This is a genomic window from Alteribacillus sp. HJP-4, assembly GCF_042139015.1.
In the GTDB taxonomy this organism is placed as follows: domain Bacteria; phylum Bacillota; class Bacilli; order Bacillales; family Marinococcaceae; genus JBHIKY01.
Genome location: NZ_JBHIKY010000011.1, coordinates 1 through 57,671, shown reverse-complemented (window position 1 = coordinate 57,671; position 57,671 = coordinate 1). Strand labels below are relative to the sequence as shown.

The window sequence follows — 57,671 nt, the reverse complement described above, 5'->3', positions numbered from 1 at the left end:
AGCACCAGGTAAAATATCGTAATTATCGCATATACTACGTAAAATCCATGTTTCCATTGAAAGCGAATATCCTGCCAGATGAGAGTTTTCATTCCGCTAGTCTCCTTCCAGTCACCTGCATGAATACTTCATCCAGCGTTGCTTCCTGGGAATGGATCGTTTCAACTTCCCCATTTTTCAACCATTCCAGCAGCTGGGGGTGTTGACCTGCTTCATCAAACGACAACGCAAGGTTCTCCCGGTTACGAAATGAAAACAGGATCATTTTTCGTCCATAATTCAGCTGAAGCTGATGAGGTGAATCGATGACCGAGATACGTCCGTCCACGATAAAAGCGATCTGGTCGCAAAGATTCTTTGCGGTTTCCATATGATGTGTGCTCATCAATATCGTGACACCGCGGGCCTGTTCCTCCTTTATAATCTTTTTGACGATGTGAGACCAGGAAGGATCAAGCCCTGATGTCGGCTCATCAAGAATCAGTACCTCCGGCTCGTGCAGCAGAGCCCGGCAAAAATTCAGCCGCATTTTCATTCCCTTCGAAAATCGTCCGACTGGAAGATGGGCAGCCTCTGCCAATCCAAGGCGTTCCAGCCATTCGATCGGACGGCGCTGATTTTGTGGGTAAAGAGAATAAAAAAATTGAAGATTCTCCAGTGCGGTCATTTTTTCGTAAAAAACAGGCGTATCAAACGCCACACCAAGTTTATAATAGAAGTCTTTACGAGCACGCTTGATTTCCTGACCGTTTATATAAATTTCTCCATCATACGATGATAATAGACCCGTCACTAGTTTTTGTATCGTGCTTTTTCCTGCTCCAGATGGGCCGAGCAGACCGAAAATATGCCCGCGTGGGATATGAAAGGAAAGGTCGGAAACAGCGCGCGATTTGCTTTTCGGATATGTGAAGCTGACATTTTTAACACTAATCATCTCGTCGATCTCCTTTCATCACATAAGCAGCAAGGCTTGCCGCCATCAGCCGCACGGTTTCATCAAACCAGTCTGGTCCAATTTCCTTTTTGTGAAGCGACAACAGGATGAACGAACGGATCGAGGATATAATCAGCTCCGGCTCTATATCTTTCATAAATCCCCGCTCCTGCCATCCTTCAAATATCGGCTTGAGTTCCTCAAGATCCTTTAAGGTATGGTCATCAAGCTCTGCATCGTTAACCTTACGGATCAACGCCTGGTATTCCTCGGCCTGAAAAAGAGTGGATATCAGCGGACTTGCTTCGATTTCCTGAACCGCTGTCAGCAGAAATCGGGCGAAATTATCCTGGTCCGGACGGCTTGTGGTTAAAAACGGGTGAAGTTTATTTTTCAGGCGCCTTTCCTCGTCGAGCAGCAGCTCGTAGAAAAGCTCCTCCTTTGAATGGAAGAACGAGTAAAAGGAGCCCTGAGCAATGCCGCTGTCTTTTGTAATCTGGCCGATGCTGGTTTTACGGAGGCCAAGACGGCAGAAGTGTTCAAAGGCGGTTTGTTTTAGGGTGGTACGGATGTGGGTTTTTTCTTTATTTGAGAATCCTCTTGGCAAAGGTGTTCACCTCGCATTTTTGAATATATGAATAAAAATTATTTTTATTCATATATAAGTTTAATCCAAATACGAGAAAGTGTAAATAGCTTGAGAAGGGAATTCTGGATGAATGTCTTACATGGTCGAAGCAGGTAATTCCTTCGTTTTCAAGTCCGCTTGCCCCTGCTATATGAACATGTGAATCTTTAAAACCGGGTACTGACTTTTTCCTACTGCCATCCACCACACTGATTTTTCCCCAGGAGGAGCGAATGTACAAAAGGCCGTGGTCTTTGAAGGAGGATGGAGGCATAATAAGAGTACAACAGTGTCGCATGCCTCGTTATATCATCTAAAAAGTAGAACAAGGATCTTGGAATAGTTGTGCTACAACAAAGGGGGTTCATATTCATGAACTACGACATAAGAATGGTTATTGCTTCTTACGTAAGAGGGAAGAGGGACATTTTATCACGTCTTTTTCAAAAATAAATCTACCTCAATTGTTTTTAAATATAGTTTGACCTACAATTACTGAAGCAACTGCAACAAATTTAGAACCTTTTTGTTTTATAGTATAATTTTGGAAAGGATGTGATTTTCATTCATGAGAACATACATATGGAGAAACGAGGAAACTACCGGTCTGGAGTATGCAGAGGTGGAGGAGCTGTCCGATAAAATACATGTGAATAGTACCATTATTAACGGGAGCCCCTCAGCATATAAAGCTGATTACTTCTTTCTATTAACGAAGCAATGGGAAGTGGTGAACATTCGGGTCATCATCGCAGCAAGCGGCCGGAGGCTCCACCTTAGAAAAAAGGGGGAGAAATGGCTGGACGCAGATAAAAAGGAACTGCCGGAACTTACCGGAGCAATAGACGTAGATATCTCCGCCACTCCTTTCTCAAATACGCTTCCTATAAAACGTTTATCGTGGGAGACGGGCCATAAAAAAGAATTCGAGATGGTATACATAGAGCTTCCATCGCTGCAGCTGCAAAAGTTAACCCAATATTATACACTGCAGGAAAAAACAGAACGAGGATTTACATTTACCTATGAATGTAATGACTATCAAACGAAAATATACATGGATGAAGATGGCTTTGTCATCAGTTATCCTGGTGTCTTCACACGCTGCGTTTGACAAAAAATGGAGGAGAATTTTTTGGAAATCTATGAAATGCAATCCGATAAAGAAATACGAGCGGCTTTTCCGCTCCTAAAGCAATTAAGAACACATCTCGATGAAAATACTTATGTGGAGCTGGTGAAGGAAGCAATGCTGGAGGAGCGTTATCATTTAGCCGTTCTCGAGAGTGATGGAGATTTGGCTGCGGCAGCAGGATTTAAAGAGATGACCACCTTATATTATGGCCGCTTTGTCTGGGTGTGTGATCTGGTCACGGATGAAACGAAACGATCGCAGGGGTATGGCGAAAAGCTTCTTCACTATGTCCACGAATGGGCAGCCCGGCGCGGGTGCGAATGTGTAGCTCTCTCCTCCGGGATCCAAAGGGAAAAAGCCCATCGTTTTTACGAGGATAAGATGAATTATCATAAAGCGAGCTACGTCTTTAAATCAACTCTTTAAAAAGGGGATCTTCTATGGAGCGGGTTATGATCGTGGCTGCATCAGCAGGATCAGGTAAATCCACCCTTGCAAAGCAGGTGGGAGCCGCAAAAGGACTGAATGTGTATCATCTCGATTCCTTTTATTTTCGGCGGGGGTGGGTCGAGGTTCCGCAGGGGGAATTTATCGAACGAATTCAAAAAGCTGTCATGCAGGAAAAATGGGTCATCGACGGAAATTACAGTTCGACATTTAGATACCGGGAAGCTCGAGCAGATACAGTACTTTACATTGAGCTGCCTTTAAGGGTATGTCTGTATCGTATTGTAAAAAGATACATAACGTACCATGGGAAAACAAGAAATGATGTCGGCTGTACTGAGAAATTAGATGCAGCCTTTTTGAAATTTGTCATCACGACCTACCGCAGGCGAAAAAAGGACATGAGAGAACGCTGCAGTCGATGGCATCGTCAAGGTAAGAATGTAATTGTTCTTAATTCGAGACAAAAGGTCAGGAAGTTTGAAGACTTGAACCATAAGATTTGAAAAAAGAAGAGATAAAAAAGAGAGGCTGTATCAAAAGCCCCTTTTTATAGAAAAAGTAGTATCCTAAAAAGAAGATAGCAGGGGACAAGTCCGAAGACTCCAGTGGGAGAGCAGCGGCTGAAGATCCGCCGGGCGCGGGTTTCGCCCGGTTAGCTGAAGCGCTGCCCACGGAAAGCGAAGGACTTGTCCTCTGCTTTTTTTACCATACAAAAGGGGCGAGTAGCATTTATGATACAGCCCCTTTGAAAGCTTTTATCGTTGACCGCCCATTTGCTGTTCAGCCATTTGTACGAGTCTTTTAGTAATCTCTCCGCCTACGGAACCATTTGCTCTAGATGTGCTGTCTGGTCCAAGCTGCACACCAAACTCCTGTGCAATTTCCATTTTCATTTGGTTAAGGGCTTGCTGCACACCAGGTACAACCAATTGATTAGTGTTATTACTTCTATTCTGTGCCATTTCAAATTCCTCCTTTTCTAAGAATTAATGTTAATATCTCCAATAATGATTTACCTATACCATCTCTTGGGTGGAAGGAAAAAAATTTTTTTAGAGATTTCAGTCAGCCAGTAAACCAATAGATAAAGCAAAAAAATAAGTGTTCGTGTCACAGCGGACCATTCTCAAAATGACCAGTTTTCTGGAGCAGGAAGGAAATTAATTGGAACAGCTGGAAATTGTAAGCGATACGATCTGTCTATTTGGATAAATGTGGTAATGGAGGGTCTAGTAATTAAAACATTGGCAGGATCAAATGTCTACTTGCGTGAATTAACTGAATTGGATTGGAAAAGTGTACATAAGTATGCATCTCAAGAAAAAGTCTGCAAGTATCAAGCATGGGGGCCTAATACGGAGGAAGAATCTAAAGACTTTGTGAACCAGGTTTTGGTTGAAGCTTTCCAAAGACCAAGAACCCGATTTGTGTATGCCATAGTTAAAAAGGATAACCAAGAAATGATTGGTGTTGGAGAATTTAATTTAAGGGATTCCAATAACTAGGCAGGTGAGATTTCGTACGTTGTAAATCCTGATTACTGGGGAAGAGGCCTGGGAACGGAAACAGCTGAATTATTAGTTGAGTTTGGTTTTAGTGAATTCATTCTTCATCGTATATATGCAACCTGTGCCCCTCAAAATATTGGCTCAGGGAGGGTATTAGATAAAATAGGCATGACTAAGGAAGGAAGAATTCGTGAGGACTTGTTAATGAAAAATGGCTGGCGGGACTCTTTGTTATATAGTGTGCTGGAGCAAGAGTGGAGCTCAAAAGATGCAGATAAAAATAAATCAGAAGATAATAACAGTTATATGAAGTAATATTTCAAAACTAACTATTCCATTTAAGTTACTGTCTCTAAAAGCAAAAAATGCTTCCAGTTATCAAAATGATAGCTGGAAGCATTTCATTTGTCATTGTCTCATCCTCTTTCTCTACTTTAATTATACCATGATAAACTAACGATTTTCAGACTGTTTTTTTAAAAAATAAATGGTTAGTATTAATCAAATGCAGCTGTTTTTTCGATGATATAAGTAAACGAAATTGGTTGGAGAAAGTGAATAATTTTCTCGTGTGATTTGTCCTCGTATTAAGCGAAAAATGGGAGGGATTGTAATGGGACGGTATACTTTGGAGTTTCTCGAGATTGATAAAACGAATCAAATGATAGCCGGAGGAAAAGGGGCAAATTTAGGAGCATTATCAAGAATTGAAGGAATTCAGGTGCCGGAAGGTATTTGCGTTACGACAAACGTTTATAGAAAGGCACTCGAAAATAATGAAGACTTCCACACATTATTGAATCAACTAACACTGCTGAATGCAGAGGATCGAGATCAAATAGGAATTATCAGCAGGAAGATCCGGAAACTCATTTTGGCAGCAGAAATTCCTCCCGAAGCTGTAAAAGAAGTTACTCGAATTCTATCCCGATATGGAGATGATCAGGCTTATGCAGTGCGTTCTAGTGCCACTGCTGAAGATTTACCCCATGCCTCTTTTGCTGGCCAGCAGAATACCTATTTAAATGTCATAGGCATAGGGTCAGTCATGCAGCATATCAGCAAGTGCTGGGCGTCTCTGTTTACGGATCGTGCAGTAATTTATCGGATGCAAAATGGATTCAGCCACCGTGATGTTTATTTATCCGTTATCATTCAAAAGATGGTTTCCCCACAAGCTTCAGGAATTTTATTTACAGCTGATCCGATTACTTCTAACCGAAAGCTATTGTCAATTGAAGCCGGTTTCGGCCTTGGAGAAGCGCTGGTATCCGGCTTAGTCTCTGCCGATTGTTATAAAGTACAGGAAAAGGAAATCGTCGATAAGACGATAGCCGCCCAAAAATTGGCTGTCTATGGACGAAAAAACTGCGGAACAGAGACCAGGCAGATCGATTCCCACCAGCAAATGACCCAGGCACTGACGGACGAACAAATCCGACAGCTGTCACGGATAGGAAGACAGATCGAGGCTTATTTTGGCTCTCCGCAGGATATCGAATGGTGCATGGCGGATGGTATATTTTATATCGTCCAAAGTAGGCCAATTACCACGCTGTACCCGATCCCTGAGGCAAATGACCAGGAAAATCACGTTTACGTATCTGTCGGCCATCAACAAATGATGACCGATTCCATTAAACCTCTCGGATTGTCTTTTTGGCTGTTAACGACTTCTGCACCGATGCGCATAGCCGGCGGAAGGTTGTTTGTTGATGTTACACAACATCTGGCTTCCTCTGCCAGCAGAGAAAATTTATTAAACGCCATGGGTAATCACGATCCACTTATGAAAGATGCTTTAATGACCATATTAGAGCGAAGGGATTTCATTAAACCGTTACCAAATGACAAAAAAGATCGGAGTGCCAGTCAAAGCAATAAAGGTAAGTCGTCTCAGGGAGCACAGGTGGAAAACGATCCGTCCATCGTTTCTGATTTGATTAAGAGCAGTCAAGAATCGATAGATCATGTGAAACAAAACATCCAAACGAAGTCAGGGTCAGATTTATTTGATTTTATCCTAGAAGATATTCAGCAATTGAAAAAGAATTTATTTGCTCCCCAAAGTATGGGTGTGATTACGGCTGCTATGGATGCAGTATCATGGATCAATGAAAAAATGAACAAGTGGCTTGGTGAGAAAAACGCAGCAGATACGCTTTCTCAATCTGTCCCAAACAATATTACTTCGGAAATGGGTCTGGCGCTTTTGGATGTCGCAGATGTGATTCGTCCTTACCCAGAAGTACTGAATTATTTACAGAAAGTAAAAGATGATAACTTTTTGGATGAACTGGTTAAGTTTGATGGTGGACGGGAAGCACGGGACACTATGTATGAGTATCTCAGCAAATACGGAATGAGATGTACCGGAGAAATCGATATTACTAAACCTCGCTGGAGTGAAAAACCAACTATACTTGTCCCTATGATTCTTGGTAATATAAAAAACTTTGAGCCTAATGCAGGCACTCGGAAATTTGAGCAGGGTCGACAGGAAGCGTTGGAAAAAGAAGAAGAGTTATTAGTTCGATTGAAGAAATTACCGGATGGCGGACAGAAGGCTGAAGAAACAAAACGAATGATTAAACTCCTACGGAACTTCATCGGTTATCGGGAATATCCAAAATACTTCATGGTTAATCGTTATTTCGTTTATAAGCAGGCTATATTAAAAGAAGCTGAAGAACTCGTAAAAGCCAACGTCATTCATGAAGTCGAAGATATATATTATCTCTCTTTTGAAGAACTACACGAAGTCGTACGCACGAATAAACTGGATTATCAATTTATCAGCGAACGAAAAGACGAATACAAATCATATGAAAAATTCACGCCTCCACGTGTTATCACTTCTGATGGGGAAATCATTGCAGGGGAGTACAAACGCGAAAATCTCCCAGCCGATGCTATTGCAGGTCTCCCGGTTTCTTCCGGAATGGTAGAGGGTCGAGCACGTGTCATCTTAAACATGGAAGATGCTGAGCTGGAAAGTGGAGATATTTTAGTCACCTCTTATACTGACCCCAGCTGGACACCATTATTTGTCTCCATTAAAGGCCTGGTTACTGAAGTTGGCGGGCTGATGACCCATGGTGCAGTTATCGCACGTGAATATGGCCTGCCGGCAGTGGTTGGAGTGGAAAATGCTGCCTCGTTGATAAAAGATGGGCAGCGCATTCGTGTACATGGAACAGAAGGCTACATCGAAATTTTGTAATTTCGATTCCATACAGTAGGAATGATAGCGCAGTGTAGAAGGAGCAATTCTTTTAACGCTGCTTTTTTTCTTCTTGGCTCAAGAAGCGATAATTATTACTTACTTTCTCAAAGACATGGATTTATTTTCCTAAAATTGTAAAATCTATTCAGTCCTCCATATATCCTTATATTAAAAGTTTATCTTACAAATTACCTAATTCCTATAATTATTCTGGTTCCTATTAACTCTGCCCGCATATTTTACACGAATAGATTGTCAAAAATCATGAGACGCCCGCGGGAAATGCAAGGAGGCTGCTGAAAAAGTCCCCCAAGAGTCCATTTCATTTTTTTCAACTCGAAAACGGTACCGTTTTCGAGTTTTTTTCTTTTTGTGTAGAGAAAAGAGGTATACTAAACCTATCAAATGAAAAAGCGGGGAGTACTCATGTTACATAGCCAATTATCTCTTTCCTTAAGTCCCTATATGGACCTCTATGATGCGGTTGTTCCAGACGATCATTTTCTTCGACAAATGAAAGAACTCGTGGATTTTTCCTTTGTCGAAGAGGAGTTGAAGGACAAGTATTGCTTAGATAACGGAAGACAGGCAGAACCTCCCATACGTATGTTTAAATACGTCCTGTTAAAACAAATCTACGATCTATCGGATGCCGATCTGGTCGAACGGGCCGCGGTTGATTTGTCCTTTAAATATTTTTTAGATTTGACTCCAGAGGCTCCCGTGATCCATTCCAGTTCGTTAACGAAATTTAGAAAGCTGCGTCTGTCCGATAAAGATTTAATGGATATCCTGGTCCAAAAAACGGTGGAATTGGCGGTCGAACAGAATCTCATCACCTCTCAGACGCTGATCGTAGACGCCACGCATTCGTCGTCCCGTTTTCATTCCAAGTCGCCGGTGGACTATCTCAAAGACAAGTCCAAATCGTTGCGTAAAACAGTGTATCGCTACCAGGAATCGATGAAAGACCAATTTCCACCCAAGCCCGGCGGCTCTGGTTTAGAGGATGAAATAACGTACACCAAAGAACTCATCCAAACCATTGAAAAGCAATCCGCCGTCAAAGACCTCCCTGCCGTCCAGGAAAAAAAGAATGTGCTCGAGGAGCTCATCGAAGATATCGATGAAGAGGTAGTATAAGCTTTACCTATACGGTTCAACCCTTTCTGAATAATCTATTAGTGCAGTACTAATTCTATGAAAAGAAAGGGGATTTTTTTATGTCAAGGAAGCGAAAAATCTCACCAATTTATCATGATTACGAAGAAGTGGAAATGAACGACGAAATTACACGTCCCGGCAATAATAGTGATAATGATATGATAAATGAAATGAGAGAAAAACTAGAGGAGGCTCTTGATCAAGCGAAAAATGGAAAATGCAGCAATGCGGAGGCAAAGTACTTGAAGGAGTTAAGAGAATACCTTTATAATGCTCAACAAGCGGAATGTCCAGGTATTGTTTTTGATCAGTGTACAATAGAACTGCCTAGAAATTCTATTGCTGGTGGAGAATCGCCTCCACTCATCACAGCTGTATTAAATGATCCATTCTTCCTGCGCTGCTGTACTACTCCGACTGAAGTAGATGCAGTAACTCCGTGCGGTACGATTTCAAACGCCTGTATGGTCAATGAGGTAAGAGCAACTGGATATATCAACTATTATTTGTCTTTTGAGCTGGACACATTTCTTAACAACGGAGAGAGTAATTGTTCAGCTCTGAATACTTTACCGTTTAGTTGTTCCGATACCACGTGTGTGGATGAAATTCTTTGTTATACAGGCCTGGATGCAGAGGAAAGCTGCCCGGATTTTTGTAACGAAAATGTATTATCCTTTGGGTTTATCTGCTCAACCTGTAATACGGGTAACAAATTGACAGTAACGTATGTCATTGTGCATATACTGCCAAATTGTGATGATATGGAAAACAGCTGATCTGTTACCCTCTAGATAAAGCCCGGCCCGGGTCATTCGCCATTCTAAATGGCGAAGCTCGGCTTACATAAACAAAGCAACAAAGCGGACAAAATATTCGACGAGGTTATTTTCAAAACTGGCCGGCATTTATCGGAAAAAATGCCTGGACAACTGCCCGCGGCTGCCCATTTCTTCACGTACAACCCGAATAGTTAGAAATGCTCTTCCAACGAGTTAATACTTACAGTGATTTCATTGTCAGGATCATCAAGGGCATATATTCTGGCGGTGCCATTTTCTTTATCAACATGCTGGATGTAGACGGGAGTACCGTCATACGTTACATTAACCATAATCGGTGATTCTGCTACATCGATGGCGCGGCTTACATTCATCGGAATATCTCCTTTAACTTTGTTTAGTAAAAGTATGTGCGTTTCTACTTTTTCCTATGTAATTTTCATGTGAGTAAACACGTTTTCTTAGGAAAAGCTAAGCAGATAAACGTAGAAAGGAGATTTGTAAAATGGGTTTGACGATTGGAGATAAAGCACCGGATTTTACACTGCCTTCCACCACGAAAGTCGATATATCCTTATCCGATTACCGAGGGCTGAAAAACATATTATTGGCATTTTTTCCATTAGATTTCACACCGGGCTGAATGAAGGAATTAACCTCTTGGAAAGAGGATTATGAAAAGTTAAAAGCAAGTAATACGGAGGTGCTCGGCATCAGTGTCGACCACATTTATTCGCAGAATGTTTTTGCGGCAAGTCTGGGAACTCTGCCTTACCCGCTCCTGGCGGATTGGCACAAAGAAACTGTTAAGAAATACGGAGTGTTCAACGAAAAGGATGAAGTGGCGGTCCGCTCTTGTTATTTAATTGATAAAAACGGGAACATCGCTCATATGAACACGAGCTTTAAAGAAAATGACAAAGCCAGCTATGAGAGCATACTTGATGCATGCGGCAGGCTGGCCAAGCAGATACATGTGCCATAAAAGGTTCAGTCATCGGACTGAATCTTTTCATTAGGAGGAGATTATGTGAAATATCGATTTATAGGTTCAGTAGATAACAGGGAGTACATACCGAATTCAACAGAGTGGCGACCGCAGGCGGGACTTTTTACGATGAAGCCGTACGACGTATCGTTTCCAATAGAGAAAATAAAAGAACGTCCATCAGTCATGAGCAGATATATCGAAGCTCTGCCTTTTGCAGAGGAAAGCGTTCTTGATGAGGTTACGTTAGGAGAAGGGATGACCCCGCTCATTCCATTGGATACAAATGAACCGAATGTTCTGGTGAAGCTTGATTACCTTATGCCGACCGGATCGTTTAAGGACAGAGGCGCCGCTGTTTTAATTGCAAAAGCAAAAGAGCTTGGAGCCGAAAAAGTAATCGCGGACAGCAGCGGGAACGCAGGGACAGCTATAGCAGCCTATTGTGCAAGGGCTGGCCTCCCCTGCCATGTTTATGTACCTGAATCGGCTTCTGAAAAAAAATTGGAACAGATTAGAGCTCATGGGGCAGAGCTGCAAAAAGTGCCGGGCTCGAGAGCAGATACTGCGGAAGCAGCAATGACTGCAGTAGATGAGAAAAAGCATTTTTACGCTAGTCATGTGTACAATCCTTTTTTCTACGAAGGAACGAAAACATTCGCTTTTGAAATATGGGAACAACTGAATTTTACGGTTCCAGACACACTCGTTCTGCCGGTCGGCAATGGTACGCTTGTTCTTGGGGCATTTATCGGTTTTCAAGATCTGATGAACGCGGGGCTTATCACTTCCCTCCCAAAAATTACTGCAGTGCAGGCCGAGCCGTGTGCTCCGCTTGCGGAAGCATTTCGACAAAATTCACACATCACTCCTGCAAAAAACGAAGGCACACTCGCAGAAGGGATCGCCATCGAAAATCCCCCCAGAGCGGAACAGATTATGGAGGCTGTAAATAAAACAGGAGGGACCTTTATTACGGCACCGGAAGGCGATATTCTGAAAGCAAAAAAAAGACTTGCGGAAAAAGGCTTTTATGTAGAGCCGACTACAGCCGCCACTTACACAGCTTTTGAAAATAATAAAGAATGGCTGTTCGACACGAAAGAAACTATCGTTTTATCGCTTTGCGGATCCGGATTAAAAAAATAGATTGAAAGTCTCGGAAATCATGCTTCCTGAAGAGGGGCGTTTTTTTTTAGGTAATTATTAGCAATAATACCCTTTATAGGTAAGTAATAATACCTACAAGGTTAAAGGAATATAGAAGCTTACAAAGATATATGAAAATAATTAGTTCAAAAGATTAATACGTATTTGACATACTTTTTTTATTTAAAGGGAAAAGTGCTCATTAAGAAACATCGAATCTTATCTGAAATTAGAGAAAGGTGGTGAAGGCTTCCGATGGCAAATAATAATTCAGAAAAATTCACCTATGCATTTATGGCAGCAGGAAGTCTTATAGGAGGAGCCTTGCCTCTTATTAGTAAAGAAACGAAGAAACGTCTTCAAAACAATTCTAAAAAAGATGATTCTTCAGAAGAAAGTGGAGAAGAAACAGGCGGGACATCTTCAAAGCTTTCGAAGCCGGCAAAGGTAGGAAAAAAAGCAGGGAAGCACGCAGTGAAGCAGGCTGTTAAACCTGTGAAAAAAACCGGAAAGCAGGCAGCAAAGCCTGTGAAAAAAACGAAGGATAAAGCTTCGGATGCCGCAGAGGAAGCAGTAAGCAGCACCAAAAAGAAAGCAGAAGGCGCAAAGAAAAAAGCCACCTCTACTAAAAATAAATTAAAAACTGCAAATAAGGTTAGTGGGGCTGTCAGTAAAGGAAAGGTTCCTGTAAAAAAAGCTAAATCAACATTGAACAGTGCAAAAAATTCTGTTGGAAAAGGTGTCGAGCGCACAGGGCAAAAAATTCAAGATGATGAAAATGTCGACGAAAACACAGCAGAAGCAGCCAGCGAACCAAAAAAAGCGACGATTAAAAAAGGGAAAGAGGCGAAAGCCAAGTTGAGTAATAAAAAGAAGAAACAACAAGAGGAAGACTTAGAAAATGAAGAACAAGAAAATGAAGATGAGCTTGTAGAAGAAGACGAAGAAGAGGAAGAAGAAAATAACGGTGAAGAAAATGAGGAAGAAGAGGTAGACGAGGAAGAAGAAGAAGAAGAGGACGAAGAAGAAGAGGTAGACGAGGAAGAAGAAGAAGAGGACGAAGAAGAAGAGGTAGACGAGGAAGAAGAAGAAGAAGAAGAGGACGAAGAAGACGAAGAGGACGAAGAAGACGAAGAAGAAGACGAAGAAGAAGAGGAAGACGAAGAAGAAGACGAAGAAGAAGACGAAAAAACTTCTAACAAAAAGCCGACAGTTACGCTGGTGATGGATACGGTAAATAAATTTTTTACAGATTATGTTTCCACTCCGCACCGTATTACCTCCTCTGTAAAGGATGATGAAGGCTGGAACGTAGAAGTGGAAGTAATTGAAGAAAAAGAACACATGAAAAATTATGGAAAAGATGAACTGCTGGGAGTGTATGAGGTGCAGCTGAATGAAGAGCTTGATATTACCTCCTATGAACGGACCAGTCTACGGGCAAGAAGCGCTCCACTGGATAATGAGTAGCAGCCATTCCCCTATATTTTCAATTAAATTAGGTCCTATGGCTTAATTTAATGGAATCGTGGGAAAGAGAAAGGCAGCGCTGTAGACCTGCCAATTGGCTGGTCGTCATGAAAGGTGGTGGGAGCCTTATAGATGAGCAAAAAGCAAAATAAGAAAAAATATGTTTTGAAAGACACCGATGAAATGTTCAACAGTTCTGCCATGCATGAAAAATCAGAAGCAGCGGAAGACAAAGAAAACGACGAAGCCAGCACAAAAGAAAAAGTGCTGCAAAAAGCCAAAGATTTTACCAGCGCAGTTACACCAAATAAAAACTCTGACGAGAATAAAGATAAACAGGATGAAGAGGAAGAAGGTCTGCTGGAGCAGGCAAAGGATGTAACAAAAGAAACAGCAAAGGAAACAGCGAAAGAAGCTGCTGAGAGTATTGCCGAAGGAGAATCTCCAGAGGAAATTAAGGAAGATGTGAAAGAGACGGCTATAGATACAGCAAAGGATGAAGCCGGCGATAATCCAAAAGCGAGAAATGCTGCGGCAGCTTCACTGATGGGAAAGAAATTTTACGATGCGCTTGAAAAAGCTAGAATTGCGAAAGAGAAAGCGAAAGAAAACGCGCAGGAAGCCGCAAAAAAATTAAAGCATGCTGGTGAAGAAGCCTCTGAAAAGCTTCAGGGACAGAGTGAAGCAGCCAGAGAACACATCAAGGAAAAATCAGAAGAAGCGAAGGATAATGTTCAGGATTTACAAGAAAATGTGAAAGATAACAGTAAAAAGGCTAAAGAAAAAGTTCAGAACGAAATGAATGATAAATTGGAAGAACATTCTGAGGAAGGGAGGAATACGAACAAAAAAAGCAAGGGTTCCTTACTAGGTGCAGGTACCGCAAGCGATATCAAAGGTGCAAATGATATTAAAGGAGTGAGTGATATCAAGGGCATCAGCAGCCTGAAAGGAATCGATAATGTAAAAAGCCCCAGAAAGATAAAAGGTGTTAATGACCTGAAAGGTGTCAACGACATCAAAGGGGCAAATGATATAAAAAAATTATCTTAAAAGAGGAGTGTTTAGAATAATGGCAACTCTAGAAAAACACACAGATTCTTCTAGTCTGGCAGAAGTAATTGACCGCATTTTGGATAAAGGGATCGTCATTGACATTTATGCACGAATTTCCGTAGTAGGGATTGAGCTTATTACAATTGAAGCGAGAATAGTTATCGCCAGTGTTGATACGTGGTTACGTTATGCGGAAGCGGTTGGGCTCTTAAGAGATGAAGTGCAGGGTGAAATAGACAATGAATCTGATGCGAGCCGCCGTGAACAGTTAAACTTCGCATAGAGTTAGTTTATTAGTTTAGTAGAAGGACGCTTGGAGCAGGCGAAAAGATAAGAACCTAAGGTCATATGCGTCTCCCGCGCATATGACGGGTTCTTTGCTTTATACGTAATTGTAATTGTTTGAGAGGAGGAATTTACGATGGCAGCTGAAAGTACAGCAGTTAAAACAGATGAGGAAGAAGAAAAAGAGACAAAGCCTTCAGAGAAAAGCAGCAGCTCTGCGAAAACTAGAAAAAAACGCACGACGAGTAAAAATGAAAAAGATAAGCAGGAAAAAGATGAACCCGTTAACGAGGAAGCAGAAAATGAGGAAGCTGAGAATTCACAAGAAGATTCTGAGCCAAGTCATAGTATGACAGAGGTTTTAAATGAGATCCGGGATTTCTTTGAAGAGCATATCCGTCCTCCTTTCCGCATTACCTCTGTTATCAACAACGATAATAACGGATGGGATGCAGAAGTAGAAGTGATTGAAGAAAAGGAATATATGAAAACTTACGCAAAGGACCAGCTCTTGGGCGTGTATGAAGTAAAGATCAATAGTAAATTAGATATCATGTCGTTTGACAGAGTTAGTCTGAGACCAAGAGCAGCTCTGTTAGATAAAAATGGAGGGAGGTAAGAGTAGTGGCAGCGAAAAGCACAACAGCAGAGAAAGACACAGAAGAAAAAAAGACATCTACCTCAGCTTCCCAAAAATCGAAAACTAATTCGAACACTGGGACGAAACAGACAAACACCAGTAACTCTAAAAGTAACGCCTCTTCTTCAAAACAGAGTACAAGTAAATCAAGTTCAGAAAATATATCCAGAAAATCAGAAGAACCGAAAAAATCCTCGGAGTCAAGGGTTGAAAAAACTGCCAGTACTGATTCTAATAAATCTGAGAAGAGTGAGCGGCGTACCAAAACAGCGAAGAGCTCCCAGGATCAATCCGGGCATACAGAAAGCAGCTCCAGTTCTGGCAAAAAACAGATCCGGAATTTTGACAAGTTTGTAGAGACAGAGGAAATAAAGGGATTGCTCGATCGATCACAGCAATATCTTGAAGCTGGTTATCCTGTTCATTTTACAGGGCCGGCAGGGGTCGGTAAAACTACAATGGCTTTGCAGCTCGCAAAAAGAATAGAGCAGCCGGTGGTTTTATTAAACGGGAACCGTAACCTTTCCAATGTAGATTTGATCGGTGCATTTGCCGGTTACACCAGTAGAAAATTTGTCGACAACTACGTCCGGAAAGTGTATAAGCGTGAGGATAAGCTGAATGAACATTGGGCGCCCGGTCATCTGCTCGAAGCAGCCCAAAAAGGTTATACTGTAATTTATGATGAGTTTACCAGATCTCACCCGGAAACGAATAATATCCTGCTGCCACTGCTGGAGGAAGGAATATTACCTCTATACGGAGCCAAGCAGAAGGACTCGTTTGTCAGTGTTCATCCCAATTTTAAAATGATTCTTACAAGCAACCCGGAAGAATATGCAGGGGTATATGAAACCCAGGATGCCCTGGTTGACCGGATCATTACAATCTCTATGGGAGAATCAGATGCTGACACACAGACGAACGTATTGATGGAAAGAACGGACATTTCGGAAGAGAATGCTTCGCTTATCGTCAATTTTATTGAGAAGATCCGGCATGTCTGTAAAGAGGATAAAAAGAACATGCCGAGTTTCCGGACGGCTGTAATGATCGCAGAGATCTGCAAGAGCAGCGGCATTACTGTCGATTCGAAGGATAGCTCATTTCTTAAAGTTTGTACCGATATTGTTGGAATGAGTGTCCAAGCCTGTAAGGAAGAAACAGACAGAACAAAAGTGGAGGAATTTATTCAGCAGGAGTTAAAGAAGTCCTAGGAGGTGGACAGCTTGAGCGAGGAATTAGGGGTGTATATGTTTTGTGTCATAGAGGAGAATCAGCCTCAAAAGTTCGGGCACGCGACATTAGCCGGAGGGGAACGGCCGGTATATACGATTCATAAAAACAACAGGGCGATGGTTGTCGCCGATGCGCCCATTCAAATATATGATCCAAGCCGCAAAAATTTAAAGGCACACCAGGAAATTGTCGAAAAGGTTATGAAAGATTATGATATTATCCCGATGAGCTTTGGAAATGTTCTGCAGGGACAAGAAGATATTCTCATTTTAATGGACAAGCTCGATGAGCAGTTTGATGAGATCTTTCCAAAAATCAAAAACAAAATTGAAGTCGGCCTGAAGGTGATTGGGAATAAAGAATGGCTTTCTCAGAAAGCGAATCAGCAGCCCAATGTAAAAGCTCTTCAAAACAGAATGCAGGGCAAGGAAGCCAATGCGAGTTATTATGATCGTATGCAGCTGGGGGAATCAGCCCACAAGTTTATGATTGCTCTGCATTCCGAATTCGAGGAGGAGGTTTTTCAACCATTGGCAAAAATAGCTGACGCTGCCAAAAGCAACGAAGTGATCAGTGAAAGAATGCTGTTAAATGCCTCCTTTTTAGTAGATAAGAAAGATGAAGAAGCTTTCGATAAGAAAGTAAATAAAATCTACAACGAATGGGAAGATAAAGCAGACTTTAAATATACAGGACCATGGCCTGCTTATAATTTTATAGATATCAAACTGAAGGCGAAGGATCCGACATGATCCACAAAGTATTCACCTGGCCGGTAGATTTGTTAGTGACAGTTGGAGAAAAAGTGAAAGAGGAAGTAGACAAAGAGTTCTACGATCTCGAATTTATCCAGCAAAAACTGACTAACCTCCAGATGATGTACGAAATGGATGAAATTCCGGAGGAGTTGTTTCTCGAGCAGGAAGAAATACTGCTGGCCCGATACCGGATTGCAAAAGAACAAGAACAGGATATGATGAGAGAAAGTTTAGAGGATTAAGGGGGGAAGCTGATTGGAAACTCAATCTGGCGCTCCTGCTCTAATCTATTTGTATGCTTTCATACCGACAGAGGAATATGAAAAGCAGGAATGGGATGCAATAGAGGGGATAGAGCCGCCGAATGAAGTTGAATTTATCGAATATGGTGAAATTACAGCAGTAACCTGCAGAGTCCCGGAAGCCGAGTACGGGGAAAAAAAACTGCAAAAACAAGTGGAGAATATGCAGTGGCTGCAGGGGAGGGCATTTCACCATCATGAGTTGATGAATGTTCTGCATGACCGCTTTACGGTATTACCATTAAAATTCGGAACAATATATTCTCAGCCTGAGCATTTAACAAACAGCATGGAGGAGCACAGAGACCGACTTGCTTCGTTATTTGATTACCTCCATCAAAAAGAAGAATGGAACATGAAAATATTTGTTGATAAATCTAAATTCATTTCCGCTGTCGTAGAAAACAGTCCGGAAATGGAGGAGAAGAAATTAGAAATTGAAAATCTATCTCCTGGCAGAAAATTCTTTGAAAAAAAGAAAATTGATCAATTTGTAGAAGATACTGCAGACGAAAATATTAAAAATACCTGCAAAGCGATCCATGAAAAACTTTCTCAAAAGAGCTTCAACACAGAGGTGAAGAAAAACTGGGAACGAAAGGTAACCGGCAGAGAAGAGGAAATGAGCTGGAATGGCGTTTACCTTATAGATAAAGCGGAAAGAGAAGCTCTGCTTTCAGATATAACAAAGCAGGAAAGCGAAGCAAAAGAAAATAATACGGGCCTGTCCTTTGAAATTACTGGTCCATGGCCGGCCTACCACTTTTCAGAGTTCTTAAACAGAGGTGAAGAGAATGGAAGATAGCGGCTTGAAAAACCGGGATGTTTCCCTGCTGGATATACTGGATGCCGTCCTGGAAAAGGGCGTGGTCATTCGTGGGGATTTAACCATTTCCATTGCAGATATTGATTTAGTGTATTTAGACTTACGAGTACTGCTCGCTTCGGTCGATACGCTTAAGACTTCGAAGCACGAAAGTACCACCGATGGAAACGAAAAAGTGCTGCAAGCGAGGAGGGAGAAGATTGGATAAGCCTGCACAGGTAACAAATGCGGAAAGCTACAACCCGACAGGACGCATCTCTCTAGATCCAGACAAAGCAGACGAAGGACTTTCACAGCTAGTAATGACGGTCGTCGAATTATTGCGACAGCTTGTGGAGCGGCAGGCCATGCGAAGAGTTGACAGCGGCGATCTGACAGATGAGCAGATTGAGCAGCTTGGCACAGCGCTTATGCAGCTGGAGGAAAAAATGGAGGAAATGAAAAATATCTTCGGTCTTGATGATGAGGATTTAAATATTGATCTCGGGCCGCTTGGAAATTTAATTTAATCGGCACCAGCTCAGAATTTTCTTCATTAATTTGAAACAAAAAGGAGAAATGCCTTATGGCAAATAATCATCCTGCAGCATCTAATAATACGAGTAACCTTGTAGATGTATTAGAAACGGTCTTAGATAAAGGTGTCGTCATTGCCGGTGATATTAAAGTCAATCTTGCCGATGTAGAGCTTTTGACAATAAAGATCCGTCTGCTTGTTGCGTCCGTCGATAAAGCAAGAGAAATCGGCATCGACTGGTGGGAGCACGATCCTCACTATTCTTCGAACGCTCAAAAAATCGAGGAAGAAAACAGAGAGCTTCAGGAAAGAGTTAAGCAATTGGAACAGGCGCAGCAGGACATTAAAGAAAAGAAAGAAGTGTCTGCAGAAAAGGGTTAGGGGGTAAGCATGAATAAAAAGTTTTTTCAAGGACATTGATCAGCTGCTCCGTGATGTCAGTGAAGGAAGAGATTCTACAGTGCGCCGCTCTGAAGAAAAATACGCAGGAAAAGACAGCAAAAAGCCGCTGTGGAAATTGGAATACAATTTTCAGGCCAAAGCGGGAATTCCTTCAGATTCTGATCGACTGGGAAATAAACGGGACCCGCTCCCGCGAAGAGACACTGATAAATAACCGAATTTGTGTTAAAAAATAAGCCTCAATTCAATTTGTCTAAAATTGACCAGTGGTTAATAAAAGGAGCAGTTCATGTCGCCGCGCAGGCCTATAGCTGAAGAATTAAGGAAAGATAAAATTATTTATGCGGCCCGTGTTCAATTTTTAAATAAGGATTTCAGGCAGGTATCCATGCGCAGTATTGGTGCGGATGTAAAATGCAGTCACAGCGCTCTGTACCACCATTTTAAAAATAAAGCTGATTTATTTTACGCAATAGTAGAAAAAGATTTTTCGGACTTAAATCGGCTCATTGAAAAAACGCTCCAGGAGGCTTCTGAGCCTGAGGAGAAATTATCGCTGCTGCTTTTACGATTTATCGAGTTCGGCCTTAACAATCAAAGGCAGTATGAGATTATGTTTTTAACTAGAAATTCAGAGGCCGGCAGACTTTCTCAGCGGGCTGCAAGCAACAGTTATCAGCATTTCACGGAGATTGTCAGAACGTTAACTGATGACGTAAAGCCCGATGAGATCCTGTCTGTTTTCCTATCTGTGCATGGTTTTGTTACCCATTACTGCGGAAATGTGCAGAGTTTTCAGGAGGCTGAGAAGGCCGCAGAAAAGCATGTTGAATTTGTATTAAAGTGCGTCAAAATAAATAGATCGTAAGCTTTGGTTCGTAGAGAATCAAAGTTTACTTTATTTTAAGGGTTATAATTGTAAATTTTAAGGAATAGACGAGAAAGAATGTTAATTTTATCGGGAGGAGACATGCTTTATAATTTCTACCATCCTCATCACTTGCGTATTACTTTACATAATCGCAAACCTTTTTTACTTTTTTACGAACAAAACTTACCGCCACAGTTCATTCAGTCCTGCCCTGTTTTATAAGCTTTTCTTTGTGCTGCTGAGCGTGACCTTTGGTTTTGCAATTCTTTACTACATGCTTTCTCTCAATGAAACTGTACTGATGATCAACGATCCTACCGGGGAGGCGGCCAATCATGATTTTTGGAACTGCCTGTATTTCAGCGGAGTAACGATTCTTTCGGTAGGGTACGGAGACCTTGTCCCCGTGGGAAGCGCTCGCTTTTTTTCCTTAATCCAGGCTGCCATCGGACTGCTTTTGCCAGCGGCGTATTTCATGAAAGCCATCAGTGATTCTTCGCATAATGGAGAAAACGAATAGTTGGGCTCCTCCTGTAAAAGCTAAGCTGTAAAGGAGGGATTATCTTGTCAAAAAACCGTAAAGGACCGAAGCAGCAGGAAGAGCCGAAGCTGCCACAGAGTCCGAATCAGCCCTATGGGGAAGAGTTGAAGGGGTCACATAAGGATAAAAATGCCAACCACACGCACCAAAAAAAACATGCTTCCCACGATATGTAAATACTGCTCTTTGAAAAACAGCCTCTGCTGTGGTTACTGCCACTGCAGGGGTTTTCAAGATTAAATTTAACAATTTCTTAAAATTGAAAATACATAGCTGTAGTATTGATGGTGATTCTTATATAAATCAATTTCACGAGAGAGATAACGTATCCCGCCCGCTTCCGAGCATTATATCGATTGTCACGGGACGATTTCCCGCGCAAGTGCGTTTCCCCACGTGAGGATTGCATATCCACCTTACCAAAGCGGATATCGCGCTAAACGTAGAGCGTAGCCACCAGAGCATAGCAGTTTTTAAAATGCGCACTCTAATTTTTTATTGATTGAACATTCCAGCCTGAAAAAATTGGCAGGGAAAATTTAGAGGTTTTTCAGGAAAAACAGCGAATTGTGAAGAATAGCCGTAAGCAAGGGAGAGGATCTGTCATGATTGATGCGCATATACATGTGGAGCAGTATGATAATCTCGAAACACATATCCCCCGCTGGCAGGAGGCAGGGTTAGCTAAAGTGGTCGCCGTGTCAAATGATCTTGAATCCTCCTATCGAACATTGGAAATAAAGGAACGATATCCAGATTTCATCCTGGCAGGAGTAGGTTTTCATCCTGAGTATCCGTTGCCGGGAACCCCCGATTTTCAGGAATGGCTCGGACTGGTAAAGGCAGAACGCGAAAGAATTTCCTGCATAGGGGAAGTGGGTCTTCCGCATTATGAGCTTGAACGTTTACTAGATCCATTGGAAGCATATGAAGATTTTTTAAGGCAGTGCCTTCAGATTGCGAAGGACCAGGAGCTGCCGGTAGCTCTTCATGCCGTCCATGACAAAGCGGAATTGGTCTTTCAGATGCTTCAGAATGAGGCTCCCGGCGTGAAGGCCCACTTTCACTGGCTGAAAGCTCCGTCGGTGGTGGTCGAAAAAATTGTAGAAGCGCGCTACTATATATCAGTGACACCGGAGGTCTGTTACCGGAAGCGGGACCAGCTTCTCTCCGCGATGATACCTCTCGAGCAGCTGTTAATCGAAACGGACGGTCCCTGGCCATTTGAAGGACCATTTGCAGGTACGCCAACCAGTCCGCTTTTGCTTCATGATGTTATTCATTACTTAGCCGAAGAAAACGACTTCATACCGGCCGAGCTGACAAAGCAGATTCATACCAATGCTCTCCGCCTTTTTGAAAAATAATTAATAAATTAAAAGATATTTTATCTAACTTATGCTTCCATTAAGGTGGAGAAGTTCAAGAAAACAGTCTGCCAATCATAGATAAAAGCATAATGAATGCCACAATCATTAATACAACAATTAACCACTTTTCCTGTTTATTGCCCATTTATTGCTCCTTTATCAAATCTGTCTTTGCCTTAAAGATTCATCCCTATAGAAATTTTAACATTAGAGCAGGGGGAGCGGATAAGTGAAAACTTACTATCTTGAGCCATGTGCAGCATATGGCAGTAAAGTTTGCTCCGCCAGCTCCTTGAAAAACGGGAATTTTAATTGAATAACGGATCTCCCGTCCGCATCCAGTCAAATCCGATAAATCCACTAATTCCCTTTGAAAAATCCAGCAGCTGAAGTACTGTCCAACGAAATTGTACAATTATTTAAATCCCGTCAGTTATGGTTATTTCATAGGCATGGCATTCTCTAAGCAGTACGGCTGCTGTTCAAAATGAAGGTTGACATGCCTTGCGCAAGCAGCTATTATTTACATTAAGGTTAAACGTTTACTCTTTTTTTATTAATGTTGTAAACGCTTGCTTTTGTAAAGGAGATAGCAAAGTGAACCCGACCATTAAAGATGTAGCCAAATATGCGAACGTTTCAATCGCCACAGTTTCAAGAATATTAAACAATACTTCAGTAGGCTATTCAGATAAAACAAAGAAAAAGGTACTGCAGGCTATCGATGAGCTTTCTTATAAGCCTAATGCTGTCGCGCGCGGATTAATAAATAACAAGACACAGACTATCGGTGTGCTGTTCCCCAGTGTTTCTGGAATGGTAACCTCTGAGCTGCTGTACGGAATTGAAGGCGTAGCTCATCAACACGGGCACAGCATTATAGTCTGTAATACGTCGTCAAGTGGTAAAAAAACAGTAGATTACCTGCGGCTCTTAAATGAAAAACGAGTCGACGGTCTTGTGTTTGCGAGTGAAGTACTTAAAAATGAGCATTATCAGTTGATTGAAGAGATGCGAATCCCAGCGGTTCTTGTAAGTACTAAATCCCCCAGGCACCCGCTGCCTTATGTAAAAGTGGATGACAGGGATGCGGCGTATACTGCTGTTTCTTATTTAATTGATAACGGTCACCGCAGCATCGGAATGATGAGCGGAAGTCCAAAGGACCCAATTGCCGGAAGGCCGCGGATTGAAGGCTATAAAGCAGCTCTTCAGGAAAACGACATCACGGTAGAGAAAAGCTATATCGTAGATGCAGAAGGGTTTTCCTACGAAAATGGCAGAACAGCATTTGAAAAACTGTTAAAGCAGGCATCCGGCATCACGGCGGTATTTGCCGCAAGTGATGAGATGGCCGTGGGAGCCATTGCCTCCGCCTATAAAATCGGAGTAAATATTCCAAAGGACATCTCAATAATAGGATATGATAATATTAAAATTTCTGAAATGGCGGTGCCGCCATTAACAACACTTGCACAGCCTCTCCGTGAAATGGGGGAAAAGTCAGCAGAGCTGTTGTTCGAAGCGTTGAAAACGGGCAAGAATGGAAGCAGCATTATTATGCCCCACCACGTTGTAGAAAGAGAATCGGTGCAAAAGCTGAACTAGATTGTGCTATTCTTTTTTGAACATTTAAGTAAACGTTTACTCTATTTCTTAGTTGGAAGGATGCTTGGAAACATGAAAAAACTAGAATAGTGGAAAGCCAAGTTATTTATCAGATTTATCAAGGAGCTTTCGTGACATTCTTTGATGATGCTTTTGTAAAGAAATTAAAAAAATAAAAGGAAAACAAGGGAGGAGAAGCAGGCCATGCTGAGAAAAAGCCTGCCTGCTCTCATCTCCGTACTTGCAGCTGTATTGTTAACTGCCTGCGGAGAAGAGAGCGGCAATGATGGGAAGGTCGAACTGGAGTTATTCAACAATAAATCTGAAAATATTGACACTTATCGGGGGCTGATTCAAAAGTTCGAAGAGGAAAACCCGGACATTACGATTGATCTTGTGTCGCCGCCGGAAGCAGAAACAGTGCTGCGGACAAGGCTGTTAAAAAATGATATGCCTGACCTGTCAGCGATGGGAGGAAGCGCCTTGTACGGAGAGCTTGCGGAGGCCGGTGTTTTAATGGATTACACCGACAGTGAGCTGATTGATGACATTCAGCCGCGCTACCTTGACATGCTCGATCAGCTGGCGGGAGAAGACGTTCATAATATTCACGGCGTTCCGTTTGCAACGAACGCCAACACTGTCATCTACAACAAAGAAAAGCTTGATGAACTTGGAGAAGAGGTGCCGAAAACCTGGGATGAATTTATCGGCGTTCTCGAAGCGGCGAAGGAAGCTGGTGAGGTACCGATCTATTTTACTCTGCAGGAAGCGTGGACCTCGATGATTGCCTGGAATGCGCTGGCTGGAAACACGGTCCCGGAGGACTTTGCAGAACAAAAAGCGAACGGAGAAGCCAGCTTTCAGGAGAATTATAAAGAAGCTTCCGAAAAAATGCTGACGCTCGTGGAGTATGGTCAAAACGATGCTTTTGGTATGGGCTACAGTGATGGCAACAACGATTTCGCAAATGGCGAAGGACTCTTTTATCTGCAGGGGAACTGGGTAATTCCAGAGCTGAAAGCCGTAAATAAAGATATTGAACTCGGCGTATTTGCAATGCCGGTTAACAACGATGCAGATGAAAATATGCTGGTTTCAGGGGTGGATGTTTTACTGACGGCCTTCGAGGATACGGAGCACCCGGAGGAGGCTGAGCGTTTCATCGAATTTATGATCGAAGATGAAAATATGGAAACTTATCTGGACGAACAGGCCGCTTTTTCTGCGAAAGAAGGGATCTATGAGGATGATCCCACGATGGAGGGCATCCGGGAAAATTTTGAAGAAGGCAAAATCACCAGCTTCCCTGATCATTATTATCCACCTGGCCTGGGGGCAGAAAATTTAATTCAGGAATTCCTGTATCGAGGCAATACCGATGCTTTCCTGAAAAATATGGACAGCGAATGGGACAAGGTTGAAATGAGATAAAGAAGAAGGGCTGCCCGTGCGAACGGGTCTGCCGTTCTATTAACGAGAAGGAGTGATGACGATGGCTGGAAGAAATAGAGCCTTCTTTTTCATGGCGCTGCCGGCATTGATATTGTTTTTTGTTTTCCATACCTACCCGATGCTGCAGGGGATTTTTTACAGCTTTACGAACTGGAAAGGCTATGGGGAATGGGATTTCGTAGGAATTCGCAACTACATAAACGTATTCCAGGATTTTAGGGCGTTAAATGCTTATGGATTTACGTTTCAATTTGCAATCGTGTCTACGATACTCGTAAATATTTTCAGCTTAATTATTGCGATTGGGCTGAATGCGAAAATTAAATTCCGAAAAACTTTACGGGCGCTTTATTTTGTGCCGAATATTTTAAGCATTCTTATTGTTGGTTTTATATTCAATTTTATTTTTACTCATTTTCTGCCGGGAATAGCATCGTCTATCGGCCTGACCGCCCTGTCGGCAAATATTCTCGGAAATCCGGATCTTGCTTGGGTCGGTATCGTCATAATGGCAGTATGGCAGGCAACAGCCTTTAACACGATCCTATATTTGGCCGGACTGCAGACGATTCCTTCCGACATTTATGAAGCATCAGAAATCGATGGAGCTGGGAAATGGAAGCAGTTCTGGAAAATGACATTTCCGCTGATTGCTCCATTTTTCACGATTAATATGGTGCTCGCCATGAAAAATTTTCTAATGGTATTTGATCATATTATTGCCCTTACCGGCGGCGGACCAGGACAGGCGACAGAATCAATATCGCTGTTAATTTACCGGGGAGGCTTTGAAGGTGGACAATTTGCCTACCAATCGGCAAATGCGGTGGTATATTTCGTTATTATCGTCGTCATATCCATATTCCAGATCCGTATTCTTCAAAAGCGGGAGGTGCAGCTGTAATGAATCGAAACCGTACAAACTGGCTCATTACCTCTTTACTCATCCTGGGTTCCATAGTTATACTGCTTCCGTTGTATTTGACGATCAATATTGCGTTTAAATCACCGCAGGAAATGGACCGGCCGCTGCTGGCACCACCGCGGGACTGGCGCTTTGAGAATTTCACCGATGCAATCGAGATGACGAACTTTTTCCAGGCATTTTCAAACAGCTTTATTGTCGCGTTTTTCGTCGTAATATTAACGCTGATGACCAATTCGCTGGTTGCTTATGCCATAGCGCGCAACATGCATAAACGTTTTTACAAATTATTATTTTATTACTTTGTCAGTGCCATGTTTGTCCCTTTTCCAATTATCATGCTTCCGATTGTGCGTCAGACTGCGATCTGGAACATGGATAATCTGCTCGGCTTAATTTTTTTGTATGTCGTCTACGGGCTTGCCTTTAATGTATTTATTTATGTAGGCTACATTAAATCCATTCCGAAGGAATTGGAGGAAGCGGCCATTGTGGATGGAGCGAGTACCTGGGGTGTTTTCTGGAAGGTTATTTTTCCGCTGCTGGCCCCGATGAATGCAACGGTAGGGATCCTTACCTGCCTGTGGGCCTGGAATGATTTCATGCTGCCGCTCGTAATTTTGACAGATCAGGATCAGGCGACACTCCCACTTGTGCAGTACATCTTCCAGTCCGAATTCAGCACCAATTATAATCTCGCGTTTGCATCGTACCTGCTGGCACTAATACCGATGATTATCGTGTATATATTTGCCCAGAAATGGATTATCAGCGGAGTGACAAAAGGGTCCATTAAATAATTAATTATTCTTTGGTATGATTAAAAGAAAAAGGCGTGGTTATGTTGCCAAAGAGCCCGAAGCTTCCGTTAACCGATCAAGAACGCAGGGCCCTGAGAAAAGAAAAAATCACACTGGCTGAGGTGAATGCCTGCAGCGAAGCAGAGCTTTCCGTTATTCTTGGCTGTTCAGTGGATCGTGCCGGCGTTCTGCGGGCCCTCGCTGAATTTCAACAGGTGCCGTCAGTCGGAATCAAAGCAGCTGAACAGGTTGTATATGTACTTGGTTTGAGGACGATGAAAGAAATAGCAGAAAAAAGCGGAGAAGAATGGCTGGATGAATTAGAGCAAAAGCTTGGCGTATGGACCGACCCTTGTGTCGAGGATACACTGCGCTGTATTGTTTATCATGCAAAGGAACCGGGAAGCACAAAACAGTGGTATGATTTTACGGAAGAGCGAAAATCATACCGCAGTTCTTATGGCTACCCTGTAGACCGGCCGGCTAAAGCATGGTACGAATAATATGATTAATGCTTCTATTGGTTTGATAATTAAAATGAAAGTGTTAATATTAGAATTAATGATTGTGTTAATTTGAGGAGGAACAACGATGGAAATTAGAGCCGAATCAACACCAAACCCAAATGCAGTGAAGTTTACAGCAGATCAGGTGATTTTTGAAAAAAGTACATCTTTAAAACAGGGCGATGATACGGATCACCCGATCGCGCAGGCCTTACTGAAGATTGATGGCGTGGACAACATTTTTGGAGTGAATGATTTTGTGACGGTCAATAAAACGATGGATGCCGAGTGGGACGAGCTTCTGCCAAAGGTGCAGCAGGCGTTCGATGAAGCGGAATAGTAATAGTAATGATAAGGCATGACTGAAAAGTATTAATCGCTTCCGGTTATCAAAATGATAGCCGGAAGCTTTTCGTTTGATTTGTTGGGAAAATCAAGAAACAAGGGTGGAGCCGGCGCTATTTGTCTAAACGGCGGGGAAAATGATTCAATTTTCGGCTGATAGCGGAACCAGTGTCCACGTAATATGCTGTTGCTGCTCGGCAGGAAGGTCGCTGCCTGTAGAAAAGCAGGAGCTGAAGATCCACTTGAAGGTAACTTTCCGGCGGTTAGCAGAAGCCTTGCCTTAAGCTTCTATCTCATCGCGATTGATGGTTCTCCAGGCGCAGAGCAGCTTTCTGCCATTCCTCATCACTCACTTCGTAGTAACTGATGCCATTCACTATAGCATTTGAGCCCGGTATCTCAAAGGTCCGTATATTATCAGCGGTATGCCGGTAATCTGCGGCGAGCGAATGCAGGTCAGTCATGGTTACGTTCGTTTTTACATTCTCTCCTAAAATGGATAAGAGTGACTGCCCATTCAACAGCGTGTCAATGGAACGGGCATCCTGGAGAAGAGCAGAGAGGACCTGCTGCTGGCGTTCATTTCTGCCAAGGTCTCCTCTTGGATCGTTCTTACGCATGCGCACATAATGCAGCGCCCGCTCGCCATCGAGAGTAATTGGCCCTTTTTCATAATGATGCGTTTCACTGTTTTCCACGTTGTTCTGCGAAAAAGCAAACGGGCTATCCACTTCCACATTCCCCAGGACATCCACGATCTCTACAAAACCATTCATATTTGATTCAATAACATAATCAAATTTCACATTAAGCCTGGTCTCCACCGTTTCTTTCAGCAGGTTGATGCCTCCGTAACTGTAAGAGTGATTTATTTTGTCAAAACCGTTTCTGTCCGGAAGAGAGACCTGTGTGTCCCGCGGAATATTAAACATGAGAATCGAGTCATCCTCGGGATTTACAGAAACAACCATTATAACATCTGAAAGACTGGCTTCACCGGGCCTGTCGCCGATCCCTGCAATTAAAAAAATGGCCGTGCCTGATAGATTGGAGGAATTCCGCGGGCTTGTCCCCAGTTCCTCATCGAATGCATCATTCATTTGCCGGACGTTATCTCTGGCAAGTTCATACATATAATAAGCATAGCCGCCCCCCACGATGAGAAAGGTAAAAAAGATTGTCATAAATATAAGAAGGGCAGCCTTCCACATAACCGGCACGGTTCCTTTCTATTTCATGTTTTTCTGTACAGCTGTAACTTTGCGAAGGATGAAAATAAATAGAATTCCTGCTGCGATGTAAATAATTTCTGAGACAATAAAGGATTGAACCTCGCTGCGCAGCATGGCGATGGTTTGTTCTCCAGCGGCGAGGCTTGCAGGGTTGGATACGAGATAGGAACTCCAAAAAAGCAGCCACCACGCATACAGAAGCCATATCTTTGAGGAATCCTTCGCGGCAATAGAGTTTTTTTCCTTCCAGCGCTTCCAGCAGCTTTTATACAGATGAAGCAGAGATAGAAGCGGAAGAACAAAGTTTACAATCGGAATAAAATAAAAAGCAACCGACCAGCCTGGCGCATAAATAGTACCATCTAATTCGAGCGCCCGTCCATTTTCATGGATACGGTAGATCCACATCATAAACACTGCAATTGCTGTGAGAAATACTAATGTTTTTGGCAGGTGGATGAAAAGCGCGATATCACCAATGACAGCGTTGTCTTCCGTGTTTATATCTGTAATAACTGCCTCGTCCGGATATTTTTCATAAACAGTATTTTCAACAAAGCTTCCGGCAATGGATGCGGCAGAAAAAAGCAGACAGACCAGCACAAGAATGATTACGATATTGGCAAGCTTGTCCGGGGATTTATATGTATAGTTCTTTTCCAATAAAATACCTCCTTACTAAAATCACTTTAGGGAAAAAAAGAAAATTTGGCAAGCTGTTCATCCAATAAATATTTATATACAATAGTAAGTAAGGCAGCTGGGCATAAAGGAGAGACAGTAATGAAAGTAAAAATGGCAGATTTGCCGGGAATCGGCAAAAAAATGTCGTTTATGACGGCAGAAGGCAGCATGATAGTACTGGTGACGCATCATACTGGTAAGCGGGAATTGTACTTTTTCAAAGATCCAGAAGAGGATGAAGCTGATTTTTCTATGGAACTCACGTCGGAAGAAACACGCGAGCTGGGAGCACAATTGCTGGGAGCCGTTTTTCAGCCGGTGGACGCCGAAAAAATGAAGCTGTTAAAAAGTAAAATTGTTATGGAATGGTTCTGCCTTACGGAGAATTCTCCATTTGCCGGAAAAACAATTGGCGAAGCTGATGTACGGCAGCGGACGGGTGTTTCAATAGTAGGAATCTTCCGAGAGGAGGACGTAATCGCCAGTCCCGATGTGGATGAAGTGCTGAACCCGGGAGATACTGTTATGGTTGTCGGGAAAAGCAAGCAGATAACCGATTTTGAACAGCTTGCAAATGGAGAGGGTGATTAATGACGTGGATGTGCATATGCCGGAATTATTAGCGGCAGGTCTTGTATTATTGATCATGTTTTGTCTGGCTTATGCTGGTATGAAAACAAAAATTCCGGATGTTATCCTCTTTATACTTGTTGGCATTGCATTAAGCGGATTTCTAGGAGAGTCCGAGATCCTTTATTTTGCCGGAGAAATCGGAATTGTATTGCTGTTTTTTATGCTCGGCATGGAATTTCCGATGAAACAGCTGGCCGGGATCGCAAAAAAAGTGACCCCGGCCGGCATGCTTGATTTATTTTTAAATTTCGTATTATCGGTCATGATCTGTCTTCTTTTTGGATTGGATCCTTTTATGGCTCTTCTTATTGGAGGAGTTCTGTACGCGACTAGCTCGTCCATTACAATGAAAATGCTTGAATCCACAAAGCGTACGGCAAATCCAGAATCAGAATTCTTACTCGGTGTGCTGATCTTTGAGGATTTAGCTGCCCCGGTTATCGTTGCAGTACTTGTCGGAATGTCTGCCGGGAACGGCCTTGGCTGGATGGATGTATCTCTGTTAATCGGACAAGTCTTCGGAATGATTGTGATAGCGATAGCATTGGGACGCTTTGTATTTTCGAAACTTTCCAACTTTTTTGAGCGGACAGCCGGATCCGAAATATTACATCTTCTGATGATCGGAATTGCATTTACTTACAGCGGGGCTGCATTGCTGCTTGGTCTTTCAGAGGTATTAGGAGCTTTTCTTGCCGGGATTATGATTGCCGAAGCTCGGAAAAGTGAGCAGCTCGAGCCTCTTGTTCTGCCGATCCGAGAGCTGTCGCTGCCCTTATTTTTTTTCTGGTTCGGAACGCAGATAGAATTTGATGGGGGGATTACTTCCCCGGCATTGCTCGGGATACTTGTTGTGTGGGGTGTGCTTGGAAAAATGATAGTCGGAATGGTTGGTGGTAAAATGTACGGACTCACGAGAAGAGTTTCCTTTCGGGCCGGTCTTTCTTTTACCCAGCGCGGCGAATTTTCGATTATAATTGCAAGCATTGGAGCCGTCGAAGTGATGGCATTCAGCAGTATGTTTATTTTACTTTCCTCGAGTATCGGAATCGCTCTTTTTATTTATGCTCCGAAACTGACAACGGCGATCTTTGGAAAAAAACAGAAGCTCCAGAAAGTGAAAGTGCCGGGAAGTTGAATAACCTAAATATCGAAGGATGCATTGACAATTACAGGCGTGGACGTTATATTCATGCATGGAGTTTCCAAGAAACCCGCTTCATAAATTGGAAGAGTATGCTGAAAAATTTTTATATAACTGAAAAAATTCATAAGTCCATTTCATAACAAAAATGCGAATATTAACAGGGTTCTCAATAACATTTGATTTCTGCTTCCAGCCTTGATCGATGAGCGAAAAAACTGGTCCGTTGGCTGAAGGTGGACAGGAGATCCGCTGTTTACTGGAATGGTGGGAAATTCGGCTTACTTTCTGGCCAATAACGGAACCATTGTCCGACAAAGTCGTAAATCCAGGCTCAGGCAAACGCTTTCCGTGTGCTTGGCTTCCGCCTCTTTGGCAGCAGGCTGCCGTTCGTGGTCTTCTCCTCAAGCATTTCCAGGCCGCTGAAAAGTACATCAACCTGGATGCTTCGCCTTTCGCTGCAATCGAAATGTTCGTGTTTACAATCAGAAAATTAATGATGAAATTGATTCAAGTTCTAAAATAATACCTCGTTAGGTGAGGCTCCTGAACGGAGAAATGCTGCTGCCCAAAAATGTCCAAAGACGCCAATGGGTCAACAGAGATCATCGAGATAAGGTGATTTTTAATGCAGCTGGACTTTGTCCTATGCCGTTTAGTGCTAAAGCTCTACGAATGGGGACCCGTGCCTGTTTTTATAAAGCAAGTTTATTGCACGCGCCTTCCATTCTAAGGGAAGGCGTGTTTTTGCAGGCTCTGCTTTAGGGAATAACGAGTAATGAGGTTAAGAATATAACACGGGAGCACATGTCTTTGCATATAGTGTTCGGATACAGAAAAGGAGGATCGGCGCTATGGTTAAATTAAATGATCAGACCAGGGAAGATTACATGAATCAAATAATACACGCAGCAGTTCAGGATGATATAGACCAATTCCGCGAGTTGTTTTTAGAGCTTCATCCGGCCGATCAGACTGATGTATTCTTAAGTCTTGGAGAAGAGGACCGCCGCAGGGTATATGCATTTTTAAGTCCGGAGGAATTTGCAGAAATTTTTGAAGGACTGGATGTTGAGGAACAAAAAGAAATAGCCGTTGAGCTGAATAAGCAGTATGCCGCTGAAGTATTTAATAATATGTATGCGGATGATGTCGCTGATTTTCTCGGCGAGCTTGAGAACGAAAATGTGACAGACATTCTACATGCGATGGATGATGAGGATGCCCGTGATGTCCGAGAGCTCCTGACATATGAAGAAGAAACTGCCGGGGCGATAATGACAAAGGAATTTGTGTCGATTAAAGCCGCCAATACCGTCAGTGAAGTAATTGAACTTCTCCGCGAAGAGGGGCCGGATGCGGAAACGATTTATTATTTATATGTAACCGATGTTCATGGAAAGCTGGTCGGTGTTACTTCGATTCGGGATCTTATCACTTCCACATCCGAAAAAACGATCGAAAGCATTATGAGCAACAGGGTTGTGGCCGTTAATATTCATACAGACCAGGAAGAAGTAGCCCAGCTTATTCAAAAATACGACTTCCTTGCTGCTCCTGTCGTGACAGATGACAATATGCTGGTCGGGATCGTCACTGTCGATGACGCGCTCGATGTATTAGAAGAAGAGGCAACGGAGGACTTCGGAGAATTGACCGCTTCGAGAGGGTCGACCGATATCTCTGTAAATTCTTTTAAGGCTGCAAAAATAAGAGCGCCGTGGATCGTGCTGCTGATGTTTTTAGGGCTTGGCACCGCAGAAGTTATCGGCCGATTTGAAGCTACACTGGAATCAGTAGTGCTGCTTGCTGCATTTATTCCGTTAATCATGGGATCCGCCGGGAATACCGGAACCCAGTCTCTTGCTGTATCAGTTCGAGCGCTGGCAACAGGAAATTTAGAAAAACGTGGATTATGGAAAACGATTACCCGCGAATTTTTTACAGGCTTTTTTATAGGAATAATGTCGGGGATTGTAATTGCTGTTCTGCTTGCAGTCATATATCAAAATATCATGCTCGGCCTGATCGTCGGAATGTCCATTCTCCTTTCACTTGGAACAGCCAGTGTTATCGGAACAATTATTCCATTGGCAATCGATAAAATGAAAATGGATCCCGCCATCGCCTCCGGTCCATTTATTACGACTTTGTGCGATATAATCAGTCTGCTTATTTATTTTACTGTGGCAACGTCGTTTATTCCATATGTGCAATAAAAAACTTCCCTATTGGAACTACTTCTGCAAATAATTAGTGGATTTTTGTAGAAGCAGTATCCATATGGGGAGTTTTTTCATCACTTTAATTGGTTTTATCGCACGAAAAAAAAGTTGTCAAATTAGAGTGTAAAATCGCAAAAATACATTTACACTAATTTACTCGTCTCGTACAATGGAAGTAACGGAAGGGGGATGGGGAAATGGAAGAAAGATTTGAATCATCAAATGAATTCTATGCAGGTGGCATACAGATGGACGCTTGGAAGCAGGCAGTGCAGCGGACGGTTAATGCCATCGTTTCCGAGAGCTTACAATATCCGCTTGATGAACGTTTCCCTCAGCTTCTGACATATATTTTAAAAAAGAAGTGGAATGATCTATCCCCGCTCTGGTTTAAAAACGACACAGACTACTATTTCCGTCTTGTCCTGTTATCTGGTGAATTGCTTCCATTCCTGGAGAAAGAGCAGGGTGCCTTAAATGGCTGGCTGCAGTTCAGGGAATTTCCGAGTGCCTGGAGTTCCCAGCATTTAACATTGCCGATTGTGCAGACAGAGAAGCAATGGTCCGTGTACCTTTTTGAAAAAAATGAAGAAGTAATTTCCCGCGTGGCAAAAGGACTGGCGGCAACAGCCATTTATTCCTCCTGCGATTCACCGGAGCTTTTGCACGTGTGTTCTGTAGAAAATGGAAAAAGAATGACTTTTCGCTTTACCGACAAACAAAAAAGAATGTATGATCTATAAATGAAGAGAACGTCTGGTGCCAGTGGCATCAGACTTTTTTGATCGGTCAAGAAGATTTCTTTTTTTTTGATGTATAATCGATATGCGAAAGGAGAAACAGAATTATGAAAATAATGACCTTTAATCTTCGTGTTCATATAAAGGAAGACGGTGCTGACGCCTGGCCGAATCGGGTTTTATCTGCAGCGAAACTCATACAGGAATCTGGTGCTGCGGTAATCGGGGTGCAGGAGGCGAGACGCAGTATGCTCGAAGATCTTCAGAAGGAACTGCCCCACTATTCATGGATTGGAAGGAGCCGAAGTGAGGAGAGCCTGGATGAGCACTGTGCTGTATTTTATAATGACAATGCTCTGCAGCTCGAGACCCAAGATACATTCTGGCTTTCGGACACTCCGGAGGTGCCTGCGAGTGTGTCCTGGGATGCGAGCTTTCCAAGAATATGTACATGGGCTAAATTTAAACACTTAAAAAACCAACAATCCTCATTTTATGTGTTTAATACTCATCTTGATCATGTTGGTGAAACCGCTAGAATCAACGGCGTCCGCCTTATTCAGAACTTTATCGGCTCGCAGAACTATTCCCCTTTTATCGTCCTTGGCGATTTTAATGCAAAACCGGCCAGCCCGGCTATCCAACAGCTGGATAAGACGGAACCGACTTTTTTAAATACGTTTGGCTCTCAGCAAAATATCGGGAAGACGTTTCATGATTTTAAAGGAGGAGACGGCGGGGAACCGATTGATTACATATTTGTCTCGAACGATATTTCCTATCTCCCTGCAGAAATTCTCCGGAACAAAATAGACGGTCGTTTTCCATCAGACCATTACCCGGTCATTACTTCTGTTCAACTTCCAATCTCATAAAGAAGAGCAATATCGTATAAATAAGGGAACATTTCAGCTAATAACAAGATAGCGGCAGCGGGAAAAATCCTCTATTCTAACAGGGAGAAAGAGATTTCTGAGGAATGGAGGCCGTTAAATGAAGAAAGTTCGTATTGGTGTGATTGGCATTGGCAACATGGGAACCGCTCATGCATTAAGTCTTTATCATCAGGAGATTCCAGGGGCAGAGATTGCCGCCGTAGCAGATGTGAGAGAGGAGCGGCTCGCCTGGGCTGAAAATAATTTGAACGGTGTACAGCTTTTTAATAATGAGGATGATTTTTTTCAATCAGATGGCATTGACGCTATTATAATTGCGGTGCCGCATGGGGCGCATCCCCGCCTCGCAGCGAAGGCATTTGAACGTGGGCTGCATGTATTATGCGAAAAACCTGCCGGCATACATACAAAGCAGGTCAAGGAAATGAATCAAAAGGCAATTGAAAGTAACTGTGTATTTTCGATGATGTTTAATCAGCGCACCTCTCCTTTGTATCAAAAAGTAAGAGACCTTGTGCGGAGCGGAGAGCTCGGCGAAGTAAAGCGTATTAATTGGATTATCACGAATTGGTACCGTTCTCAGAGCTACTATGATTCAGGCGGCTGGCGCGCGACCTGGGAAGGAGAAGGCGGGGGAGTGCTGATTAATCAATCGCCGCATCAGCTTGATTTATGGCAGTGGATCACAGGCATGATGCCATCCCGCATCAGAGCATTTTGTTATTTTGGAAAAAATCGCGACATTGAAGTAGAAGACGAGGTAACCGCTTTTGCAGAATATGAAAATGGAGCAACCGGTGTGTTTATAACATCGACGGGGGAGGCGCCGGGGACGAACCGGTTAGAAATAACGGGGGAGCGAGGTAAAATCGTCGTCGAGGACAGCAGGCTGACGTTCTGGCGTCTCCGTGTACCGGAGCCTGAGTTTAATAAGCAATTCACCGGTGGGTTCGGTGAACCAGAATGTTGGAAATGTGAGGTTCCGGTGACTGGTAAAGAAACTGGCCACCACGGAATTCTTAAAAATTTCAGCAGCGCTGTTCTCCACGGAGAGCCCTTACTGGCTCCGGGAGAAGAAGGACTGAATTCACTGACGCTGTCGAATGCAATGCAGTTATCAGCATGGACAGATAACTGGGTGGAGCTGCCATTCGACGGGGATCTCTATCTCCATCATCTGCAGGAGAATATCAATAAATCCACGGTGAATAAGAAGGATATCAACCTTACTTTGAACGTGGATAACACACATTAAGACAGAAAGGAGCAGAGAATATGGATCGAAACGATGGAATGAATTATGCGCCGAAGGGCAAGCCCAATAAAGTAGTAGCTGACGGAGAATTTATCTTTGCTGCGATTTCCCTGGACCATGGACATATTTACGGAATGTGCAGCGGGCTGCTTGAGGCAGGTGCAGCTTTAAAATGGGTGTACGACCCTGATCCGGATAAGGTGAAGGCATTTTTGAAGGCGTTTCCAACGGTTCAGGCCGCCTCTTCCGAGGAGCAGATTTTAAACGATAAGGAGGTACAGCTGATCGCAGGAGCTGCCATTCCGTCAAAGCGCTGCGAGCTCGGGTTAAAAGCGATGGACCACGGAAAGGATTATTTTACAGATAAAGCGCCGTTTACAACACTTGAACAATTACAAGCTGCGAAAATGAAAACAGAAGAAACAGGTTTAAAATACATGGTTTATTACAGTGAAAGGCTGCACGTGGAGAGTGCGGTTTTTGCAGAGCAGCTGATAAACGACGGAGCCATCGGTAAAGTAGTACAGGTTACCGGCTTTGGCCCGCATAGGCTTAATGCCCCGGCGCGCCCGGACTGGTTTTTTCAAAAGGAGTATTACGGCGGTATTTTATGTGATATCGGCAGCCATCAAATTGAGCAGTTTCTTACATTTGCTTCATGTAAGGATGCTGACGTTCTTCACAGTAAGGTCGCAAATTATGATAATAAGGAGTATCCAGAGCTTGAGGATTATGGAGATGCCACCCTTGTTGCAGATAACGGCGCTTCCAATTATTTCAGGGTTGATTGGTTTACACCGGACGGGCTGGATACTTGGGGGGACGGGCGTACTTTTATTTTAGGAACAAAAGGGTACATTGAGCTGCGCAAATATATAGATATTATGAGAGATTCGAAGCCGGATCACTTGTATTTAGTTAATGAGAAGGGAAGCGAGCATTTTTCCCTGCAGGGCGAAGTAGGATTTCCGTTTTTTGGCGAATTCATTCTTGATTGTTTACACCGTACCGAAAATGCGATGACACAGGAACACGCTTTTAAAGCGGCGGAGCTTTGCCTGCAGGCGCAGGAGGCCGCCGTCCGTATAGAAGCATAACAAATTATTGTTGACAAGAACTGCCTGCCCTGCTGGATTTACGGAAAGCTTTTGAGATTGAAAGCCGCTCAGCAGAGGAGGTGGTTCCACGTCAATGAATAACCTGTCACGGTAGCTGCAGATAAATTTTCGAAAATTTTTGAATAATTATTGACATCCGTCAAATGACGTTTATATAATTAATTTAATTGATTAATCAATTATCTAAAATAAAGATGAGGTGCGGCAATGAAAAAGATTGGAATCGTTGGAACCGGTAAAAGAATCGGGGTAGCAAATGATCACCTTCTCGGAATTCAAGCTGTTCCGGAGTGGAGGCTTGAGGCTGTCTACGATTTGAAAAGGGAAAACGCTGAAGATTTTGTGGGTAAGCATCAATTGTCAGAGCGTGTTCTTTGCAAGGATTTAAATGAACTGCTGGACAGGGTGGACGCAGTTTCTGTCTGCACCGATAATCATACCCATGCTGAGATTGTGAGAAGAGCGTTCGAGAAAAAAGTTCATGTATTATGCGAAAAACCGTTGTCCACAACTTATCAGGAAGCAGTGCAGCTTGCGAAAGAAGCAGAAGAGATGGAGGTGGTGCATTATATGGGGATGCAATACCGCTATCATCCATATGCCCAGGCGATTAAAGAATTAATTGATTCGGATGTTCTGGGTGAAATCGTCTTTTACAGACATCGAATCGGCGGAGCGAGGATCGGAAATTCAAGTCTTGAACTAGAGTGGAGAATGAAAAAGGAAACCTCCGGTGCCGGAGCCATAGCTGATTTTGGGGTGCATCAATTTGATTTACTTTCCTTTTTCTTAAGAGACACCGCAGGACCCCTCCGGAAAGTACAGACGGAGTTGGGCACATTTATCAAAAATAGGCCGCAATCCGACAGCATCTCCCCCGGGGAAGTTACCAATGACGATGTGAGTGCGATCATCGGAAAACTGGAAAATGGAGCGATTGTAAACTTGAATAATTCCCGGATTCTGCCGCCGGATGGCCACGGGTTGGAGATAGTAGGCAGGAGGGCAGCGATATGGATGGATCAGAACGAAAATGTCTTTTTGCGCAGACAGAATGACCAGGGCCGATGGGAGAATGAACGGACCCCTGTATCGATAGAGAAAAGACATCAGTTTTCTGGACTGGCGAGAGGGCGTCAGTATCAGGAATTCTACGATATTATTGATAAAAGTATTCCTTATGAGCTCGATTTTCATTATGGAGCGGAAATGCTCGGTCTCGTAGAAAAAGCGATCGAAGCACAGAATCATCAACAAAAATAAAATGGCACTCCTACTCTATTCTCAGATAAAAACAGCTTGTTTTATTGATTAATTAAATAAATTAACATAATGGAGGAGAAACTTATGAATTTAGTGAACATATTTGACCCGGAAAAAGGTAAACAGGTCATCGGGCCGCCAGGAACTGGGGAAGGCTACTGGGCAGGTGCACCGACTATTCTGTTTGATGAAAAAGAAGCAGCATTTTATTTGTATTACAGGCTCCGCCAGCCGAGAGGGCACGGAGAAGATGAAAGAGGCTTTGAAGTGCGGATTGCAAAAAGCAGCGATGGGAAGCACTTCGAGGATGTATGGTCTCTTCATAAAAAAGAACTGCATTCAAGTTCAATCGAACGATCTTCTTTATTAAAAGTTCATGATCATTTATACCGCCTTTATATCAGTTACGTTGATCCAGCAGACAGCCGTTGGCGCATTGACATGATAGAAGCAGAAAAACCGGACTCTTTTCATGCTGCTGAGAGAAAAAAAGTGTTAACAGCCAACGATGTACCTAACGCAGAGGGGGTAAAGGATCCGTATCTACTGAAGGTGAACGGCGGTTATATTATGTATTTTGTGTATGCAAAAGCGTTCCATGGAAGCTCGAAAGAAGAAATGCATCAAACGGGGGATGTTCATAATACTGGGAAAGCTGTTGCCATGACCGGGTTAGCTGTTAGTGAAGACGGCATTCATTTTATGTGGGAGAATACGGTACTGCCGGTCGGCGTGAATAACTGGGATCAATATCAATCACGATTGACTACAATTCTAGAGAACGACGGAATGTATACAGCCATCTGGGACGGGAGCGCCGGTGTTGAACAAAATTATGAAGAAAAAGCAGCACTTGCGGTCACGTTTGATTTAAAAACTTTTGCAAAGGTAAGCACGGACGGCCCTGCTCTTGAAACTGCCGGCGGCCGCGCTGTCCGATACATTGATGCGATAGTACATAAGGGCAGGATCTGGTATTACTATGAATACACACGTGAAGACGGCTCCCATGAATTGCGGCTTTGCAAAGTAGATTGTTAAGGAATGGAGGAGGCAATATGAATTTTGGACTGCGAATATCCGATATAAAATACAACAGCATGGACGAAATTATTCAGCTGGCTGTGGACTGTAATCTGCAGGCCCTTGAATTATCGGCTGCTGAGCTGATTGATTTAAAAGCGGCAGAGCGATGGAAAAAGGCAGCCGAGAATTATGGGCTGACGATCACTACGGCAGGAATCGGCATCCCCCTCTGTAACCCTTCCCAGCTGAACGATACAAGAGATAAATTGAAAAAAATCATCGAAGGTGCCCTCCTGATAGGAAACATTCCATTATTCAGCCGTACATTGACGGCGCCGGAAGACGCAGCCCCGCAGGATACCTGGGCTTACCTGGCTGAGTTTACAAGAGAGGTAACGGAAGTTTGTGCAGACCATGGCCTGCCTTTTGCGATCGAAATCGATCACGCCCCCTGCTTTGTGAACACCCTGGAGCGTTTTGAAAAGTTATATCGGCTGGTCAATCATACGAATTTAAAGCTTAATTTCGACCCGACGAATCTTCACGTAAACGGAAGTGATCCATTTCAGGCCATATCGGAGTGGGGTCATCTGTTTATCGGCGGCCATATTAAGGATGGAATTTACCGGACGGATAAGCGGACGGAAGTCCCGCTCGGTGAAGGAGATATTAATTATAATGAAATTTTCAAGTGTCTGAAGGAACGAGGCATTCACATTACCTTTCATTTCGAGCACCTTTCCACGGCAGAGCAGGTGAGGCATGCAGTAAAAGTGATGAATAACAAGCTGGCATCGAGTATTTAGAGTATAATAGACAAATATTTTTCAATATTGAAAGTCCAGCCCTGCCGAAAAATGGAGATTCACAGAAGACAAAATAAAGAATCAATTGGAGGGAAGACCATTATGCTGGTCGGTCAGAATACGTCACGAACTAAACAAATAAATAAATCCCTCGTTCTGCAGATGATTATGAAATATCAGCCGATTTCGAGACAGGAAATAGCGGAGAAAACCAAACTGACGAGAGCGACAATTACCAACATTACTTCCACCTTGATCCAAGAAGATTATATCCGAATCCTCGGCGATATGGAGGAAGGGAAAGCCAGAGCAGGCCGTCGTTCAGTGGCTCTTGAAATTAATGGGAATTCTACTCATGTGCTCGGAGTCCATATAAGTTTATCCGATATTGAAATTGGTCTCATCAATTTAAACGGCAATGTCGTCAAAGAGGAGACAATAAGACTTCCTAAAAAAATGACGGCCGAAACGTTTCTAAGGATGCTGACCAGCGAGATGGAGGCTTTCGTTAATAATCTGCATGGAATTACCGTTCATTCCATCGGTATCGGTGCCCTCGGGTTGATTGATTTTCATTCGGGAAAGCTGTTAAACGCTGATCATTTAGGGTTAAAAAATATTGATGTTACTGCTCATATAGAAAAACACTTTCAAATACCTGTTTTTTTGGATAACAATGTCCGTGCGATGACACTTGCGGAAAAAATATTTGGAAAAGGTACACTTCATACCGATTTTATTCATATTTTTATTGGACAGGGAATTGGTGCCGGGTTTGTAATTGAAGAAAAATTATTTCGCGGGGGAATTACCGGCGCCGGTGAATTCGGGCATATGACGTATATCCCTGGAGGAGAACCGTGCTGGTGCGGCAACTTTGGCTGCCTGGAACGGTATGCTTCTGAAGCTGCGGTCCTGGATAAGCTGCAGATAAGCTTTGAAGAACTGCAGATCAGCCTTCAACACAAGGATGAACAAACATTGCAAGCTTTAGTAGCGGCCGGAGAGCAGATCGGGACGGTGCTGACGTCAGTTATGAATATGCTTCATGTCCCCAAAGTCATTATCAGTGGGAGGCTCGCGCAAAGTGATTTCCCTGTCCTGCCTACGATTGAAAAAATTGTGAATGAACGATCTTTTTTGGCACGCCAGCAGCGCGTTGCCGTCGAATCGTCCGGGTTAGCAAGCCATATCGGATTAATCGGCGCAGCAAGTTTAGCATTCTTGTATGGCTTTCTTCAAAAACAGGAGCAGCATTAACCATCTCCCTCCCGAGCCTGCTTTCTTTCCAGGAAGCAGGCTGTCATTTTCATAAAAAATTTTTATAATTTAAATATTTTTCAAAAAACTATTGAAAGCGGATTCATAGTCTTTTATAATGAAATTATCGAAACGTTTCAATTAAATTAATCTAAATACAGTATTATTACGTATATAACCTTGATATACAAAGGAAGAAACGTTTCGAACTAATAGATATTGACGACGGAGCTGAACATAATTGGTGACTATTAAAGATGTTGCACGACGAGCAAACGTAGCTGTTTCTACTGCCTCCTACGCCTTAAACGGCATTAATAAAGTAAGTAAGTCTACTAAAGAGAAGGTGATTCTCGCCGCACAGGAATTAAACTATCAAAAAAATGGATTCGCCAGTGACTTAAAGAAATCCGGCACGAGAACAAAAACGATCGCTTTGATCTTAAGTGATTTATCGGGGCCGTTCTATTCCGAATTAATAAGAGGCGTTCAGGACGTTGCCATGGAACATGGCTATGATCTGCTTGCCTGCAGCTCAATGGGAGGGGAGAATTCTACTGCTGCAAAATTCTTGACCGAAAGACGGGCGGACGGGTGTATCGTATTAGCCCACAATATAACGGATGAAATGCTTCATGGGGCATCGAGCGAGCACTATCCAGTCGTCGTATTAGATCGCAAGCTTGATAATAAGTCTCTGGTGCACGTTGAAGTCGATAACAAAAAAGGCGGGTATAACGCCACCGAATATTTAATAAAGCAGGGACATTCAAAAATAGCTTATGTAAGCGGCCCAGCTGATTCCTATGATAATCAAGTAAGGTTTGAAGGTTATCGGGAAGCTCTGGAGGCTAATCAAATAGATTATGAGACAAAATGGGCAGTATCCGGAAACTTCACGAGAGAAGGAGGTATTCTCGCTGCAAATATACTTTCCGCTCAGGAGGAGAGGCCAACAGCAGTATTTTTTGCGAATGATGAAATGGCATTAGGAGGGCTGGAAGCATTTCAGAGAAAGGGATTTCGTGTACCGGAGGATATTTCGATTATCGGCTTTGACGATATTTTGGAAGCGCAGTATGTATCTCCAAAGCTGACTACAATCCGTCAGCCAAAATATGAAATGGGGGCGCTTGCCACCCATATGGTGTTTCAAATTATCAGCCAGGAGGAAGTCAGCCGCACTTATAAGCTGCACACCGATTTAATTGTCAGAGATTCTGCAAAGCAGTTGAAATGATTCATTTTCTGCGACTGGCTCATAAGAAAAAAACCTGCAGGGGGGTGGGGGAGTTCTCCAAACGCTGGTTCCGCTATTTGCATTTAAAAGCCTGGTTTTCCTGTCCGCATCCAGCTAATGGACATGGTTTTTCGCCTTTCGATCAAGGTTGGGAGCTAAACGCGGCAGTAGGATTTGTGAATTGACTTATGAAATTTATTCGAATTAGTAAAATTAAAACATGGGGAGAGGGATATACCTTGAAAAGAAAACATTTTATTTTCACTTTACTAGCCGTATTTACTGCTTCTGTTTCATTGGCTGGCTGCTCCGATTCTGGGGACTCGGCTTCGGGGAGCAATGATTCTGTGACTGTCTGGGCAATGGGAGAAGAGGGAAAACAACTGGAGGAATTAACGGCCGGCTTTGAAGAAGAAACCGATATAGCAGTGGATGTACAATCGATTCCGTGGGAAAGTGCTCATGACAAACTGTTAACAGCAGTAGCCTCAGGGAACGGACCGGATGTTCTGCAGCTTGGGACTTCCTGGGTACCGGAATTTGCCAATGCTGGAGCGTTATTGGATCTGACCGAGTACGTCGAGGATTATCCAAACTTTGAACCGGATAATTATTTTGACGGAGCGGTCGAATCGATGACGTATGATGACCAGGTGGTAGGGGTTCCGTGGTATGTGGAAACACGCACGTTATTTTACCGCACGGATCTGCTTGCTGAGGTGGGCTACGATGAAGCACCAGCTACGTGGGATGAATTAAAGGATGCTGCTACGAAGCTCTCTGAGAGCGGAGACGATGTTTACGGACTGGATATAGCAATGGATGATCCTATTATGCCATTTATGTTCGCGTGGCAAAATGGAAGCGAATTCATCAATGAGGAAAAAGAAACTAATTTCGATACGGAGGAGTTTGACGACGGTATCGAATATTATACAAGCTTTTTTGAAGAAGGAATCAGCTCTACGTCTGAAGGAATGGAAATTACTCGCATTTAAAGACGGAGTAAAGCCAATGTTTTTCAGCGGGCCGTGGATGATTAACATGCTGAACGATCAGGCCGAAGATCTGGAAGGGAAATGGGATGTAGCAGAGCTCCCAGCTCAGGAAAATAACATTTCTGTCATGGGAGGTTCGAATTTCTCTGTTTTCCATAACACTGAAAACGTTGAGGCGTCACTTGAGTTTATTTCGTACATGTCAGAGGTAGACACGCAGCTCGAATGGCTTGAAATTTCGAATACACTGCCGTCGAGGATGGAAGCATGGGAGGATCCGGTTTTTGAAGAAAATCCGACGCTTGCCGTGTTTGGAGATCAACTAGAATCCACAAAAGCACAGCCGCAAGTCGAAGAGTGGGCTGAAATCAGTGAAGGAATGCTGAATCGATTAGAGGAAGTCATCAGAGGCGGAGAAGATCTCGATACGAAATTGGATGAATTCCGTGAAGAGACAGATCAAATATTAGAAAAGTAATCGAAATATTCGGTGATAACAAGGCGACAGGCAGTGTGCGGCTCTGCATACTGCCTGCCCTCCGATTATCGGATGTCACCGTAAAAACAGGCAGGTGAAATCGCAGTATGAACGCCTTAAAACAAGCATACAGAAATAGACATCCTTACATGTTCATTGCTCCAGCGGTAATTTTATTAACCGTATTTTCCGTTATCCCTATCTTTATTGCATTTGTCATAAGCTTTACCGACCTTGATCTGCGGGGACTTGCCAATTGGTCCAATATTAGTTTTATCGGGCTGGAGAACTATACGAATCTTTTTCTGGATAACGTCTTCATAAAATCTATCTTTAATACATTTTTTTACGTCATTTTCGGTGTGCCTCTCGTTATCGTAGTTTCCCTTAGTATAGCGCTGCTTTTGAATTATGGAAAAAGCTTTGTTTATCGATTATTTCGAGGCGTTTACTATATGCCGTCGATCACAAATATTATTGCGGTCGCAGTAATCTGGTCGTACTTATACAATTCCGAATATGGTCTGCTGAATTATATCTTATCCTTGCTGGATGTAAACAAAATACCGTGGCTGGAGGAACCGACAATCGCAAAGATTTCCCTTATTGTCCTGGCTGTCTGGAAGGGTGTAGGGATAAATATGCTGATTTTTCTGGCAGCCCTGCAGGGAATTCCGAAAGCATATTACGAAGCAGCTGAGATTGACGGAGCCACGAGATGGCAGCAGTTGAGACAGATAACGATACCGCTCCTTCGCTATGCGACCTTTTTTGTGACAGTCACAACTTTGATCGGCTGGCTGCAATTTTTTGAAGAGCCGTTTGTCATGACCGAAGGCGGCCCGTTAAACGGGACAATTTCAATGGCTTTGTTTATTTATCAGAGCGGGTTTCAATATAGTGACTTCGGTTACGCATCAGCCGGTTCATTTGTACTGTTTATTATCATTATTTGTGTAACGCTGCTGCAGTTTAAGCTGAGAAAATCAGATACGGAATATTAGGGGCGGCTGAAAGGAGAGAAGGACATGTCAATTGCGAAAAAAGGGAAGCTTGAGCGCAGTTTCGTTACAGCCATTTTAATTATAGGCGGGATCGTTGTGTCCATCCCATTTTTCTGGATGATTTTGAGCTCCTTAAAGCCGGAAAGTGAAGCGATTTCTTTTCCGCCGACAATCATTCCAGAAAATCCAACACTCGAAAATTATATTAATCTGTTTACCAATATGCAATTCACCACTTATTTAAAAAACACATTAATTATTGTCTTTTTTTCCTTTATCGGTCTATTGTTTAATGCAATGGCAGGATACGGCTTTGCAAAATTTACATTCAAGGGCAGAGAAAAACTGTTTTATCTCGTACTGGCGACGATGATGATCCCCGGACAAGTCACGATGATCCCTGTTTATCTGCTGTTGAATGAAATGGGCCTGACAAATACGATGACAGGGATTGTACTGCCTGGCCTTGCTGTTGCCTTCAGTATCTTTTTTTTCCGGCAGTTCATGACGACGATCCCATCTGATTTATTAGAAGCAGCAAGGCTTGATGGAGCGGGAGAATTTTTTATTTTCTTCCGGCTGATTCTGCCTATAGCCAAACCAATATTTGCGGTGCAGGGGATTCTGACGTTTATCGCTGCGTGGAACAGTTTTTTATGGCCGCTTATTATTGCTAACGATGATAGGCTGTATACGTTATCCGTAGGATTGTCGCTTCTTCAGGATCAATATTCAAGTAATTTCGCTCTGCAGATGGCAGGGGCAGCATTTATGGTCATACCAATAATGATTATCTTTTCTTTATTTCAAAAATACATTGTCGAAGGCTTTACGATGTCAGGTTTAAAATAAATTCACACGTAAGAGCTGACACGCTATTTGCTTAGGAGGGCCAGGAGTGACTGAAAAACTAGTAAAAGAAAAACATATGACTTCTTTATTAGAAAAAATGACGTTGGAAGAGAAAATTGCCCAATTAATTCAGCTTGCTACCTTTTTCTATAAAGGTGCGGAAAGCAGCGGAAAAATTACAGGGCCAATGGAGGATATGGGAATCAACGAGGATATAATCAAGAACAGTGGTTCTGTTCTCGGAGCTTCTGGTGCAGCAGAGGTAATCTCCATTCAAAAGGAGCATCTGAAAGAAAACCGGCTCGGTATCCCGCTGCTCACCATGGCTGATATTGTTCACGGCTACAAAACCATTTTTCCCGTACCACTTGCGATTGGCTGTTCCTGGGATACAGAACTTGCAGAAAAGAGCGCCGAAATTGCTGCCCTCGAAGCATCCGTATCTGGAGTACACGTGACGTTTGCTCCGATGGTGGATCTAGTGCGGGACCCGCGCTGGGGCCGGGTGATGGAGACGACTGGAGAGGATCCATATTTAAACAGTGAGTTTGCAAGAGCGTTTGTCCGGGGCTTTCAGGGTCCTGCATTTGAAAAGGATACAAATTGTGTGGCGGCATGCGTCAAACACTTTGCAGCATACGGCGCTGCGGAAGGTGGCCGCGATTATAATACAGTAGATATGTCTGAGCGTCAGCTCCGGGAAACGTATCTTCCCGCCTACAAAGCTGCACTTGATGAAGGCTGTGAAATGGTGATGACGGCATTCAACACAGTGGACGGCATCCCGGCTACCGGCAGCAGAAAATTGATGCGGGATTTATTGAGAGAGGAGTGGGGATTTGGCGGGGTAATGATCTCAGACTGGGGGGCCGTAAAAGAACTGATTCCGCATGGATTTGCAGCGGATGAAAAAGAAGCAGCCCAACGCTCCCTTGAAGCGGGTGTAGATATCGAAATGATGACAGCCTGTTATGCCAAAAATTTAAAAATGCTTGTTGCAGAGGAAAAAGTAAAAGAAGAGCTGATCGATGAAGCAGTGCTGCGGATTCTAGAATTAAAGCAAAAGCTTGGATTATTTGACAACCCGTACCGCGGCGCAGATGAAGCTGGAGAAGAAGAACTTGTGTTAAGCGGAAAGCACCGCGAAGCTGCGTATAAACTGGCGGCAAAATCGTGTGTGTTAGTAAAAAATAATAACGTACTGCCACTGAAAGCATCACAAAAAGCTGCTTTAATCGGTCCTTTCGCAAAAAGTGGAGATATTTTGGGACCATGGTCATGGCAAGGATCGAAAAAAGATGCTGTCACGATGGAAGCTGGTATAAAACGACAGGTCGGCGATTCGCAGTTATTTGTTTCCGAAGGAAGCGGTATTGAAACGATTACAGAGGAGCAGCTTGAAAAAGCGGCACAGGCTGCAGAGAAGGCCGATGTCCTTATTTTAGCGTTAGGAGAAGCCTCCGATATGAGCGGGGAAGCAGGCTGCCGTGCTGATATTCAGCTTCCCCGTGCTCAGCTTCACCTGATAGAGCACATGAAGAAATATAATAAACCGATAGTTACTGTGTTATTCAATGGCCGCCCCCTTGATCTGCATGGAGTCATCGAAGCATCAGACGCTGTGCTCGAAGCCTGGTATCCCGGCACAGAAGGTGGAGCCGCTGCAGCCGATATCTTGTATGGAAAAGTAAACCCATCCGGCCGTTTAGTGATGTCGTTTCCTTATGCAGCAGGACAGATTCCTGTTTATTATAATCACTTTACTACCGGACGGCCAAAAGGAGCACCAGACGCCCAGGTTCGGTATGTCTCCCAATACTTGGATATTCCGAATGCACCGCTGCTTCCTTTTGGATTCGGCCTGAGCTACACTACATTCTCCTACAGCGGATTCGAGCTGTCTTCACAGAGACTTTCTTTAAAGGAGTCGATTACTGCCTCTATTAACGTCCAGAATACAGGCGATAGAGCAGGGGAGGAAGTTGTTCAGTTCTATGTGCAGGATATGGTCGGAGAAGTGGTAAGACCGGTCAAAGAATTAAAGTATTTTCAAAAAATAGAGCTGCAGCCGGGCGAAACGAAACAGGTCACTTTTACGATAACGGAGGACCAGCTGCGCTATCATCATCAGGATCTTACGTTCAAGAGTGATCCAGGCACGTTCACAGTTTACGCTGGACCGAACAGTCGAGACACGTCAGATTTGGTTTTTGAGTTAGTAATGTAATCTTTCCTGCGTTTTTCCCGCAGGATTTTTTACTTTTAATTTATTCTTATTAAAGGAATAAATTTATCTGCATTAAGGGAATAAAGGTTAAACGTGACCCACGTTAGCCTGGGCTGCGAAGATGACTATTATTTGTTGGGAGGAATTACTTTAATGGACACGTTTAATGGACTGGGAATGGGACTTGGAAACCTTTCCCGCCTCTCCAATGCCAGAACACGCTCGATCAGTGCTGAAAATTTTGATGGAAAAAAAGGGAAAGGCGGAATGGCGGTGGAAGGAACGGGATCGGAAGCCGCAAGAGAGCTCGGACGAGGCTGGAAGGTGTCACCTTCAGTTAATATACCCGCCGGTCAATCCCTTACGATAGCCAAAATTGAAGAACCGGGTGTCATTCAACATATGTGGATGACATGTGCGCCGCATGTTTGGAGATATTTTATTTTAAATATATTTTGGGACGATGAAAAAGAACCATCTGTGAGAGTACCTTTGGGAGATTTTTTCTGCTGCGGCTGGTCTGAGCGGGGCAATGTAAATTCACTGCCCATCTCTGTCAATCCGGCAGGATGCTTTAACAGCTATTGGGAAATGCCGTTTCGCCGCTCAGCAAAGATAGTCATTGAAAATCTCGCCGCAGAAGACACAATACTATACTATCAAATAGATTATGCGTTAACTGACATCTCTGCAGATATGGCTTATTTCCACGCGCAGTGGCGGAGAAGCAATCCGGTTCAAGAAAAGGAAGTGCACACAGTAGTGGATGAAATTAAAGGGAAGGGCCAGTATGTCGGCACGTATTTAGCCTGGCAGATTAACAGCAACAATTGGTGGGGAGAAGGGGAAATGAAATTTTATATGGATGGTGACAGCGAATAACCTACGATCTGCGGTACTGGAACGGAGGATTACTTTGGAGGAGCGTGGAATTTTGAACAGCCAAAAGGAGAATACGGCACATTTTCCACCCCTTATCTTGGATTTCACCAAGTATTAAAACCGGATGGTCTTTACCGGGCAAATCAGCGGTTTGGAATGTACCGCTGGCATGTCATGGACCCTATACGGTTTGAAGAGGAACTCAGTGTAACAATCCAGGCATTGGGCTGGCGTTCGAATGGAAGATATGAAGCGAGAAAGGACGATATCGCTTCCACTGCCTTCTGGTATCAAACTGAGCCGCATCAGCCGTTCCCGCAGCTGCCGGATAAAGACAAGCTTGAAGTAATTTAAGGAGGATTCGACGAATACGGCACAAACTGGCAGCGCAGCTGTTCACAGTGAGAGATCAGCTTCAGGATGATTACCCTGGTGTATTAAGGAGTTCATTTACAGGCACTGTCCAACAGGCTTTAGATCATCATTTTTTTAATAAACTTTTATAAATAAAAGAAAGGAATAGGACGATGCAGTCAAAGATGTTATTTACAGCAGGGGAGCGTACGCTTCCTTATCTTTTTTATTGTCCAAAAAGCTATTCAATAGACGAGAATAAAGAATGGCCGCTCCTATTATTTTTGCACGGAGCAGGAGAGCGTGGTGACAGCCTGGACGGGGTCAAGGCACATGGCCCCTCAAAATTTTTAGACGGTGTTGAGGATTTTCCTTGCCTGGTTGCTGCCCCGCAATGTCCTGAGGATTCTTATTGGCCGTTATGGCTGACAGAGCTGGAGATGCTGCTCGATAGGCTTATCAACACGTTGAAAGTGGATAGAAGGCGTATTTATCTTACGGGTCTCAGTATGGGTGCGATTGGGGGATGGCAGCTTGCTGTCAAGAACCTGCTGCTTTTTGCTGCATTTGCGCCCGTGTGCGGTGCCATGTCACTGCCCGCTTCAAGGAAACGGGAATTTCCGGACCTTGTTTCAGAGAAACAGTGCAAGGACAAGATTGTACGGCTGAAAAATCTGCCGATCTGGGCTTTTCACGGAGATGAAGATGACGTTGTACCATTAGAGGAAACAGACGACATGATAAATCAATTACAGGAAAATGGAGGACGAGCATCTTTGACTATTTATAAGGGTGTCGGTCATGATTCATGGACAGAAACATACAAAAATCCAGCACTGTATGAGTGGCTGTTTGCACAGAAAAGAGAGGATAAGGAAATATTGGCCGAATGACCCTGGACAGACGATCAAAGTGGCTGTCACATTGATTGAGTCTATTGAATTTCAGTGCGGAGCCCTCTTTTTTCCCGACGAGCTGGGGGCGGATAAGAGATCAGTTATTTTATTACGGAACTCATGTCCGGCAATACCCGAACCTGGCTGTTTGGAGAAAATAGCGGAGAATCAGTGTCCGGAGAAAGGTCCGCGGCTTTCCACTGCTCTGGTTACGTAAGCAGGGACAAATGGGAAAAATGATCATATCCCGCTCTCCTGCTTTTCTATAATAGAAGAAATTAAATAGACCGTTATAGAGATAAACATAATAAGTAAAGCTCTGGCCAGCAAGCTGGACCGTCCCTGGCAGGTACTCAGCTTCCCCATGTATGGAAGCCTGTGAGGTAATTTTTCTGCCTATCATATAGTTACCTTCTTTATTTACTTTATTGATAATAATCCTTGGAGCATTGTTTCATTTTCCGTAATGTCAGCAAGGGTATAATCGTCAAGTACTTTTAAATAGGCAGTCATTGCTTCCTTAAGCACACCTCGCAGACGGCAGTGGCCGGTCAGAACGCAGGTGCTGTTCTCAGGATCAAAGCACTCCACAAGATCCAGATTATCCTCCGTATGCCTGACCACCCAGCCGATGTTTATTTCTTCAGCCGGAAGAGCGAGTTTTATACCGCCATTCCGGCCTTTTACAGTTTTTATAAGACCTATTCTGGACAGCTCATGGCCTACCTTTGTTAAATGATTATAGGATATTCCGTATGCGGCTGATATCTGTTTGATGCTCGCAAGCTTTCTGGAACCGTTCGTTGAAAGGTAAATAAGCATTCGCAGGGAATAATCGGTATAAGAAGTTAATTGCATATGTTTTCTCTCCAATTTTAAGTTGAGGTATTGTAAATCATGGAATTAACTTTATCGTATCATAACTTAACAAAATCGCCATCTTAATATGCATTTTCTTAACTTATTTAATGATAGAATTAAATATGTATTTAAAATGCATATTTAAGATGGAGGGGAAAACAATGAGTGGAAGCACTGCAGTTCTTACCCAAAAAACGATTGATACGGTGAAAGCGACCGTTCCTCTGCTTGAAATGAAAGGAACGGAAATCACGTCGCATTTTTATTCCCTGCTGTTTTCACGCTGTCCGCAGTTATTAAACATATTTAATCAAACTAATCAAAAAAAAGGACGGCAGCCGGAGGCGCTTGCAAACTCCGTGATCGCCGCAGCTAAAAATATTGACCAGCTTGGAAATATATTACCAGTAGTAAAGCAGATTGCTCACAAGCATCGGAGTTTAGGGGTTAAGCCGGAGCATTATCCGATTGTCGGGGAGAATCTTCTTGCAGCCATGAAGGAGGTGCTTGGTGATTCAGCCACTGATGATGTTCTTAGCGCGTGGGAAGAAGCTTACAATACAATCGCAGAGGTTTTTATTTCTGTCGAGAGCGAAATGTATGAGGAGTCAGAACAGCAGTACGGCGGTTGGGCAGGCTTTCGTCCTTTTCACGTGAAGAAAAAAGTGGAGGAAAGTGATGTGATTACTTCTTTTTATTTAACGCCTGCAGACGGGGGAGCACTTCCGGATTTTGAACCGGGGCAATACGTTACGATAAAAGCGGATGTTCCGGGTGAGAAGTGGCTGCACCTCCGGCAATATTCATTATCAGCTGCACCAGGTCTGGATTATTTCCGTATCAGTGTGAACCGTGAAACTGCCTCCGGCCCTTTTCCAGATGGCGTTGTATCAACTTACTTTCATAACGAGCTTCACGAAGGAGATACAATAGAACTGACGGCACCGGCAGGTGAATTTACGTTGAATCATTCCGAGCGCCCAGTCGTTCTCTTGAGTGGAGGAGTAGGCTTAACTCCGCTGATGAGTATGTTTCAAGTACTTGTCCGAAACCAAAACCGTCCGGTAACTTTTATTCAGACAGCACAACATGTCGGACGCCATGCGTTTCATGAATATACGAAAAAGTCCGCAGAACAGCTAAAATTTGTAAACTATTTCGCCGCTCATGATAAAGTCGAAGGCTGGGCTGTGACAGACTCTTATGTACAAAAGCAGGGATTGATCGATGCTGACTGGCTCCGCCCGCGTGTGCCGGGACGGGAAGCAGAGTATTATTTCTGCGGTCCACTCCCGTTTTTAAAGGCCATGAAACGTATTCTCTTAACAGAGCTTCAGATTCCTGAGGAACAGATTCATTTCGAGTTTTTCGGCCCGGCTTCGGATATTTAAGTTTTTCACACAGCTTTTAGAATATGTAACAGCGTGGATGACGTAATATTTGGCTTTCTTGTCGACTGATTATGGAACGCTTGTTTGTTCTCCAAAGTCATGAAAATGGGTTGTTTGGAAATGATATCGGAACCAGTGTCCGGAGAACTGCGAAGAACTGGCTGTGTCTGCCGAATTCCATCCTTTTTCTACCTGTTTGAATGATTTTTAAAAAGGGAAAACTTTCGAAGGAAAAGAAAGTGGGGATAATGGATGGATAATAAGTGGCGTTGGCTCTGGCTGCTGCCTCCTTGCAGCAGCCATGATCTATGGTATGAAAAAACCGCTTCCCCCTGGCCTTGCCTGGACCGGGCGGAAATATCCAGCTTCCGGGCTTCAGTTTCATTACAATTTTTGGAGTGAGATGGACGGGGAAACGGTTTGGGAGGACGGTTTATTTCAAAAGCTTTATAAGATTATTGACGAAGCAGAATCCTTTATAGTCCTCGACCAATTTCTGTTTAATAACTATTATCAGGAAGAGGTGGAGTATCCAGAGATTGCGGAGCGGCTGGTGAATAATCTAATAAAGAAGAAAGAAGCCTACCCGGAAATGCAGATTGTCTTTATTTCTGACCCCGTAAATACAGCTTACGGAAGCCATGAATCTCCGCAGTTAAAACGGCTTGAAGAGAAAGGCATTGAAGTGGTGCTGACAGATCTTCATCAGCTGCGCGACTCCAATCCAGTAATAAGCGGATTCTGGCGCTCTTATTTTCAATGGTTTGGCACATCCGGCAAAGGCTGGCTCCCACACGCGATGAGTGAAAAAAGACCGCCGGTGACGCTACGCTCTTATTTGAAAATGCTGAATTTGAAGGCGAATCACCGCAAAGTCATCTACACGGACCGGGAAGCACTGGTATCTTCTGCAAATCCTCATGACGCAAGTGCCTATTTTAATAATATTGGATTTTCTGCAAAAGGCGGAATTATTGATGATGGGCTTGCCAGTGAGCAGTCTGTTGCCTCTTTCAGCGGTGGTTTTGAGCTGCCGCAGCGCTCGGAAAAAATGAAAAGAGCAGATGAGCATGAGGAAGAGGCAACCATCCTTCTCATGACTGAAAAATCGACCTATCGCAATGTGCGTTCGTTGATTAAAGGGACGGCTGCCGGTGACCATATCCGTTTAGCCGTGCTTTACTTATCAGACGTTCCGCTCATTAAGGATCTGCTACAGGCTGCACACCGGGGTGTGCATATTGATATTATTTTTGATCAGAATAAAGAAGCATTTGGCCAGAAAAAAATCGGAATTCCGAATAAACCGGTGGCCAAGAAGCTGATGCGGCATACGAATGGACTCCTTAACGTGCGCTGGTATGAAACAAAAGGGGAACAGTTTCATACGAAAATGATGCTCGTCGAATCCCAGGGACGTATGACTGCTGTGGCCGGCTCTGCTAACTTCACCCGCCGCAATATGAAAAATTTTAATCTTGATGCGAGCGTAAGGGTTGAAGGACCGGTGGATACCCCGGCGCTGAGTGATGCAAAACGATATTTTGACCGGTTGTGGTCAAATGAAGATGCCGAGTGCACACTTCCGTATGATTCCAGAAAGCAGGAAGGCTGGTGGCTTACAGCTATTTACCTGCTTCAAAAAGCTACTAATACGTCGACATATTGATAAAGAGCTTTCGTCGTGCGGGGAGCTGAGACTGCTGAAATAGTACTGATGTATGCAAGAGGAAAAGATGCTGCCTGCAGGGAAGGAGTCACTGTAATATTAGTGCCTTCTTCCTAATAAGTTTTGTTAATATCTGAAAATTCTTTATTGACAAAAAAGTAACTTGATTATACACTTTAAACCATATTTACAAATGAGGAACGTTCATCATTTTCATTCATATACAAATAAAAAGACTGGTGAGAAATTTGAAGATAACAGCAAAGATGATAGCAGAACAATTAGGAATATCGACAGCAACTGTTGATAGAGTATTTAACAATAGAAATGGTGTCAGCCCCAAAATGGCACATAAAGTAAAGGAAAAAGCGAAGGAGCTTAATTATAAACCAAATAAGTCTGCCAGCTTTCTATCAAGAAAAAAAGAAATAAGGGCTGCTTTTTTATTTCCTATTTTTCCTGAATATTTCTGGAAAGAAATAGAAAGAGGTATATGGACAGCCCATGAAGATATGTATCACTACGGAATGGATATTGAAATAATACGAAAAGATCACGAGGTTGAAGAGCAAATAAAAACTGTTGAAGACATAATTGTTTCTGATAAATATGATGCCCTTGTATTTGCTCCAGTCGATGCAGAGCCATTTCTAAACGTTATCCAAAAGGGGATTAATCAAGGGTTTCCAATTTATACCTTTAACAATGATTCTCCGCTAAGTAAACGATTATCTTATGTCGGAGCTGATTATTTAGACGCGGGACGTCTTGCTGGTGAATTGCTTCATCAATTTATGGGTCCATCAAAAAATTTCACATTGATATTAGACGAATTAAATACATTTCAAATGAAACAAAAGATAAAAGGTTTTCAAGAATGGGCTGCTTATAACGGCGTAACGTTTGAAACTCCACTGTATATTGAACACAGAAGATTAAACAGAAATTTAAATGAATCTATTGCTTTATTAGAACAGGACATTGAAGGTTTGGATGGGATCTATGTAGCCTGCGGGGCACTTGCAGATGTCGCGGGTGGTATTGAACGTATGAATTTAAAAAATAGACCGATTATTGTCGGCCACGATATTAGTAAAGACATCAATCATTATTTACAAAAGGGAGTAGTAACCGCTACTATCTGCCAGGACCCGGTTTTTCAAGGAAGACAGGCAGTGCAGACAGTATTTAACCACCTAATGCTTGAGGAAGAAATAGATCAAGTAGAACAGATTGTGAAGCTCGAAATTGTTACAAAAGGGAATGCAAAGTACTATATTTAAACGCATTCCATTTCTTTGGTTTTAAAATGATGAACGTTGATCAATTTTTCCGTTAAATGATGAACGTTCATCATTTAAATAAATATTCTATTTAGGGGGGATTGTTTCGTTCCATAAATTATGAAAACGCTAACAATGCAATGGATGCAGGTTTAAGAAGCTGGTTAATTAATGACAAAAAGGAATGTGATGTGGATGAAGAAAATGAGAGCGATCCAAGTAGGAACCGGTGGTTTTGGCCAGTCATGGCTGCATATCCTGATGCAGTCAAATGATATAGAACTTGTGGCTATCGTAGATATCGATGAAAAAAATATAAGAGACGCAAAAAATCTACTTGGGGACCATTTTATTCCGGATTACAGGGATCATATCCGTGCGTTTTCGGAAGTAGAAGCGGATATAGCTGTGATTATTACTCCTCCGCAAACGCATAAAGCGTTAGCTTTAGCTGCATTAGAAGCAGGATTATATGTTTTTATGGAAAAACCAATTACTCAAAACTTCCATGAAGCTATTGAACTATACAATGAATCTCTCCCGTATCATCCGTTTATTATGATTAGCCAAAATTACCGCTGGAGACCGGAAATTGAAACTGTTAGAGAGGTGGTTCAGCGGGGAGATGCAGGTGATATTGAATACGGAGAGTGGAACTTCCGGCGGGCTACAAAATTTGGGGGATGGCGTGACAAGTACAGCGAAATATTAGTAGAAGATATGAGCATCCATCATTTTGATTTGCTGAGGCACATTTTAAATAAAGATGCCACCTCAATATATGCAAGAAGTAAACGACCATCATGGAGCTGGTTTGAAGGAAATGCAGTGGCTGGTGCTCTCATTAATTTCGGGGAGGATACATTAATTAATTATTTTGGAAGCTGGGTTACTCGTGGAAAAGAAACATCCTGGAATGGAGATTTTCGTTTAGTAGGTAGCCATGGAATTATTGAACTCATTGATGACATTCCTTACCTTACAGTGGAAGGAAAGCAGCGCAAAGAACTTCCTCTCGTTTCCTTGCCTTATACAGACAGAGCATATTCGATATATGAAATGGTACAAGCAATAAGGGAAAAACGAAAACCTGTTACACACATAGAGGACAACTTAAAAAGCTTTGAAATTGTCGGAGGGGCGTTACGTTCCATAAAGGAATCAAAAGAAATAACGTTAACTCAGTCGAATTAGGAATGGGTTGATGAACGAGATGATGATTAACAGAAAAAAAGCCGGTTCTGTAGACTGACCTAGTTATATGAGACAGTAATAAAACACCTTCTTAGGCTACCATGTCACCAAAATCTATTGGTGTATGGTAGCCTAATTTTTCTTGGATACGCTCATTGTTATAATACTTCATAAATT

General features: G+C 43.0%; 61 protein-coding genes, 2 pseudogenes and 1 riboswitch (1 of these 64 running past the window's edge). Of the genes and pseudogenes, 54 read left to right on the top strand and 9 right to left on the bottom strand.

Annotated features, from left to right (window positions below; translation table 11 throughout):
* The 3 genes in view from ACE4RR_RS12090 to ACE4RR_RS12080 are tightly spaced (each overlapping or abutting the next) and all read right to left on the bottom strand, a layout consistent with a single transcriptional unit that may run on beyond the window.
* Positions 1-92, bottom strand: the 5' end (the start) of a protein-coding gene (locus tag ACE4RR_RS12090; RefSeq protein WP_375535676.1) for a fluoroquinolone export ABC transporter permease subunit. The gene continues 586 nt to the left of window position 1, outside the view; 92 of the gene's 678 nt are visible here — the first part of the coding sequence; it begins with the start codon at positions 90-92; the stop codon falls past the left edge of the window.
* Positions 89-937, bottom strand: coding sequence for an ABC transporter ATP-binding protein (locus ACE4RR_RS12085; protein WP_375535675.1), 849 nt, complete (start codon positions 935-937; stop codon positions 89-91). The genes ACE4RR_RS12090 and ACE4RR_RS12085 overlap by 4 nt, the downstream gene beginning before the upstream one ends.
* A complete protein-coding gene (locus ACE4RR_RS12080; RefSeq protein ID WP_375535674.1) occupies positions 930-1,544 on the bottom strand; it encodes a TetR/AcrR family transcriptional regulator in 615 nt (204 codons plus the stop codon). Before ACE4RR_RS12080 ends, ACE4RR_RS12085 begins: the two co-directional genes overlap by 8 nt.
* A gap of 589 nt (positions 1,545-2,133) precedes the next feature.
* Between ACE4RR_RS12080 and ACE4RR_RS12075 the strand changes: the two genes are divergently transcribed.
* Genes ACE4RR_RS12075 through ACE4RR_RS12065 form a run of 3 tightly spaced genes read left to right on the top strand, consistent with a single transcriptional unit; the run spans position 2,134 to position 3,653 of the window.
* A complete protein-coding gene (locus tag ACE4RR_RS12075; RefSeq protein ID WP_375535673.1) occupies positions 2,134-2,679 on the top strand; it encodes a putative glycolipid-binding domain-containing protein in 546 nt (181 codons plus the stop codon).
* Between the two features lie 21 nt (positions 2,680-2,700).
* Positions 2,701-3,126, top strand: coding sequence for a GNAT family N-acetyltransferase (locus ACE4RR_RS12070; RefSeq protein ID WP_375535672.1), 426 nt, complete (start codon positions 2,701-2,703; stop codon positions 3,124-3,126).
* 14 nt (positions 3,127-3,140) lie between these two features.
* Positions 3,141-3,653, top strand: coding sequence for a P-loop NTPase family protein (locus ACE4RR_RS12065; RefSeq protein ID WP_375535671.1), 513 nt, complete (start codon positions 3,141-3,143; stop codon positions 3,651-3,653).
* 252 nt (positions 3,654-3,905) lie between these two features.
* Here the strand turns inward: ACE4RR_RS12065 and ACE4RR_RS12060 are convergent, their stop codons facing one another.
* Positions 3,906-4,112: an alpha/beta-type small acid-soluble spore protein gene (locus ACE4RR_RS12060; protein WP_375535670.1), complete on the bottom strand. Its 207-nt coding sequence runs from the start codon at positions 4,110-4,112 to the stop codon at positions 3,906-3,908.
* A 258-nt stretch (positions 4,113-4,370) separates the two neighbouring features.
* On the opposite strand from ACE4RR_RS12060, the pseudogene ACE4RR_RS12055 reads away from it, so the two are divergent.
* The 4 genes and pseudogenes from ACE4RR_RS12055 to ACE4RR_RS12040 form a co-directional block, all read left to right on the top strand.
* Positions 4,371-4,820, top strand: a pseudogene (locus ACE4RR_RS12055) (GNAT family N-acetyltransferase); the annotation flags it as partial.
* 451 nt (positions 4,821-5,271) lie between these two features.
* A complete protein-coding gene (gene ppsA / locus ACE4RR_RS12050) occupies positions 5,272-7,881 on the top strand; it encodes a phosphoenolpyruvate synthase (protein WP_375535669.1) in 2,610 nt (869 codons plus the stop codon).
* A 429-nt stretch (positions 7,882-8,310) separates the two neighbouring features.
* Positions 8,311-9,027 carry a transposase gene (locus tag ACE4RR_RS12045; protein WP_375535668.1) on the top strand — a complete coding sequence of 239 codons (717 nt, stop codon included), beginning with the start codon at positions 8,311-8,313 and terminating at the stop codon, positions 9,025-9,027.
* 80 nt (positions 9,028-9,107) lie between these two features.
* Entirely contained in the window at positions 9,108-9,827 is a 720-nt protein-coding gene (locus ACE4RR_RS12040) for a hypothetical protein (RefSeq protein ID WP_375535667.1), read from the top strand.
* Positions 9,828-10,021: 194 nt separating this feature from the next.
* On the opposite strand, the gene ACE4RR_RS12035 is transcribed toward ACE4RR_RS12040, so the two are convergent.
* Positions 10,022-10,204 carry an H-type small acid-soluble spore protein gene (locus ACE4RR_RS12035; RefSeq protein ID WP_375535666.1) on the bottom strand — a complete coding sequence of 61 codons (183 nt, stop codon included), beginning with the start codon at positions 10,202-10,204 and terminating at the stop codon, positions 10,022-10,024.
* A gap of 131 nt (positions 10,205-10,335) precedes the next feature.
* Between ACE4RR_RS12035 and ACE4RR_RS12030 the strand changes: the two genes are divergently transcribed.
* From ACE4RR_RS12030 to ACE4RR_RS11920, 23 genes are all read left to right on the top strand, one after another.
* On the top strand, positions 10,336-10,815 hold the full coding sequence (locus tag ACE4RR_RS12030) for a redoxin domain-containing protein (RefSeq protein WP_375535665.1): 480 nt from the start codon (positions 10,336-10,338) through the stop codon (positions 10,813-10,815).
* 45 nt (positions 10,816-10,860) lie between these two features.
* Positions 10,861-11,967, top strand: coding sequence for a threonine synthase (locus ACE4RR_RS12025; RefSeq protein WP_375535664.1), 1,107 nt, complete (start codon positions 10,861-10,863; stop codon positions 11,965-11,967).
* A 255-nt stretch (positions 11,968-12,222) separates the two neighbouring features.
* Positions 12,223-13,437 carry a gas vesicle protein GvpO gene (gene gvpO / locus ACE4RR_RS12020; RefSeq protein ID WP_375535663.1) on the top strand — a complete coding sequence of 405 codons (1,215 nt, stop codon included), beginning with the start codon at positions 12,223-12,225 and terminating at the stop codon, positions 13,435-13,437.
* 132 nt (positions 13,438-13,569) lie between these two features.
* Positions 13,570-14,490, top strand: a complete 921-nt coding sequence (locus ACE4RR_RS12015; protein ID WP_375535662.1) for a hypothetical protein — start codon at positions 13,570-13,572, stop codon at positions 14,488-14,490.
* A 19-nt stretch (positions 14,491-14,509) separates the two neighbouring features.
* Complete coding sequence (gene gvpA, locus ACE4RR_RS12010; RefSeq protein ID WP_375535661.1) at positions 14,510-14,776, top strand: gas vesicle structural protein GvpA; 267 nt, start codon at positions 14,510-14,512, stop codon at positions 14,774-14,776.
* 138 nt (positions 14,777-14,914) lie between these two features.
* On the top strand, positions 14,915-15,397 hold the full coding sequence (gvpO, locus tag ACE4RR_RS12005; protein WP_375535660.1) for a gas vesicle protein GvpO: 483 nt from the start codon (positions 14,915-14,917) through the stop codon (positions 15,395-15,397).
* Between the two features lie 5 nt (positions 15,398-15,402).
* Positions 15,403-16,635, top strand: coding sequence for a gas vesicle protein GvpN (gvpN, locus tag ACE4RR_RS12000; RefSeq protein WP_375535659.1), 1,233 nt, complete (start codon positions 15,403-15,405; stop codon positions 16,633-16,635).
* Between the two features lie 12 nt (positions 16,636-16,647).
* Positions 16,648-17,409, top strand: a complete 762-nt coding sequence (locus ACE4RR_RS11995; protein ID WP_375535658.1) for a GvpL/GvpF family gas vesicle protein — start codon at positions 16,648-16,650, stop codon at positions 17,407-17,409.
* A complete protein-coding gene (locus ACE4RR_RS11990; protein WP_375535657.1) occupies positions 17,406-17,657 on the top strand; it encodes a gas vesicle protein GvpG in 252 nt (83 codons plus the stop codon). The genes ACE4RR_RS11995 and ACE4RR_RS11990 overlap by 4 nt, the downstream gene beginning before the upstream one ends.
* A 13-nt stretch (positions 17,658-17,670) precedes the next feature.
* On the top strand, positions 17,671-18,522 hold the full coding sequence (locus ACE4RR_RS11985) for a GvpL/GvpF family gas vesicle protein (RefSeq protein ID WP_375535656.1): 852 nt from the start codon (positions 17,671-17,673) through the stop codon (positions 18,520-18,522).
* Complete coding sequence (locus ACE4RR_RS11980) at positions 18,512-18,751, top strand: gas vesicle protein (protein ID WP_375535655.1); 240 nt, start codon at positions 18,512-18,514, stop codon at positions 18,749-18,751. Before ACE4RR_RS11985 ends, ACE4RR_RS11980 begins: the two co-directional genes overlap by 11 nt.
* Positions 18,744-19,052, top strand: coding sequence for a gas vesicle protein K (locus tag ACE4RR_RS11975; protein WP_375535654.1), 309 nt, complete (start codon positions 18,744-18,746; stop codon positions 19,050-19,052). Before ACE4RR_RS11980 ends, ACE4RR_RS11975 begins: the two co-directional genes overlap by 8 nt.
* Positions 19,053-19,108: 56 nt before the next feature.
* Positions 19,109-19,441 (top strand): gas vesicle protein, encoded by a 333-nt coding sequence (locus ACE4RR_RS11970; protein WP_375535653.1) that lies wholly within the window; start codon positions 19,109-19,111, stop codon positions 19,439-19,441.
* 310 nt (positions 19,442-19,751) lie between these two features.
* A complete protein-coding gene (locus ACE4RR_RS11965; RefSeq protein ID WP_375535652.1) occupies positions 19,752-20,330 on the top strand; it encodes a TetR/AcrR family transcriptional regulator in 579 nt (192 codons plus the stop codon).
* Positions 20,331-20,565: 235 nt separating this feature from the next.
* The gene (locus tag ACE4RR_RS11960; protein WP_375535651.1) at positions 20,566-20,853 is read left to right on the top strand and encodes a potassium channel family protein; all 288 of its coding nucleotides are present in this window, start codon (positions 20,566-20,568) and stop codon (positions 20,851-20,853) included.
* A gap of 44 nt (positions 20,854-20,897) precedes the next feature.
* Positions 20,898-21,050 (top strand): small acid-soluble spore protein P, encoded by a 153-nt coding sequence (locus ACE4RR_RS11955; protein WP_375535650.1) that lies wholly within the window; start codon positions 20,898-20,900, stop codon positions 21,048-21,050.
* Positions 21,051-21,479: 429 nt separating this feature from the next.
* A complete protein-coding gene (locus ACE4RR_RS11950) occupies positions 21,480-22,241 on the top strand; it encodes a TatD family hydrolase (RefSeq protein WP_375535649.1) in 762 nt (253 codons plus the stop codon).
* 600 nt (positions 22,242-22,841) lie between these two features.
* Complete coding sequence (locus ACE4RR_RS11945) at positions 22,842-23,852, top strand: LacI family DNA-binding transcriptional regulator (RefSeq protein WP_375535648.1); 1,011 nt, start codon at positions 22,842-22,844, stop codon at positions 23,850-23,852.
* A 204-nt stretch (positions 23,853-24,056) separates the two neighbouring features.
* Positions 24,057-25,286 carry an ABC transporter substrate-binding protein gene (locus tag ACE4RR_RS11940; RefSeq protein WP_375535647.1) on the top strand — a complete coding sequence of 410 codons (1,230 nt, stop codon included), beginning with the start codon at positions 24,057-24,059 and terminating at the stop codon, positions 25,284-25,286.
* A 61-nt stretch (positions 25,287-25,347) separates the two neighbouring features.
* Positions 25,348-26,211 carry a carbohydrate ABC transporter permease gene (locus ACE4RR_RS11935; RefSeq protein WP_375535646.1) on the top strand — a complete coding sequence of 288 codons (864 nt, stop codon included), beginning with the start codon at positions 25,348-25,350 and terminating at the stop codon, positions 26,209-26,211.
* Complete coding sequence (locus ACE4RR_RS11930) at positions 26,211-27,032, top strand: carbohydrate ABC transporter permease (RefSeq protein ID WP_375535645.1); 822 nt, start codon at positions 26,211-26,213, stop codon at positions 27,030-27,032. The genes ACE4RR_RS11935 and ACE4RR_RS11930 overlap by 1 nt, the downstream gene beginning before the upstream one ends.
* Before the next feature lie 41 nt (positions 27,033-27,073).
* Positions 27,074-27,535, top strand: a complete 462-nt coding sequence (locus ACE4RR_RS11925) for a helix-hairpin-helix domain-containing protein (RefSeq protein ID WP_375535644.1) — start codon at positions 27,074-27,076, stop codon at positions 27,533-27,535.
* Between the two features lie 88 nt (positions 27,536-27,623).
* Positions 27,624-27,878 (top strand): NifU N-terminal domain-containing protein, encoded by a 255-nt coding sequence (locus ACE4RR_RS11920; protein WP_375535643.1) that lies wholly within the window; start codon positions 27,624-27,626, stop codon positions 27,876-27,878.
* A gap of 298 nt (positions 27,879-28,176) precedes the next feature.
* On the opposite strand, the gene ACE4RR_RS11915 is transcribed toward ACE4RR_RS11920, so the two are convergent.
* Complete coding sequence (locus ACE4RR_RS11915) at positions 28,177-29,094, bottom strand: LCP family protein (protein WP_375535642.1); 918 nt, start codon at positions 29,092-29,094, stop codon at positions 28,177-28,179.
* A gap of 18 nt (positions 29,095-29,112) precedes the next feature.
* Positions 29,113-29,778 carry a DUF4328 domain-containing protein gene (locus tag ACE4RR_RS11910; protein WP_375535641.1) on the bottom strand — a complete coding sequence of 222 codons (666 nt, stop codon included), beginning with the start codon at positions 29,776-29,778 and terminating at the stop codon, positions 29,113-29,115.
* Between the two features lie 120 nt (positions 29,779-29,898).
* Here ACE4RR_RS11910 and ACE4RR_RS11905 point away from each other — a divergent pair, with 120 nt between their 5' ends.
* The 20 genes and pseudogenes from ACE4RR_RS11905 (at position 29,899) to ACE4RR_RS11810 (ending at position 51,093) form a co-directional block, all read left to right on the top strand.
* Positions 29,899-30,390 carry a cation:proton antiporter regulatory subunit gene (locus ACE4RR_RS11905; protein WP_375535640.1) on the top strand — a complete coding sequence of 164 codons (492 nt, stop codon included), beginning with the start codon at positions 29,899-29,901 and terminating at the stop codon, positions 30,388-30,390.
* Entirely contained in the window at positions 30,359-31,570 is a 1,212-nt protein-coding gene (locus ACE4RR_RS11900) for a cation:proton antiporter (RefSeq protein ID WP_375535639.1), read from the top strand. The genes ACE4RR_RS11905 and ACE4RR_RS11900 overlap by 32 nt, the downstream gene beginning before the upstream one ends.
* 211 nt (positions 31,571-31,781) lie before the next feature.
* Positions 31,782-32,102, top strand: coding sequence for a hypothetical protein (locus ACE4RR_RS11895; protein ID WP_375535638.1), 321 nt, complete (start codon positions 31,782-31,784; stop codon positions 32,100-32,102).
* Positions 32,099-32,263: riboswitch (M-box (ykoK) riboswitch) on the top strand. (Overlaps the previous gene by 4 nt.)
* 167 nt (positions 32,264-32,430) lie before the next feature.
* Positions 32,431-33,795 carry a magnesium transporter gene (gene mgtE / locus ACE4RR_RS11890; RefSeq protein ID WP_375535637.1) on the top strand — a complete coding sequence of 455 codons (1,365 nt, stop codon included), beginning with the start codon at positions 32,431-32,433 and terminating at the stop codon, positions 33,793-33,795.
* A 203-nt stretch (positions 33,796-33,998) separates the two neighbouring features.
* Positions 33,999-34,544 (top strand): hypothetical protein, encoded by a 546-nt coding sequence (locus tag ACE4RR_RS11885; RefSeq protein WP_375535636.1) that lies wholly within the window; start codon positions 33,999-34,001, stop codon positions 34,542-34,544.
* Positions 34,545-34,648: 104 nt separating this feature from the next.
* On the top strand, positions 34,649-35,416 hold the full coding sequence (locus ACE4RR_RS11880) for an endonuclease/exonuclease/phosphatase family protein (RefSeq protein WP_375535635.1): 768 nt from the start codon (positions 34,649-34,651) through the stop codon (positions 35,414-35,416).
* Positions 35,417-35,534: 118 nt separating this feature from the next.
* Complete coding sequence (locus ACE4RR_RS11875) at positions 35,535-36,692, top strand: Gfo/Idh/MocA family protein (protein WP_375535634.1); 1,158 nt, start codon at positions 35,535-35,537, stop codon at positions 36,690-36,692.
* A gap of 20 nt (positions 36,693-36,712) precedes the next feature.
* Positions 36,713-37,789: a Gfo/Idh/MocA family protein gene (locus ACE4RR_RS11870; RefSeq protein WP_375535633.1), complete on the top strand. Its 1,077-nt coding sequence runs from the start codon at positions 36,713-36,715 to the stop codon at positions 37,787-37,789.
* Between the two features lie 228 nt (positions 37,790-38,017).
* Positions 38,018-39,073, top strand: a complete 1,056-nt coding sequence (locus tag ACE4RR_RS11865; RefSeq protein WP_375535632.1) for a Gfo/Idh/MocA family protein — start codon at positions 38,018-38,020, stop codon at positions 39,071-39,073.
* Between the two features lie 84 nt (positions 39,074-39,157).
* Positions 39,158-40,114 carry a glycoside hydrolase family protein gene (locus ACE4RR_RS11860; protein WP_375535631.1) on the top strand — a complete coding sequence of 319 codons (957 nt, stop codon included), beginning with the start codon at positions 39,158-39,160 and terminating at the stop codon, positions 40,112-40,114.
* Positions 40,115-40,131: 17 nt separating this feature from the next.
* Positions 40,132-40,905 (top strand): sugar phosphate isomerase/epimerase family protein, encoded by a 774-nt coding sequence (locus ACE4RR_RS11855; RefSeq protein WP_375535630.1) that lies wholly within the window; start codon positions 40,132-40,134, stop codon positions 40,903-40,905.
* A gap of 102 nt (positions 40,906-41,007) precedes the next feature.
* Positions 41,008-42,165, top strand: a complete 1,158-nt coding sequence (locus tag ACE4RR_RS11850) for an ROK family transcriptional regulator (protein WP_375535629.1) — start codon at positions 41,008-41,010, stop codon at positions 42,163-42,165.
* A gap of 241 nt (positions 42,166-42,406) precedes the next feature.
* On the top strand, positions 42,407-43,405 hold the full coding sequence (locus ACE4RR_RS11845; RefSeq protein ID WP_375535628.1) for a LacI family DNA-binding transcriptional regulator: 999 nt from the start codon (positions 42,407-42,409) through the stop codon (positions 43,403-43,405).
* Positions 43,406-43,644: 239 nt separating this feature from the next.
* Positions 43,645-44,403 (top strand): extracellular solute-binding protein, encoded by a 759-nt coding sequence (locus ACE4RR_RS11840; RefSeq protein ID WP_375535627.1) that lies wholly within the window; start codon positions 43,645-43,647, stop codon positions 44,401-44,403.
* A gap of 37 nt (positions 44,404-44,440) precedes the next feature.
* Positions 44,441-44,881: an extracellular solute-binding protein gene (locus tag ACE4RR_RS11835; protein ID WP_375535626.1), complete on the top strand. Its 441-nt coding sequence runs from the start codon at positions 44,441-44,443 to the stop codon at positions 44,879-44,881.
* 107 nt (positions 44,882-44,988) lie between these two features.
* The gene (locus ACE4RR_RS11830; protein WP_375535625.1) at positions 44,989-45,885 is read left to right on the top strand and encodes a carbohydrate ABC transporter permease; all 897 of its coding nucleotides are present in this window, start codon (positions 44,989-44,991) and stop codon (positions 45,883-45,885) included.
* Between the two features lie 24 nt (positions 45,886-45,909).
* Complete coding sequence (locus ACE4RR_RS11825) at positions 45,910-46,737, top strand: carbohydrate ABC transporter permease (RefSeq protein WP_375535624.1); 828 nt, start codon at positions 45,910-45,912, stop codon at positions 46,735-46,737.
* Between the two features lie 76 nt (positions 46,738-46,813).
* Positions 46,814-48,964, top strand: a complete 2,151-nt coding sequence (locus tag ACE4RR_RS11820; protein ID WP_375535749.1) for a glycoside hydrolase family 3 N-terminal domain-containing protein — start codon at positions 46,814-46,816, stop codon at positions 48,962-48,964.
* Positions 48,965-49,117: 153 nt separating this feature from the next.
* Positions 49,118-50,200 (top strand): annotated as a pseudogene (locus ACE4RR_RS11815) (glycoside hydrolase family 172 protein).
* Positions 50,201-50,373: 173 nt separating this feature from the next.
* Positions 50,374-51,093, top strand: a complete 720-nt coding sequence (locus ACE4RR_RS11810) for a carboxylesterase family protein (RefSeq protein ID WP_375535623.1) — start codon at positions 50,374-50,376, stop codon at positions 51,091-51,093.
* 121 nt (positions 51,094-51,214) lie between these two features.
* Here the strand turns inward: ACE4RR_RS11810 and ACE4RR_RS11805 are convergent, their stop codons facing one another.
* Positions 51,215-51,499, bottom strand: coding sequence for a hypothetical protein (locus ACE4RR_RS11805; RefSeq protein ID WP_375535622.1), 285 nt, complete (start codon positions 51,497-51,499; stop codon positions 51,215-51,217).
* Positions 51,500-51,516: 17 nt separating this feature from the next.
* Positions 51,517-51,954, bottom strand: a complete 438-nt coding sequence (locus ACE4RR_RS11800; RefSeq protein WP_375535621.1) for an RrF2 family transcriptional regulator — start codon at positions 51,952-51,954, stop codon at positions 51,517-51,519.
* A gap of 164 nt (positions 51,955-52,118) precedes the next feature.
* Between ACE4RR_RS11800 and hmpA the strand changes: the two genes are divergently transcribed.
* The 4 genes from hmpA to ACE4RR_RS11780 all read left to right on the top strand — a co-directional run bounded on the left by hmpA (position 52,119) and on the right by ACE4RR_RS11780 (position 57,494).
* A complete protein-coding gene (gene hmpA / locus ACE4RR_RS11795) occupies positions 52,119-53,348 on the top strand; it encodes an NO-inducible flavohemoprotein (RefSeq protein WP_375535620.1) in 1,230 nt (409 codons plus the stop codon).
* A 313-nt stretch (positions 53,349-53,661) separates the two neighbouring features.
* Entirely contained in the window at positions 53,662-55,017 is a 1,356-nt protein-coding gene (locus ACE4RR_RS11790) for a phospholipase D-like domain-containing protein (RefSeq protein ID WP_375535619.1), read from the top strand.
* Between the two features lie 248 nt (positions 55,018-55,265).
* Positions 55,266-56,300 carry a substrate-binding domain-containing protein gene (locus tag ACE4RR_RS11785; protein WP_375535618.1) on the top strand — a complete coding sequence of 345 codons (1,035 nt, stop codon included), beginning with the start codon at positions 55,266-55,268 and terminating at the stop codon, positions 56,298-56,300.
* Positions 56,301-56,471: 171 nt separating this feature from the next.
* Positions 56,472-57,494, top strand: coding sequence for a Gfo/Idh/MocA family protein (locus ACE4RR_RS11780; protein ID WP_375535617.1), 1,023 nt, complete (start codon positions 56,472-56,474; stop codon positions 57,492-57,494).
* The last annotated feature ends 177 nt before the right edge of the window (positions 57,495-57,671 follow it).

Excerpts from the sequence above, each read along its gene's own strand:
- ACE4RR_RS11895 (WP_375535638.1), top strand. The coding sequence starts at position 31,782 with ATGAGCGAAAAAACTGGTCCGTTGGCTGAAGGTGGACAGGAGATCCGC.
- ACE4RR_RS11930 (WP_375535645.1), top strand. The coding sequence starts at position 26,211 with ATGAATCGAAACCGTACAAACTGGCTCATTACCTCTTTACTCATCCTG.
- ACE4RR_RS11980 (WP_375535655.1), top strand. The coding sequence starts at position 18,512 with ATGGAAGATAGCGGCTTGAAAAACCGGGATGTTTCCCTGCTGGATATA.
- ACE4RR_RS11855 (WP_375535630.1), top strand. The coding sequence starts at position 40,132 with ATGAATTTTGGACTGCGAATATCCGATATAAAATACAACAGCATGGAC.
- ACE4RR_RS12015 (WP_375535662.1), top strand. The coding sequence starts at position 13,570 with ATGAGCAAAAAGCAAAATAAGAAAAAATATGTTTTGAAAGACACCGAT.
- ACE4RR_RS11860 (WP_375535631.1), top strand. The coding sequence starts at position 39,158 with ATGAATTTAGTGAACATATTTGACCCGGAAAAAGGTAAACAGGTCATC.
- ACE4RR_RS11875 (WP_375535634.1), top strand. The coding sequence starts at position 35,535 with ATGAAGAAAGTTCGTATTGGTGTGATTGGCATTGGCAACATGGGAACC.
- ACE4RR_RS11965 (WP_375535652.1), top strand. The coding sequence starts at position 19,752 with ATGTCGCCGCGCAGGCCTATAGCTGAAGAATTAAGGAAAGATAAAATT.
- ACE4RR_RS12045 (WP_375535668.1), top strand. The coding sequence starts at position 8,311 with ATGTTACATAGCCAATTATCTCTTTCCTTAAGTCCCTATATGGACCTC.
- ACE4RR_RS11820 (WP_375535749.1), top strand. The coding sequence starts at position 46,814 with ATGACTTCTTTATTAGAAAAAATGACGTTGGAAGAGAAAATTGCCCAA.
- ACE4RR_RS11925 (WP_375535644.1), top strand. The coding sequence starts at position 27,074 with ATGTTGCCAAAGAGCCCGAAGCTTCCGTTAACCGATCAAGAACGCAGG.
- ACE4RR_RS12075 (WP_375535673.1), top strand. The coding sequence starts at position 2,134 with ATGAGAACATACATATGGAGAAACGAGGAAACTACCGGTCTGGAGTAT.
- ACE4RR_RS12085 (WP_375535675.1), bottom strand. The coding sequence starts at position 937 with ATGATTAGTGTTAAAAATGTCAGCTTCACATATCCGAAAAGCAAATCG.
- ACE4RR_RS12040 (WP_375535667.1), top strand. The coding sequence starts at position 9,108 with ATGTCAAGGAAGCGAAAAATCTCACCAATTTATCATGATTACGAAGAA.
- ACE4RR_RS12065 (WP_375535671.1), top strand. The coding sequence starts at position 3,141 with ATGGAGCGGGTTATGATCGTGGCTGCATCAGCAGGATCAGGTAAATCC.
- ACE4RR_RS12035 (WP_375535666.1), bottom strand. The coding sequence starts at position 10,204 with ATGAATGTAAGCCGCGCCATCGATGTAGCAGAATCACCGATTATGGTT.
- ACE4RR_RS11970 (WP_375535653.1), top strand. The coding sequence starts at position 19,109 with ATGGCAAATAATCATCCTGCAGCATCTAATAATACGAGTAACCTTGTA.
- ACE4RR_RS11940 (WP_375535647.1), top strand. The coding sequence starts at position 24,057 with ATGCTGAGAAAAAGCCTGCCTGCTCTCATCTCCGTACTTGCAGCTGTA.
- ACE4RR_RS11885 (WP_375535636.1), top strand. The coding sequence starts at position 33,999 with ATGGAAGAAAGATTTGAATCATCAAATGAATTCTATGCAGGTGGCATA.
- ACE4RR_RS11830 (WP_375535625.1), top strand. The coding sequence starts at position 44,989 with ATGAACGCCTTAAAACAAGCATACAGAAATAGACATCCTTACATGTTC.
- ACE4RR_RS11935 (WP_375535646.1), top strand. The coding sequence starts at position 25,348 with ATGGCTGGAAGAAATAGAGCCTTCTTTTTCATGGCGCTGCCGGCATTG.
- ACE4RR_RS11835 (WP_375535626.1), top strand. The coding sequence starts at position 44,441 with ATGATTAACATGCTGAACGATCAGGCCGAAGATCTGGAAGGGAAATGG.
- ACE4RR_RS11865 (WP_375535632.1), top strand. The coding sequence starts at position 38,018 with ATGAAAAAGATTGGAATCGTTGGAACCGGTAAAAGAATCGGGGTAGCA.
- ACE4RR_RS11915 (WP_375535642.1), bottom strand. The coding sequence starts at position 29,094 with ATGTGGAAGGCTGCCCTTCTTATATTTATGACAATCTTTTTTACCTTT.
- ACE4RR_RS11805 (WP_375535622.1), bottom strand. The coding sequence starts at position 51,499 with ATGATAGGCAGAAAAATTACCTCACAGGCTTCCATACATGGGGAAGCT.
- ACE4RR_RS11950 (WP_375535649.1), top strand. The coding sequence starts at position 21,480 with ATGATTGATGCGCATATACATGTGGAGCAGTATGATAATCTCGAAACA.
- ACE4RR_RS12060 (WP_375535670.1), bottom strand. The coding sequence starts at position 4,112 with ATGGCACAGAATAGAAGTAATAACACTAATCAATTGGTTGTACCTGGT.
- gvpO (WP_375535660.1), top strand. The coding sequence starts at position 14,915 with ATGGCAGCTGAAAGTACAGCAGTTAAAACAGATGAGGAAGAAGAAAAA.
- ACE4RR_RS11905 (WP_375535640.1), top strand. The coding sequence starts at position 29,899 with ATGAAAGTAAAAATGGCAGATTTGCCGGGAATCGGCAAAAAAATGTCG.
- ACE4RR_RS11870 (WP_375535633.1), top strand. The coding sequence starts at position 36,713 with ATGGATCGAAACGATGGAATGAATTATGCGCCGAAGGGCAAGCCCAAT.
- mgtE (WP_375535637.1), top strand. The coding sequence starts at position 32,431 with ATGGTTAAATTAAATGATCAGACCAGGGAAGATTACATGAATCAAATA.
- ACE4RR_RS11920 (WP_375535643.1), top strand. The coding sequence starts at position 27,624 with ATGGAAATTAGAGCCGAATCAACACCAAACCCAAATGCAGTGAAGTTT.
- ppsA (WP_375535669.1), top strand. The coding sequence starts at position 5,272 with ATGGGACGGTATACTTTGGAGTTTCTCGAGATTGATAAAACGAATCAA.
- ACE4RR_RS11880 (WP_375535635.1), top strand. The coding sequence starts at position 34,649 with ATGAAAATAATGACCTTTAATCTTCGTGTTCATATAAAGGAAGACGGT.
- ACE4RR_RS11990 (WP_375535657.1), top strand. The coding sequence starts at position 17,406 with ATGATCCACAAAGTATTCACCTGGCCGGTAGATTTGTTAGTGACAGTT.
- hmpA (WP_375535620.1), top strand. The coding sequence starts at position 52,119 with ATGAGTGGAAGCACTGCAGTTCTTACCCAAAAAACGATTGATACGGTG.
- ACE4RR_RS11800 (WP_375535621.1), bottom strand. The coding sequence starts at position 51,954 with ATGCAATTAACTTCTTATACCGATTATTCCCTGCGAATGCTTATTTAC.
- ACE4RR_RS11810 (WP_375535623.1), top strand. The coding sequence starts at position 50,374 with ATGCAGTCAAAGATGTTATTTACAGCAGGGGAGCGTACGCTTCCTTAT.
- ACE4RR_RS11790 (WP_375535619.1), top strand. The coding sequence starts at position 53,662 with ATGAAAAAACCGCTTCCCCCTGGCCTTGCCTGGACCGGGCGGAAATAT.
- gvpA (WP_375535661.1), top strand. The coding sequence starts at position 14,510 with ATGGCAACTCTAGAAAAACACACAGATTCTTCTAGTCTGGCAGAAGTA.
- ACE4RR_RS11825 (WP_375535624.1), top strand. The coding sequence starts at position 45,910 with ATGTCAATTGCGAAAAAAGGGAAGCTTGAGCGCAGTTTCGTTACAGCC.
- gvpO (WP_375535663.1), top strand. The coding sequence starts at position 12,223 with ATGGCAAATAATAATTCAGAAAAATTCACCTATGCATTTATGGCAGCA.
- ACE4RR_RS11850 (WP_375535629.1), top strand. The coding sequence starts at position 41,008 with ATGCTGGTCGGTCAGAATACGTCACGAACTAAACAAATAAATAAATCC.
- ACE4RR_RS11780 (WP_375535617.1), top strand. The coding sequence starts at position 56,472 with ATGACAAAAAGGAATGTGATGTGGATGAAGAAAATGAGAGCGATCCAA.